The following is a 57,671-nucleotide window of genomic DNA, read 5'->3' on the forward strand; positions in this document are numbered from 1 at the left end:
AAAAACCGCCGATTGCCACGCCAAGCAGGACGCGCGCCAGCAAAATGACGGTCAGATTGGCGGCAAAGGCCACCATCAATGCCGAGACGATGAGGAGTAGTGAGAATGCCAGCATCATCACCCGGCGATCGATACGTCCTGCCACGCTGCCTACGGTCAGGCTGGTAAAGAGTGCAATCAGGGCCGTGACGGTAACGGTTTGCCCTGCCAGCCCTTCTGAGACATTAAGGCTGTGCGCTATCGGCGTCAGCAGGCTGATCGGTAAAAACTCTGCGGTGATCAGGCTAAACACGCCAAACGCCATCGCAAAGACTGCCCCCCACGCAGGACGCGTGGATAAGGAAACTTCATCAGCCACGTCGGTGTTCAGACTCATGTTGCTTCTCCGGATAAAAAAAGTAGTGCTGAGCATAGAGGGGAAGAGCAAGACGATCTATGATGGTTACACCGTTATTTTTGATAATTCGTCTGGATTCTGCCATGAGCCGTTACGATGAGTTAACCAGTGAGTTGCTGATGGGCATGCGCCTGTACGGCGTTAACTACCAACGTATTGCCGTCAGCGCCCCGTTTGGCTTGCGCTTTAACGCCTCGCCGGGACGTGCCCAGTTTCATTTCGTGGGCCGCGGTACGCTGTTGGTGCGAGGTGCATCCGGCGCACTCTTCACGCTCAACAGTGGCGATGCCCTGCTCATCCCACACGGTAAACCGCACAGCCTGCTTTCCAGTGAGGAGGCGGACTGTCAGTGTATTGACTCCCTGGCAAGCAAGCCGATCTGCGACAGCATCTGCGCCATTACCGCGCCCGCGGATGCCTGTGAAGATGACCACAGCGTCTTGTTATTCAGCGCCAGCATGGCGTTTGAACTGGGCGGTATGCAGCCTTTAATCAACACCATGCCGGACGTCATGCTGGTCAGTACGCTGCTGTCGCAATATCCGGAGATTCGCCCGATGCTGGAAGCGATGGAACGTGAGTCCCGCACCCGACATGCGGGCCATGCGGGCATCCTTTCGCGTCTGGCGGATGTGGTCGCTGCGCTGGTGGTGCGTGGCTGGGTGGAGAATGGCTGCGGGCAAAGTAGCGGGCTGGTGCAGGCGATGCGCGATCCGCGCCTGAGTCAGGCCATTGCGGCCATGCACCGTTCGCCAGGCGAGAACTGGACGGTAGAACGTCTGGCGCGCGAAGCCGGAAGTTCACGCTCGGTGTTTGCCGAACGCTTTCTTCATGCCACCGGTATGACGCCGCTGCGCTACCTGACCGAATTACGTATGCGACTGGCCGTCAAGCGCATCGTCAATCATGGCGAAGCGCTGGAAACAGTAGCCTTCGATTTGGGGTACGGTTCGCTGGCCGCTTTTAGCCGCGCGTTCAAACGGATTATCGGACGGTCGCCGGGTGCGCTGCGTGCCGAGTATGTGAGCACGCAGGCAGCCGTTTCTTAGCGAAACACGCTTATCGCTTCCACCAGCCGGTTAGCCTGGTGAGTCATGCGACCCGAGGCTTCCGCGCTTTCCTGTACACGGGCCGCATTTTGATGGGTGATATCATCCAGATCTTCCACCGCCGTGCTCACTTCACTCAGCGCGGTGGACTGTTCGGCGGTCGCGGCACTGATTTGCGCAATCAGGGAAGTGACATTCTGTACCTGCTGCACAATGTCCTGCATGGTATGGCCTGCTGCGCCCGCATGCTCATTGCCTGAACTGACCCGGCTGGCACTGGTTTCAACCAGCGCTTTGATCTCGCTGGCGGCTTTTGCACTGCGCTGCGCCAGGCTGCGCACCTCACCGGCGACGACGGCGAATCCTTTACCCTGCTCGCCCGCTCTGGCAGCTTCGACTGCGGCGTTCAGTGCCAGAATATTGGTCTGAAAGGCAATGCTGTCGATCACGCTGGTAATACTGGCAATGCGCTGTGAGCTGTCAGCAATTTCCGCCATCATCCCCATCATTTCTTTCATTACGTCGCCGCCTTTAATGGCAGCTTCGCTGGTGTTAACCGAGAGCGAATTCACTTCCTGGGCGGTCTGCGTATTGCTTTTCACCGTGGCGGTCATTTCGTTCATGGTCGCGGCCGTTTGCTGCACGTTGGCTGCCGCCTGTTCGGTACGCCGGCTCAGTTCGTTATTACTGCGGGCAATGGCATCACTGGCACTCAGCACATTAATGGCCTGGCCGCTGACATCATCCACTAACCAGCGAAACATCAAACCCAGCTGTCCAATGGCTCGGAGCGTCATGCCCACTTCATCGATGCGATCCATCTGCTCAACCTGGTGACTGGCACCGGTTGCCACCCGCAGCGCCTGCTTACACATGCGCTCAATGGGACGGGAAATCTGCTGTTCAAGCCACAGGCTGACCAGCAACAGCAGGCAGGCCATCCCACCAGTAAATCCGCTCAGCGCCAGCAGCGAGACGCCCATTGCCCACACACCGGCGACGGACAGCGTCAATACAGCCAGTAAAGCGGTACGGATGCGCCAGCGCAGCGGCAGCGTTTTCAATATCGACCCCAGACGACGCCAGCCGCTGCGGACAATCAGCCCTTTATGAAACTGGCGGCCTTTCGCGCGTCCTTCGCGGAAATCGCGATAAAGCGCTTCACACTGCTTCACTTCCTGCGCTGAAGGCTTGGTGCGCACCGACATATATCCCTGAACGTTGCCATCACGCACGACCGGAATGGCATTCGCCCGTACCCAGTAATGGTCACCGTTTTTACGTCTGTTTTTCACCAGCGCCGTCCAGGGCTCGCCCTGTTTTAAGGTTGCCCACATGTCTGCAAACGCCTCTGGCGGCATATCCGGGTGGCGCACCATATTGTGCGGCTGCCCTTTTACCTCATCAGATGAAAATCCACTGGCCTCAATAAAAGCGTCATTGGCATAGGTGATATAACTGTTGAGGTCGGTGGTAGACATCAGCGTTGCATGATCGTCATAGACATATTCACGCTGAGAAACAGGTTGGTTGTTACGCATAGGCGTCCTTGTTAGTACCAGTCAGACTTGCACCAGAAGCATTAATGAGTGAATGTTAAAAGGTAAAGATTACCTTTTTTTATGTTTTCGGCACTTGCGTAATGACTCTTTAGTGCTACACGTAAATTTGTTGCATTAAAAAAGCCGCTTTATCGCGGCTTTCTCTGTTTTTAGGGGATCGGATACATCACGTCGGCTGAGCTTACTTTGCCGCTACTGGTTAGCACACAGCAGGTTTACTGGGGTTTTGCGCTAAAAGGCACGCCGAATCCATTCACTTTCAGGCGTGCTAATGCGGTTTTCATCATTTACTGCTTATGAATTCAGCTCAGATCGATATTGCGCATACCGAACCACCACGTCAGTAAAAAGCCGCTTATCCAGGCGACGATCAATCCTCCCAGATAAACCGCCATGCCGGCAAAAATACCCTGATGGGAGGTCATCAACGGCAGCGTGACCAACCCAGAGGGGCCAAATACCGTATTCATGCCCACCGGTAATCCCAGCCACGCCACTGAGCCAATGAAAAATCCGCCGATGGCCCCACCGCCGCAGGCCGTGATAAAGGGTTTAAGGCGCGGCAGCGTCACACCATATATGAGCGGTTCACCAACGCCGAGTAAGCCCGGTACGATGGCACCTTTGATCTGGGCACGCAGCAGTGCACCTTTTTCTGCTTTGCACCAGAGCGCCAGCGAGGCCCCGACCTGACCTGCACCAGCCATGGCCAGAATCGGGAACAGTGAATTAAAGCCCTGGGTTTCCATCAGGGCAAAATAGACCGGAATAAAGCCCTGATGGATGCCAAACATTACGGCAATTAAAAACAGTCCGGCCAGCAGTGCGCAACCAAACGGATTGTTATTGAGATGGATAAACAGCCACGACATGCCCTTAAACAACTCGCCGCCTAACGGCATGATCAGCAAGTATGTCAGCGCGCCGGTGATCAATAAGGTCAACAGCGACGTAAGAATCATATCCAGATTGTCCGGGATGACCTTGCGCAGTTGTCTTTCCAGCCAGCCGCCAAACATGGCCGCCAGCAGGACGCCGATAATATTGCCGCGCGGATCGATCGCCACGCCAAAAAAGCTGTCCATGCCGCTGTAGTAGCCGACTTTTGCATCGGGCACGTAGCCCAGAATAAACAGTGACGCGATGATGGCCCCGTTTACGCCCGTGCCGCCAAAGGCTTTTTGCGCATTGTAGCCAATCAGAATGCTGAGAAAGGTGAACAGCCCTTTGCCAAACACTTTCATATAGGCCACGCCCTGAATTAACCAGGCAGGATGATCGCCAGGCGTGCTGAGGTGAAGACTTTGCTCAATCAGCGTGGCAAACCCCAGCAGCAAACCTGCGGCAATAAACCCTGGGATGAGCGGGGTAAAAATGGTGGCGAAGCGCGCCAGAAACTGCTGCAGCGCGCTGGTCTGTCTGGCTTTTATGTGCTGTTTTTGTTGCGCGGCGACCTGCTGCAAAACCGGTGACTCGCCCGGCGCCTGCGCCAGTATTGTCAGCATTCGTTCTGCCGCCGTCTGCGCTTTACCGGGACCGAGCACTATCTGTAACTGATTATCGCTGTCGATGACGCCCAGCACACCAGGCAGGCTTTTCAGCCGGGCAATATCGGCCTGGTTGTGTTTCAGCGTCAGTCGTAAACGGGTCATGCAGTTGCCGCATACGGCGATATTTTCCGCCCCGCCAACCGCCTGCACGATAGCGTGCAGAAGTGCATCGGTCATTTTTGCCATCAGCGTGCTCCCGCATCCTGTAAAGCCTGGCGGATAAAGCCTTTGTGCTGAGCAAGCAGCGCGATCGCCTCGTCGGCAGTTAATCCTGTCAGCACCATCAGAATGGCGGTTTTACAGTGCCCGCCACAGGCCGACAGCGCCGAGCGGGCGCTGGCTTCATCGCAGTCGGTGGCCTGCATAACAATATTCACCTGACGCTGTACCAGCTTCTGATTGGTGGCCTCAACATCGACCATCAAATTGCCGTAAACCTTGCCGCTGCGAATCATCGCCCCTGTGGTGAGCATATTCAGCACCAGCTTCTGTGCGGTCCCGGCCTTCATGCGTGATGAACCCGTGACCACTTCTGGCCCCACCACTGGCGTCAGCGCGATATCGGCGACCTGCGCCATTTTGCTGTGGGGGTTGCAGGTCAGCGCCACCGTGGGTGCAGCGCATTGCCGGGCATAGTCCAGCGCGCCCAACACATAGGGCGTGCGTCCGCTGGCGGCGATGCCAACCAGCACATCGTCGCGGCTGAACTGGATATCTTTCAGATCCTGAGCGCCTTGTTCCACATTGTCTTCCGCGTTTTCCACCGCCTGTAGAATGGCCTGATGTCCCCCGGCAATCAGACCAATAACCTGCTCGCGCGGGGTTCCGAATGTTGGTGGGCATTCACTTGCATCAAGAATTCCCAGCCGCCCGGAGGTCCCGGCACCACAGTAAATCAGACGGCCACCCGCGCGGAATGCGGCGCAGATAACATCCACCGCGCGCGCAATCGCCGGCACAATGGCCTCCACGGCCAGGGCGACTTTTTTATCTTCATCGTTGATCACCCGCAGCATCGCCTCGGTGCTCATTTCATCAATATGCTGGCTGGCTGGATTACGCCCTTCAGTGATCATCTGACTGAGATCGATTTTCACGATCGTCCTCCACAGGAATAATTTATTCTGAATATTTTTAACACAACGAATGAATAATTCATCCTTTGCAGACGTTTTTTTCTTTCATCGTTAGCGGGAATGAAAACAGGGGCAAAAAAAAGGCCCAACCACCGTTGAGCCTTTGTATGATAAACCGCGATTAACTGGCGGTTTGCGTCCGTAATTGTAATTCGTACGCCCTGGCCTGTTCTACATCGAACTGGTTTTCCCAACGGGCAATCACCAGCACGGCCAGCGCGTTCCCGACCACGTTCAGCGCGGTACGGGCCATATCCATAATGCGGTCCACGCCCGCAATAAACGCCAGCCCTTCCAGCGGGATACCGACGCTGCCCAGGGTGGCTAACAGCACCACAAAGGATACGCCGGGCACACCCGCGATGCCTTTAGAGGTCACCATCAGCGTCAGGACCAGAATAATTTCGTCCGTCAGCGACAGATCAATGCCGTACAGCTGGGCAATAAAAATAGCGGCGATACTCTGGTACAGCGTTGATCCATCGAGGTTAAATGAATAACCGGTCGGGACCACAAAGCTGGTTATCGCTTTGGGCGCGCCATAGGCTTCCATCTTCTCCATGATGCGCGGCAGCACGGTTTCTGAACTGGAGGTCGAGTAAGACAGGATGAGCTCATCTTTTAAAATGCGCATCAGCGTCGTAATGCGTAGCTTACAGAAACGCGCCACCGCCCCCAGCACCACAAAGGCGAAGAACAGGATCGCGACATACACCAGCAGCACCAGCTTAGCGAGCGGCCAGAGTGAGGCGAAACCAAAGTTAGCAATGGTGACGGCAATCAAGGCAAACACGCCCACTGGCGCGTAGCGCATGATCATATGCGTTACCTTGAACATGGTTTCTGACACGCCACGGAACAGGTTTACCAGCGGATCACGCTGTTCTGACGGCAGAGCGGAAAGGCCCAGGCCAAACAGTACCGAGAAAAAGATAATCGGCAGCATTTCACCTTTCGCCATCGAGGCAAAGATGTTCTGCGGGATCAGCGACAGGATGGTTGCCACCAGGCTGTGGGTGCCTTCCTGCACCTGGGCGGTCGTGGCTTCATATTTAGAGATGTCCACCGTTGCCAGCGTAGACATATCAATGCCGGTGCCGGGCTGAAACACGTTGGCCAGGGTAATACCGACAACAATGGCAACGGTGGTAATCACTTCAAAGTACAAAATCGTTTTGAAACCAATACGGCCCAGCTTTTTCGCATCCCCGACACCTGCAATGCCGACAATCAGGGATGAAATCACGATGGGCACGACAATCATCTTTATCAGATGAATAAAGATATCGCCCGCCGGGCTGAGAATATTATTGACTAACCATTCACGATCTTCTGGCTGATTATGCAACACGGCACCGACGATGATGCCAAGTACAAGTGCGATCAGAATCTGCCAGGCAAGGCTGATTTTAAAACCTTTCATAACGCGTAATTTCCTCAGTCAAAACCCGTTTCTCTCTACTGCGAAGGTGCAGAAGACAATACACACAGGGAAGTGAGCAAAAAGCCCGGTAAATTAGAGGGTGTTTTTAGACGGCGTCCCGCATTTAAATGCGATGATTTCCATACCCATTTTCAGACGCGGTCTGAGTTGATACCTGATTATCAGGGGCGGATAAGTACCATTTTCACTGCAGTAAATGCAACCCTTGGTGGCTTCGATTAAAACTTCACCATCTGGTCAGCATAAAATGCTGGCGCAGACGTTAATCCCTAACTTGCTGTTATGAAAAGTAATACTTCGATAAGTTTTCGCATAGCTATTCAGACTATGCTCAATGTGTGTGCGGTTCGTTTGCTGATTTTTTAAACAGCAACATACACAAAATGTTGCAACTTAAATCCCCATTCTCCGCAGGGAGTTAGCGTTTATTTCCTCTGTTTACGACGTTTTTATGTCAGCAAGGTTAACGCGTGATCTATGGCGCAAAAAAGAAACAAAACCGGCTGTCGGGCTTCACTTAACCATTGATTGACATATGATTAACATCTTCAAGGAGATTCGCCATGAGCCAAAATCATAACTATCCTGTTCCAGAAAATATTGCAGCAAACGCGCTGATTACTGCCGAACAGTATCAGGCGATGTACCAACAATCCGTTACCGACCCAGAAACGTTCTGGGGAGAGCAAGGTAAAATCCTTGACTGGATAAAGCCTTACAGCAAAGTTAAAAACACCTCTTTTGCGCCAGGCAATATTTCTATTCGTTGGTACGAGGACGGCACGCTCAATCTGGCAGCGAACTGTCTGGATCGTCATCTGGCCACCCGAGGCGATCATCCTGCCATCATCTGGGAAGGCGATGATGCCAACGAAAGCAAAACCCTTACCTTTCGTCAGCTTCATGCTGATGTCTGTCGCTTTGCCAACGTACTGGAACTGCTCGGCGTTAAAAAAGGCGACGTCGTTGCGATTTATATGCCCATGGTGCCGGAAGCGGCAGTCGCTATGCTGGCCTGCGCACGAATTGGGGCCGTACATTCGGTGATCTTTGGCGGCTTTTCACCCGAAGCCGTAGCCGGTCGTGTTATCGACTCCAGTGCCGCATTAATTGTGACGGCCGATGAAGGCGTGCGTGCTGGCCGTACCATCCCACTGAAGAAAAACGTGGATGATGCGTTAAAAAATCCCAATGTAAACAGCGTGAAAAACGTCGTGGTCTTTCAGCGTACCGGCAAAGATGTCGGTTGGGTGGAAGGGCGCGACCAGCACTGGCATGAGCTGATGCAGAACGCCAGCACTAACCATTCTGCAGCCGAGATGCAGGCAGAAGATCCGCTGTTTATCCTGTATACCTCAGGTTCAACCGGCAAGCCTAAAGGCGTGCTGCACACCACCGGCGGCTATCTGGTTTACGCCGCCACCACCTTTAAATTTGTTTTTGACTACCATCAGGACGACATTTACTGGTGTACGGCTGATGTGGGCTGGGTAACCGGCCACAGCTACCTGTTATATGGCCCACTGGCCTGCGGGGCCACGACGCTGATGTTTGAAGGCGTGCCTAACTGGCCAACCCCGGCCCGTATGGCGCAGGTGGTGGATAAGCATAAAGTCACCCTGCTCTATACTGCCCCCACGGCTATTCGTGCGCTGATGGCAGAAGGCGATAGAGCGATTGAAGGAACGGATCGTAGCAGCCTGCGTATTATGGGATCGGTGGGAGAGCCGATTAACCCGGAAGCCTGGGAGTGGTACCACAAGAAGATTGGCAACGGCAAATGTCCGATAGTCGATACCTGGTGGCAGACCGAAACCGGGGGCTTTATGATCGCCCCGCTGCCCGGCGCGACCCTGCTCAAAGCCGGTTCCGCGACCACGCCTTTCTTCGGCGTACAGCCCGCGCTGGTGGATAACGAAGGCCATCCTCAGGAAGGTGCCTGCGAAGGTAACCTGGTGATAACAGACTCCTGGCCTGGTCAGGCCCGCACGCTGTTCGGTGACCACGATCGTTTCGAACAAACTTACTTCTCTACCTTCAAAAATGCCTACTTCAGCGGCGACGGTGCGCGACGGGATGAGGACGGTTATTACTGGATTACCGGCCGCGTGGACGATGTGCTGAATGTGTCAGGCCACCGCCTGGGCACAGCCGAAATCGAGTCAGCGCTGGTTTCCCATCCTAAAATCGCCGAAGCGGCTGTCGTCGGGTTCCCGCACAGCATCAAGGGCCAGGCCATTTACGCCTATATCACCCTGAATCACGGCGAGGAGCCGTCACCTGAGCTTTATACCGAGGTACGTAACTGGGTACGCAAGGAAATTGGCCCGATTGCCACACCCGATGTGTTGCACTGGACCGACTCTCTGCCGAAAACCCGCTCCGGCAAAATTATGCGCCGTATCCTGCGCAAAATTGCCGCAGGCGATACCAGTAATTTAGGCGATACCTCGACGCTTGCCGATCCTGGCGTCGTCGAGAAATTGCTTGAAGAGAAACAGTCCATCACCATGCCGTAATCATCCGGCGGAAAGCATCAGGCTTTCCGCCACCACTTCCCTACGTAGTGTGTTTCTGTAGTCACAAAAATATAACTAATTCACGCGCTTGCGTGAGGTCCACGCCTGCATGCTTCTGGAGATAATGTGATGAATGATGCCCTGCCCGAACAGGAAAGGATCTACCAACAAATTGAAAGTAATCCTCGCTTTCAGGAATTGGTACACAAGCGCCAGTCCTTTGCCCTGCTGCTGTCGATAATCATGCTGGTGCTGTATATCGGCTTTATTCTGCTTATTGCTTTTGCCCCTGGCTGGCTGGGTACACCCCTGTATGCCGGTACCAATGTGACGCGCGGCATCCCGCTCGGGGTGGGGTTGATCGTCATCTCTTTTTTACTCACAGGCGTTTACGTCTGGCGCGCAAATGGCGAGTTTGATCGCCTGACTAAAGCCATCCTCAGCGAGGTGAAACTATGATTCGTCTTATGCTGTGGATGCTGGCAGCGCTGCTGCCCTTTTCTGCTCTGGCTGCCGATGCCATCACCGGTGCGGTGCAGAAACAGCCCGTCAATTATCAGGCGATCGTCATGTTTGTGATTTTCGTCGGTGCCACGTTAAGTATTACGTACTGGGCGTCGAAGCGAACCCGCTCACGTAGCGATTACTATACCGCTGGCGGCAACATCACCGGCTTTCAGAATGGCCTGGCCATGGCGGGTGACTTCATGTCCGCAGCCTCCTTTCTGGGTATTTCGGCCCTGGTGTATACCTCGGGTTATGACGGCTTAATCTATTCGCTGGGCTTCCTGGTAGGCTGGCCGATGATTCTGTTCCTGATTGCCGAGCGCTTGCGTAATCTGGGTCGCTATACTTTTGCCGATGTCGCCTCTTATCGCCTGAAGCAAAAACCGATTCGTACCTTGTCGGCTTGCGGCTCACTGGTCGTCGTCGCGCTGTACCTGATTGCGCAGATGGTCGGTGCAGGTAAGCTGATCCAGCTCCTGTTTGGCCTGAATTATCACGTTGCCGTTATCCTGGTGGGCATTCTGATGGTGATGTACGTGCTGTTTGGCGGCATGCTGGCGACCACCTGGGTACAGATCATCAAAGCCGTTCTGCTGCTGTTTGGTGCCACGTTTATGGCCATTATGGTCATGAAAAGCGCCGGGTTTAGCTTCAATACCTTGTTTACCGAGGCGATGGCGGTACATCCGAAAGGCGCAGCCATTATGCAGCCTGGCGGGTTGGTGAAAGATCCGATTTCCGCTCTGTCGCTGGGGCTGGGACTGATGTTCGGTACAGCGGGATTGCCGCATATCCTGATGCGCTTCTTTACCGTTGCCGACGCCAAAGAGGCGCGTAAAAGCGTGTTTTGGGCCACCGGTTTTATGGGTTACTTCTACTTCCTGACCTTTATTATCGGTTTCGGTGCCATTCTGCTGGTAGGGGCTAATCCGGCCTTCAAAGATGCCTCCGGCGCACTGATCGGCGGTACCAATATGGCGGCGGTGCACCTGGCGGATGCAGTCGGTGGCAGCACCTTCCTGGGCTTTATTTCAGCAGTGGCATTCGCCACCATTCTGGCGGTGGTTGCCGGTCTGACGCTGGCGGGTGCCTCGGCGGTCTCTCATGATTTGTACGCCAGCGTCTACCGTAAAGGGCAGGCCAGCGAGCGCGACGAGCTGCGGGTTTCAAAAATTACTGTGCTGGTGTTGGGGGTTGTGGCTATCGCCCTTGGCATTCTGTTCGAAAAGCAGAACATCGCCTTTATGGTCGGGCTGGCATTCTCGATTGCGGCCAGCTGTAACTTCCCGATCATCCTGCTGTCCATGTACTGGTCAAAACTGACCACGCGCGGCGCAATGGTCGGTGGCTGGTTAGGGCTGATCACCGCCGTGGTGCTGATGATTCTTGGCCCAACCGTCTGGGTGCAGGTGCTGGGACATGCGTCGCCCATTTATCCTTATGAGTATCCGGCCCTGTTCTCTATCACTATCGCCTTTGTGGGCACCTGGCTGTTTTCTGTTACTGACCATTCGCAACAGGGTGCAGAAGAGCGATCACGCTTCCGGGCGCAGTTTATTCGCTCCCAGACCGGTGCCGGTATTGAGAAAGGCAAAGCGCACTAACCGCGTTAACTGAGCATAAAAAAGGGCAGCGACCGTAAGGTCACTGCCCTTTTTCTCAAGCCGACATCAGAAGCGCAGTGACGCGCCTACGTACGGACCATCAACGAGTACGTTATCTTTACGACCGCCTTTGTTATTCAGCTCAATATACTGATAACCCACGCGCAGGTTCAGCAGAGAGATCGGCGTGAAGCTCACACCACCGCTCGCTTCCTGGTAGCTGTCGAGATGATCGGTAAGGCCTTCCGGCGCATAATAATACTGACCGTACAGACCCCACATGCTGTTGAAGCTGTACTGTGCGCTACCGCCCAGCGCCACCGCAAATCCGTCTTTCCCGTCTTCAGGATGGGTAAAAATCGCCTTTGCGGTTGGCGCCAGTCGCAGATCGCCGACATCAACGTTGTAACCCAGACCCGCACCATAGGTGCTGCCGTCATGATCGCTACGCAACCAGTTGCCGTTCAGGAACAGGCCCGGCGACGTCGTGCCCAAACCGAGATTAAGGTTGGTGCTGTGCTCGCCAACATCAACGCTGCCTTCGATGGCCTGCGCGGCGCCGCTCAGCATAATGAAGCTCAGAGCGCTTCCAGTGACAAGTTGCTTAAACATGATTCTACTCCATGAAGGGTCAAATAATTCCGCATCAAGGGTAGCAGTCTGAAATGAGGTGACAACTAAATTTGGAAAGCTTTACGTAAAAAGAGATGTCATTTTGTGCCAAAAAGGACAAGTCGCTGTGAATTACGCGGAGAACAGTCGTTATCCGGGTTAACCGTATCCGGCGCAGGCTTGCCTTAGTGCGCCCACATCAGGTGCCCGATAAACGGAGCCAGTATGACGGTGACGACGCCAGACAACATCATCACCAGGCTTGAAACCACGCCTTCCTGCGGCCCCAACTGGTAGGCGCGTGCCGTACCGGCACCGTGCGAGGCGGCACCCAGCCCAGCGCCTTTCGCCACGCCCTGTTTGATCGCGATGCGCAGAAACAGTACATCCCCTACCGCCATGCCAAATACGCCGGTCACAACCACAAACAGCGCCACCAGATCGGGCTGCGCGCCCATAGGCTTCGCCGCCGCCAGCGCAAAAGGCGTGGTAATGGATCGCACGGCGAGACTGCGCTGAATGGTTTCCGGTAAATTCAGTAAACGCGCCAGCCATACGGAACTGCATATCGACACCGTTGTGGCAGTTAACACGCCCGCACTCAGCGATAACCAGTGGCGTTTAATCACGTCCAGATTTTCGTAGACCGGCACCGCAAAGGCTAACGTCGCGGGGCCGAGTAACCACAGCAGCCAGTGGCTTTCCGCAATATAGTTTTGCCAGCTGATATGGGTCAGCAACAGCAGCGTCACCAGAATGAGCGGCGTCATGACCAGCGGCATCAGTAACAGCGTTGTCCAGCGACGATACAGCCGTTTATTCAGGTAATAAATCACCAGCGTGACGGCGGCACATAACAGACTGATGAGCAGATTATGCATTATTGCCCTGCTTACGCGCCGCGCGCGTGACTTCAAAACGGTACAGGCGATCGACCACCAGGGCTGTCGCCGCCAGCACCAGTAGCGTACTGACCGCAATCACCACCAAAATCCGCCAGCCTTCCATCTGCAGCAGGTCAGCGTAATTCACCACCGCCACCACCGCCGGGATAAAAAACAGCAGCATCTCTGCCAGCAACCAGCTTGCACCGGCTTTCACCCAGCGCAGCGGTAAAATGCGTAACGCAATCAGCATCAACATCAGCAGCATACCGACAATGTTGGCAGGCAGTGGCAGGTGCAGCCAGTTCACCAGTTGCTCGCTGGCGATAAAAACCGAAATAAACAGCACCAGCTGTAAAGGTAAGCTGAGCCGTTGCAGCCTGCCGACGTTCAGGCGGCGCAATGCCAGTGCCATCGTTTTTCTCCCATCAAGTTAATGCGCTCAGTATAGAATCACGAGGTACTGTGAAAAAAATGAATTAAAATTATTCAAATCATGCCAGAAAGGAATAGTTATGGACGTTCGCGCGTTGCGTTACTTTACCGAAGTGGTACGTCAGCAAAGTTTTACCCGTGCTGCACAGAAGCTGTTCGTGACACAGCCAACGATCAGCAAAATGGTGCGCCAGCTGGAAGAGGAGCTGGACTGCGCACTGCTCATTCGTGATGGGCGACGTCTGCACCTGACGGATAGCGGGCAAGCGGTCTATCAGCGCGGGCTGGCTATTCTGCAAGAGTTTCATCAGCTTGAGGCCGAGATAGGCGATATCAATCAGCTGAAAACCGGCAAGCTGCGGCTGGGCATTCCCCCGATGGTGGGCATGCAGATCGCCGGATCGGTTTCGGCGTTTCGCCGTCGCTATCCGGGTGTGGAACTCAGTATTGCTGAGTTTGGCGGCTTAACGGTTCAGGAAGCGGTGCTGGCGGGCACGCTGGACATTGCCCTGACGGCGCTCCCCGTTGATGCCGAGTTGCCCCTCGAAACCTTATCGCTTATGCAGCATCCGCTGTGTGTGCTACTGCCACGTCAGGCACCCTGGCTGCAGCGCACGCAGCTTGGCCTGAGCGATTTGGCCTCCCATCCTTTGCTGATCTTTAATGAAGAGTTTTCGCTGAACCGTCAGTTGATGAAAGCGTTTCAGCGTCAGGGGATCACGCCTGAGATTGCAGTACGCAGCGGGCAATGGGATTTTCTGGCGGCCATGGTGCAGGCGGAGATGGGCCTGGCGATACTGCCGGAGCCCATTTGCCAGCGGTTAGATAAGCAGTCGTTATTGTGGCTTCCGCTGGAGTCCGAGCTGCAGTGGCATCTGGGGCTGATCTGGCGTGAAGGCAGCTACCTGTCACGCAGCGCGCGGGCCTGGATAGCGTGTTGCCGGGAACACTGGCCTGATAATGCGCCGCGTCTTTCCGTCTAGCGCCCCAGACCGCCCGATAATCGCAGAGCGCAGGTTATCGGGCGAACGGGAGCGCATAACAAGAAGATTACTCTTCTTTCTCAATCAGCAGCGCTTCCAGCAGGTCCAGATCGTGCAACAGTTTTTGCATCGTCTCGTTTGATATCTGCTGAGTCGCACGCAGGTGATAGACCTCTGCACGTTCGGCACGTAACGCGTTCAGACGAAAACGACGTTCCAGATTTTCGGCAAACAGCGCGTGCTCAAGATCGTTTTTCCCTTCCGCGCGACGACGCAGATTACCGATCACCCGCAGGCTGACCTCTTTCAGTAACTCAGGGTCGATGTTTTCTTCGGTTTCCTTTTCGAGCCGCGCCTCCATCTTATGCAGACTCTCGATAGCGACGCCGGCCATCACCGCTCTTGCATGCTGCAGTTCGTGCCGATGGGCGCTTTTGTCGATCGTCTCTACACCGCGCAGCAGCATCGGCAGAACGATGACGCCAACCAGCAGCGAGAACAGAATCACGCCGGTTGCGATAAACACCAGCTCATAACGCGCCGGGAAAGGATGGCCGTTGGTCAGGAACAGGGGAATCGACAGCACACCCGCCAGGGTAATGGCACCGCGTACGCCCGCAAAAGAGGCAATCAGCAGTTCACGCAACGAGTAGCTGGAGAACACTAATGGTTTCTTTTTTAACCAGCGTTTGCTGAAACGCTGCATGATCCACAACCAGCCGAAACGCACCACCATTAACGCCGCATAGACAAGGACGATGTCCGCAAAAATCATCCAGATATCCACATTGGGATCGGCTGTTGCCTGGTCAATCGAGTTTTGCAGAATAGAGGGCAACTGCAGGCCCAGCATCAGGAACACCATGCCGTTAAACACAAACTCCAGCATGTGCCAGACGCTGTTGGCGCGCAGTCGCATGGTCAGCGGCGCCTGGCGGATAATACCGGAGCGCGTGATGGTCATCCCGGCCGCGACGGCGGCTAAAATCCCGGAAACGCCCAGGTGTTCTGCAATCAGATAAGAGGCAAAAGGCAGCAGCAGCAGCAGGACAATCTGAGTGGCAGCATCGTCCCCGCCGCTCCAGCGGTTCAGGACGCGCAGCGATTTACCGTAGAGCCAGCATACCGCGACACCGGCGATCAGGCCGCCCACGGCCACTTTCAGGAACTCGACGCTGGCTCCGCCCCAACTAAACACCATGGTGCCCATCGCCACTGCGACCGCAAATTTCAGTGAAACCAGGCCAGAAGCATCGTTCATCAAGGCTTCGCCTTGCAGTATTCCCATAATTTTCTTCGGAATACGGCCTTCGCCGACAATGCCTGACAGCGCCACGGCATCGGTAGGTGATAACACGGCCGCCAGGGCGAAAGCGGGGATCAGGGGAATCCCGGGCACCGTCCAGTAAATCAGATAGCCAATACCGACAACGGTAATCAGCACCAGCACCAGCGCCAGGCCAAGGATTTCCCGCCCGTAATGCAGGAACTCGCTGACCGGTGTTTTCCAGCCGTCAGCAAATAACAGTGGCGGAATGAATAAGACGAGGAAGAGTTCCGGGTCGAAATCCACGTGCAGCCCGAAGGTCGGCCAGGCCAGCAGCGCACCGACGGCGATCTGCACCAGAGGAAGGGGAATCTGAAAAGGCAGAATACGGGCAGCCACCCCGGAGAGCGAGACCACCAGCGTCATAATCAAAATAGTAAAAAAGATTTCCATGCTTTCCTTAGGCGGTAGTTATCTTCGAATCAACATTAGGTTAAAAGTGTAAAACAAACTGGCGAGGGCGGGAAAAGCTACGCGTGCTTCAACGAGCAAAAAGCGGATAATTCCGGACATGCCGCGGCACGTCCGGTTGAACAGTCAGATCGCCCAGCCTCCGGCATAAAAAGCGACTAACGCGACGGCGATCACGACTGTGCCCACGTTTAGCCTGCGCCACTCACCCGCAAACAGACGGCCCACCACCAGGGTCGCGAAACCGATCATGATGCCGGTAACGATGTTACAGGTCAGCACGATGATCACCGCCGTGAGCAGACCAGACATGGCATCAACGAAGTCACCGAAGTCGATCTTTGCCACGTTACTCAGCATCAGCAGGCCGACGTACATCAACGCAGGCGCGGTGGCGTACGCCGGCACCAGATAAGCCAGCGGAGACATAAACAGAATGAGCAAAAACAGGAGGCCAACAACAATGGCCGTCAGGCCGGTTTTGCCCCCTGCCGCCGTCCCGGCGGCAGACTCGATGTACACGGCCGCCGGTGAGGCACCCACAAGACCGGCAAACAGGCTACTGACGGAATCGGTGGTCAGCGCCCGGCCGCCGTTAATGATTTGCCCGTCTTTATCCAGCAGGTTAGCCTGACCCGCCACCGCGCGGATCGTACCGGTGGCATCAAAGACCGCCGTCATCACTAACGCCAGCACGCTGGGCAAGACCGCAGGCTGCAAAGCGCCCATGATGTCGAGGCTGAATAACAGTGACTCGCCCTGCGCATCACGCAGGCTGGGCAAGGCAAACAGTCCCTGCCAGCGCACGGACGGATCGAACGCCAGCCCCAGCGCAGAAATTGCAATAACGGTGAGTAAAATGCCGCCCGGGACACGGCGTTTTTCCAGGCCGAAAATCGCAGCCAGCCCCAGCAAAGACATCATGACGGGGAACGACGTAAAATGGCCCAGCGCAACGGGTAAACCTGAGGCCGGGTTTCTGACGACCAGCCCAACGTTGTCTGCCGCAATCAGCAGCAGAAACAGGCCAATCCCGATGCCGGTGCCGTGGGCGACGCCCATCGGCAGATTACGTAAGATCCAGGCGCGAATCCCGGTGGTGGAAATCAGGGTAAAAAGCAGGCCCATCAGGAACACGGCCCCCAGCGCGACCGGAACGCTAATGTGTTGACCCAGGACGAGGCTAAAGGCCGTAAAAGCCGTCAGTGAAATGGCACAGCCAATGGCCAGGGGTAAATTGGCCCACAGCCCCATGATGATCGATCCAACGCTCGCCACCAGGCAGGTAGCCACAAACACCGCCGAGGGTGAAAACCCCGCTTTACCGAGCATGCCAGGCACCACGATCACCGAATAAACCATGGCGAGAAAGGTGGTCAGCCCGGCGACAATTTCCTGCCGCACGCTACTGCCTCGGGCCGAAATGGCGAACCAGGCATCCAGTTTTCCACTGGCCGGGCGTGATTCAATTGACATAGTTGAGCCTCAAAAATTTTTGTTGTTGGATCGCGCGGTAACCGCCCTGACTTCCCTGAAAGCTGTCATCGCCAACAGGCTGCCGACAAAAAGGCAAACGTTTACTTAGCCGCACAGAACGGGGCGTCGTACGTCCCCGTTTAAAGGGGGCCGATTATCCGGCGTTTTCCCGCCGCTTTTCAACCGCTCTGTGAGGATTCCTGGCTATAAAGATCAGGTCGATAACATCGGGGATGCTCTTGATACTATCGTGTAACATTCTGTGCGTCAGGATGCGGTGATGATTACGCCGCATTATCGAGAAAGCAGACGAAGATGACGCCGGGCGGCGTCATCCGATAGGACAGGATAATGCGCGATCAGCCCGAAAGATGAATTTCACCGCCTTGCTGAATGGCCCGTTGCCAGGCCGCACGCTGTTGCACGGTCGTTAACCATTTTTGTGTGGCGGGGGCATCCTTCAGTCCGGCGCGCTGGCTCAGCGCCAGAATCGGAAAGCTCATCTGCACATCAGCAATGCTGAAACGCTGACCGGCAAACCACGGATGCACCGAGAGGTGATCTTCAATCACCTGCTTATGCAAGGTAAGTTGTTTATCCAGCCAGGCTTTCTGAACGCCTTTGCCGAGCGCCGCACCGATGGGACGCAGCAACCACGGCACAGGCGCGCTACCGAGGCGGCCAAAAACCAGTTTCATGACCAGCAGCGGCATCAGTGAACCTTCGGCGTAATGTAGCCAGTAACGTGCCTGCAGCCGTGCCTCTTCGTCGGTGATCTGCAGCCGCCTTTCGCTGTCGTACTTCTCTTCCAGATACTCAAGGATCGCCCCGGACTCGGCCACCACGCGATTGCCATCGGTGATAACCGGCGACTTTCCTAACGGATGCACTTTTTTTAACGCGTCCGGCGCCAGCATCGTGGGTTCACGCTGATAGCGTTTGACCTGGTAAGGCACTTCCAGCTCTTCCAGCATCCACAGCACCCGATGAGAGCGCGATTGTTCAAGATGGTGAACGGTGATCATCATGATTCCCTGTCAGTGAATATGCAGCAAGTATAGACGTCACCTTGTCTTATGCAGTGCACTATCCTGTTCAGGATCAAGCAGTACCGCGCCCGAACCCTGCTGCCCCAGCCGATCGCCGGGATTGCGCAGCGGACAGTCACGCATCGATAAACATCCACAGCCAATGCAACCATCCAAATCGTTACGCAGGCGCGTTAGCGTTTCGATGCGCTTATCCAGTTCGTCGCGCCAGTGCTGGGTCAGATTGCCCCAGTCCTGAGCCGACATACGTTTATCCGCCGGCATGTTTTCAAGGCTGTCGCTGACGCTGGCAAGCGGAATCCCAATGCGCTGTGCAATTTTAATAATGGCGACCCGTCGCAGAACATCACGGCTGTAGCGTCGCTGATTTCCGTTATTGCGGGTGCTAAAGATGAGCCCTTTGCTTTCATAAAAATGCAGCGCAGAGACGGCAACGCCGCTGCGGCGCGCCACTTCACCCGGCGTCAGCACCGGTTTTGGGTAATTGCGATCTTTTTTCATTTGGCACTTTACCTCAAGTTAACTTGAGGAATTATACTCTTTTCCCATCAGAACGACACGCTCCCTCACGACGTCATTCGCCAGCAAACGGGCGCGATTTTCATCGCGACTCGCGCGCAAAGGCAGCATGAACGCACGGGGAAATTCACCAGAAGGATGAGGCCATGATACAAGAAGAGATCATTCATTCACTGACACACTGGATTGACCAAAACCTGGATAAGAGCCTGTCAATTGATGAAGTGGCCGCGAAATCAGGCTATTCGAAATGGCATCTGCAACGTATGTTCCGTAGCGTGACGAAACAAACGTTGGGTGGTTATATTCGTGAACGCCGTCTGACTCTGGCCGCAGAAGCGCTGCGGCAAACTCAGCGCCCGGTATTCGATATTGCGATGCAATATGGTTATGACTCGCAGCAGACCTTCTCCAGGGTATTTCGCCGCCAGTTTTCCCAAACGCCCACGGCTTATCGCCATGCTATGCGCCGCCAGACGATTCAGCGTCCGCGCCTGATGAGTTTTGACTGCAGCGACAATATGACCAGCTTTACCCAGCGCACCATGGGCGAGTGCTGTCCGGTTAGCTGAATATCACCGTGCGCCTGCCCAGGCGCACACCGCTTTTCTCAGGTTTCCTTCCCCTGCACCCGCCACCCACTTCTGCTGAAAAACCAGACAAATTTTGTACAAAATTGGAAAATCGAATGCTATAGTGTGATCCACATCACATTATGACATTTGTTGCCGACGAAAGAGCCCGACCTGACAGACTTTTCCGCCGACGTGATGCTCGCAGACAGTCAGGCGTAATCTCCGATTTTGAGGTCAAAATTGATGGCTACCTTAACCACCAGTTTTCTTGTTATGCGCTGGGAATTGTTGAGCGCTGTAATGATGTTCTTTGCCAGCACGTTAAAAACCCGACTTCGCCAGGATAGCCATCACGTGATGGCATTTATCTGTGGCAGCGTTGGCGTGGGAATGTCGTGCTGGTTTGTGACGGGCTTGATGGGCATCACGCTGAGTATGGAAAACGTACACCATTTTTTCAGCGTCTCTAAAGACGTCTTTATTGACGTAATGAGTCATGCGCCAGCTAACTGGCAAATGCCCTGATTGACCAATAAAAAACCCCGCAACGCGGGGTTTTTTATATTGCTGTGTAACGTCAAATTTTCTTCAACATGACAGGAATCGCAATATCCTGCACTTCTACGTCCGGTCTCTGCGTTCCGCGACGATCCTGAATCCACATGTCACCCATCATCTGATCTAATCCGCTATCCAGTCCCGTCACCATGCCTGCGCCTGGCGTAAACGTAAGCTCGCCGAAGTAAATGTGTTGGTCATGGATATACCAGTCCACGCGCACATAGTCGAAGTCGCTGGCCAGCGTTTTGCTTAACGCCAGTGCCTGCTCTAACGAAGGCATAACCGTTGAGACGTCGAGCCCGGTATCACGAATCTTATGAAACACCTCGCTCAGGTTGTTCACATAAAAGTTCATCGAAAGCTGAGGCTGGCCGCGGTTGTAAATGACCTGAAGCACATATTCAAAGTTGCCATCACGCTTGTTGAACATGTGAAACTTGTAATCAACCGGTGCCTGTTTGCCATCACCAATGTACTGCTCCACCAAAATGCGTGGCTTGATGTAGCGATAGTGGATCTCGCGTGCTTCGCTGGCAAAATCCGTTTTTAACCACGTGTAGCAGTTATGAATGATTTGCTGCTTGCGAAGGGCACTCGGTTCCTCCAGCACGATCTCTACCATGTTTGAAGCATGGTTTGGTTTAATCACCGTTCCCTTCCAGCGCGTCAGGTTGTTGAGCGTGGTGGGATCGGTGGTGTCGTGCAGCAAGGGAATCAGGTACGCACTACCGATTTTCTCAGCAATAAATTCACGCACCGAAAACTTGTCGGACAGGCGTGCATACAGCTGATAATCGCCATGGATGAACTTGCGATACAGCACTTTTTCATTGAAGACCTTTGGCTCATGCAGGTTGGGAAGCCTTCTGAACTTGCGGAAGTAATAAATCCGATCCTGATAAGTCCAGGGCATCTTCTTGATAAAGTACTGCAAACTTCTTCTAAGCTCTTGTTTTAACTTGAGCATATTTGACCTCATTTGTAGGTTTTGTAGTTGAGTGAGGAAACCTGGATTTTTTGAATAACGCCGTGTTTAAAAAAATAATTCATGACGGTCAGGGACAGGAGCTCTGAAAGAAAAACGCTCCATGCGGCTCCCGTAATGCCGTAGTCCTGAATTAGCCACCAGGAAAGCGGCATGCTGATGATCACCAGACAAATGATTTTCTTCAGTAAATAATCAAAGCCCCCTTCTTTCACCATGTAGCGATACGCGACGGTTCCCAGTGCCGAAAAGCTGGTTGCTATCGACAGCAGGGTGATGAGCTGGCCCGACTGCCTGAACGCCGGGCCATACAACGCCGTGATGATCTGTTCGCCAAACAGCGCAACGATAAGCAGCATCAGCAGGGACACGGCCATCACGTAGCCATTGAGCCGCGCCGTCAGCCTGATCGCTTCATCACCGCGCGCCCGAAAAATTTCGCTGAAGCACGAGGTAATCAGCGCGACCGGGATAAAAATCCATGAAGCGGCGATGGTATTGGCTGCGGCAAACAAGCCCAGTTCTTGTGCAGACGCGATGCCTGCCAAAAACATCTGCGCGGCTTTTACCTGTATAGAAATAAAGATGCTGGAAATCGCCAGCGGCAATCCGGCATACATCAGGTAACGCAAATACAGCGTGCGCGTCGCCGGCGGCGGGAGCCGATCCTGATGCGCCTGGTAAAAGGCGTAGCGTTTGATGGCGTAGGGCACTAACGTCACCGTGACCACTGACAGCGTTAGCCACAGTGGGTTAAGGCGTAACCAGGCAATGATAAAGCTCAGGGCAAAGCTCATCAGCATGCCAGCCGCATTCGCAACGGCGTTGAGCTTTGAAGCTAAACGCGCGTTGTTGTAGACGCTAAAGGTGTCCTGCGTGACAAAAACAGACGCCACAAATGAGGCCAGCGCAAATGCCAGGAAATTTTCCTGCATGTTGTACCAAACCCAAATTAATACCGGCACCGAGGTAAGAAGTAATAAACCCATACGCAACGTGCGTGCAATGCGCATTAAACGTAAAGCTTTTGTCGCATTTTTACTGACACGTTTAAACAAAATAGTTTCAGTGCCAAATATGGCTATGGTTTGCACCATGGCAAATAATGACGTTGAAAACGCCATCTGACCAAATAGGGTCGGACCAAAGGATTTGGCCACATAAGACGTCACGAAAATGACGCCAAAAACGGAGATAATCTTTTCAGACATCATCCAGGCGGCATTAGCCATTACGCTCAATTTCATCAACTATTCCTTAGTATTACTCTACCTCTACCGCATCCCCATCCCTGGGGCGAAGTAATAAGCGCTTAAATTTCAAAGCGAAATTATAAACATCAAGCCAGTCCGGCTCGGAAATGAGAATCGGGTCTTATTTTATCGAGTGAATTCAGGAGAATTCTGATTATACCTGGCCCGAATACCGCCTGGTGGAAACGATTTCAAAGTGAAATCAATAATGTTTCCAAAAACCACCCTTCCATAATAAAACAGGTCAAGGAATGTTGAATATCAAATTTACAGTCGTTTTTTATCTTTGGGATGCGATGAATTTATATCAAAAACCGCATGCCAGGAAGGCGCGGCATCCCGATCAGAATAAAATAAGATTTATCCCATGATGATATTTATTCTAAATATCTTAATTTAACCCTCGCAATTTAACGTGCGTATTTAAATACGGCACTCAATGAAATCATACAGTACCAAAGGTTAATAAAGTAATTCTCATCCATTAATTGATAAGAAAGGTAAGAGCATTTATGAGAAAGTCACGATATAGCGAAGATCAAATCACAAATGCCATTAAAGCTTCTGAATCGGGCGTTAAAGTTAAAGAGATTTGTGAGGAGCTTGGCATCTCTGAGGCAACCTTCTACAGCTGGAAGAAGAAGTTCTCTGGGTTATCTTCAGAAGAAGGCAGAAAAATCAAAGAACTGGAAGAACAAGTTCAGTCTCTGACGCGTGAACTACATGCGCTCAACTCGGATAAGGAAATGCTACAAAGCGTCCTGAAGAACTTCTTCACCACGAATGACAAACGTCAGGCGGTCAACTTCTTACAGAGCACTTTTGATGTTGGAACCCGGCGCAGCTGCCGTTTACTGGATATAAGCCGTAGCGTTTATCATTACCCAGCCGGTTCTGATAACCGCTAATAGTGAGATTACGGCTTTTAATGGCCACATCGCTGCGATTTGTTCTTACCAGAAGAGATGAAGAGCATTTAACAGGACATTTATGGTGGTGCGCTTCGCCCGGTCCGTAATTAATGAATGGATTGGCGGTTACGCTTCTTTTTTTGCGGTAAAATTGATTCACAACAGCAAAAGTCTCGCTATCTACGCCACTTTTATCCGCCCAATCTCATTTCGGTGAGATTGGCGTCTCTCTTTTTTTTCATTAGCATCCCTAAAAGAACCTATATCCCCTGTGCTTTTATGTTCAGTGCTGGTAATGATATCCAGGCCAACATGCTGTTTTTTTCAGCCCAGGCTGGCCCTGAGAAATTTTTTGCCGATCGCGGAATGATTTCCAACAGCATAAAAAGGTAAAAAAAGCCCAGAATAATCCCAGAAAAATAGTTTATTGCTACTTATCACTTTCTTCAGCAAATACCGCTTGTGGGGTGCTATTGATGCCCATTGTTAAACATTAAATAAAAGCGAAGCGTGGTGAAATCCCGATTTAATTAGGGATAGCTGGAGTAAAAGGGGGTCTTTTATAAGGAATTATCTTAACCAAACGGCCTGGCAGCCCGGTTTTCGGGCGTTAAATTCGCCTCCAGGATACACATCGCCCCCCGATCAATGCCCTTTGAAGGTTAATCGTGGTCGCAACCTGGACAGAATTGCCTATTTTTTGCTCAAAATAAGGCTTTGCACGGCGGTAAATGACCGGGTGAGATCGTATTTTGCCGGGAACAGTACGTGGCATTTAACTGTTGAGAGCCGATTTCCGCCGTGCCAGTGGCCGATTTCGGCATTATTTCGCCAATCCTGAGTGAGGCATTATCTGAAAAAGCGTGAATATCACCCTTAGTAATAATCAATCACAAGCGGTAATTATTATCAGGGATCGATGGCGGTCACCCGGGGTTGAGGTTTAATCCGCATGGCTCCTACCACGCCCAGGATCAGACAAGTAATACCAGCGGAAGTTAAGGCCGGTGGCCAGCTTTGATACCAGACAAAAGTCCATAACAGCCCAAACAGAATTTCAAACACGATGAGCGGCCCCATTAAAACCGTGGGTAAGCGTTGGCTGGCCGCGTTCCAGCATAAGGTCCCGACCCATGAGCAGAGCAGCCCGATGATCAACATTAATGAGACGAACACCTGCGGTCGGGGACCAAATGGCAGGGCAAAGTCGGGCCGTTGCCACGCCAGTTGCGCACTCACCAACGCGTACATTACCAGGGCCAGCGGCAGAGTCACTAATCCCTGGGCTGTCGCCCATGTGGCCGGTTTAAGTTGAGGATGGGTTCGTAACCAGCGCGCATTACGCAGCGGATACCAGGTCTAGCAGATGACTGCCATCACCGCCAGGCCAATCCCCGTCAGATAACGGCGGCCATCAAGCGACGCGCCTTGCGACTGCAACTCTGCTGCATTGACACAGACGAGGCCGGCTCCTGTTACCATCAATGCCGGGATCAGCCGCCGCCAGGACAGCCGTCCTTCAAGATGGCCGTAACACAGGTTAGCGGTGACGGCGATAACGATGGGTAAGGTGCCAATAATCATGGTGGAAACCGGCGCGCCCGTTCGCTGGATAGCATTGGCGAGAAACGCGTAATAAAGCAGGTTGCCGATCAGCGACAGCTTCAAGGCTTCCCGCCAGTGAGCGGACGTAAGCTGACGCAGTCGATGACGATCGTGCCAGGCCAGCGGCAGGGCTATCAGCCCAAAGGCCACATAACGTCCCGCCGACTGTAAGGTGCCCGGGTAATCCGGGACCAGGATCGGTCCGACAAAAATCAGCCCCCACATCATGCCTGCGGCAAGGGCAAACAGTATCCCCATCAACATCGTTTTTTCCTGTCTGAGTTTTAACATCAGTGTGACCAAATCAGGCAAGAAAGGCTTGTAGCAAATTGCGCTCAGGCTATCGCGAGATTATCTGTTTCTGATAACGCCCTGGGGTAATGCCATAACGGTTAGCAAAGGCGCGCGTGAGATGCGCCTGGTCGGTCAAGCCCACCGCAGCGGCCACGCTGGCGATCGCCTCGCCCTGCGCCAGCCTCTCTTTGGCTTCATACAGTCGGTACGCCATTAACATTTGCTGAGGTGTCACGTGGAAACGATCGCGGAAAGCCCGTAAAAAATGCCAGGGCGATAATGAGACTAAGGCTGCCAGCGTCTCCAGCCTGACCGGTTCAGCCAGATTCGCACGCAGGTAGTCGCGCACCTTGTCGAAGCGATGCCTGGCTTCCGCTTTGCGGGGAGAGGACATGCGCGCCAGCGGGCGCAATTGAAGCAGCAGTTCTGATAACAAACTGTAACGTGCCAGCGCCGTTTCGGCGTGCCACAACGTCGAGAGAACCTGCGATAGCGGTTGTGCCAGACGGATATCCGTCCTGAGCGCGTCGTTAAACCACCAGCCGCGGTCACCGCTGAGTTCATCCATCAGCTGCGGCTGGATGTAAATCATTTGATAACGCCAGCCCTCTTCGCAGGCCGATTCGCCGGTGTGCAGCTCATCTGGATTCATCATCACCAGCGAATGCGCCGGTGCGGTGTACTGCGTACCACGATAGCGAAAACGTTGCGCGCCCGCCTCAATCGTCCCAATGCCAAACGCTTCATGCGTATGTGGTTCAAATGCGTAACGAGAGATATGTGCCTGATAAAGCTCCACGCCGGGCAGTTCAGGCGATTGCTTAAACTGCGCGCGATCTTTTTCACAGGGGAAAACCGCAGGAATGCCCTCCACGTCACCTCTCCTTTTATATGCGACACCGTCTTTTATATTGCCCGCAAAGCACGACGACAGGCAAAGATTGTCATCCCCGTTTGAATACGCAACACTGCTAACAGGCATCCTGACAAGGAACGATCATGCAGCGTGTAGTAATGGTAGTTGATATGCAAAATGGTGTGTTTGCATCGCCGCGTTTCGATCGCGCAGGGCGAGTCGCCCAGATCAACCGGCTGATCAGACAGGCTGACATTACCCTGTTTATTCAGCATCGCGAAGGAAACATGACGGAAGGCAGCCATGCGTTTGCCCTGTTACCTGATATTGAACAACCCCAGAATGCGCATTACATCACCAAAACCGCGTGCGACAGCTTCTGGCAAACGCCCCTGGCGTCGCTGCTGACCACTTTATCGGTTACCGACTTCGTGATTTGTGGCTGTGCCACCGACTACTGTGTTGATACCACTATTAAAGTGGGCGCGAGTTTAGGTTATCGCATCACCGTGGCAGCCGATGCGCACACCACCGCCGACCGCACTTACGTCAGCGCGGAGCAATTAATTGGTCAGCATAATGAAGTGTGGGCGGGTTTTGGTCTGCCGGGTAACGTGCCGCGCGTCGTCAATACCGAAACCCTGCTGGCTGAATGGCGGTAGCGGCGACCAACCAAAAGGCACCTGAGCCTATACTTTATGCTCTGACTACTCTTAACGGTAAGGCTATGACTTATGACGCATTTTGGAGGCGCCGTGTTCGAATCCTTTTCCTGGATCAATGAACCTGCACAGTGGCGGTATCATGACGGCACGTTGCAGGTCGTCACCGATGAAAAAACGGATTTCTGGCATAAGACCTGGTATGGGTTTGAACGTTTTTCCGGGCATATCTTTGCCACGGAAGTGCAGGAGGATTTTACTTTCCAGGTCAAAATTTGTGCGGATTTTACCACACTGTACGATCAGGCCGGACTGATGCTGATGCGCGATGCGCAGCACTGGTTGAAAGCGGGCATTGAATATAATGATGGCGCGCCCGCCATCGGCAGCGTATTGACGCTTGGCCAGTCTGACTGGGCCACGGGCATCTTTCCCGGCGATGCGCGGGCATTCTGGCTCAGGTTGACGCGCAAAGGGGACAGCCTGAGACTGCAGTATTCAACCGATGGTCAACGCTGGCCGTTGCTGCGTTTGTGCCCTTTCCCGGCAGGCAGCGTTAACGTCGGTGTCATGTGCTGCACACCAGAACGCGCTGGCCTGAGCGTGGCATTTCAGGACCTGTCTTTGACCCCGCCGCTGGATAAGGCCCTGCATGACCTGAGCTGAAGGGAATCGCGTCACGCCAGAACACATGCAGAAAAACAAAAAGCCCCTGTAGGGGCTTTTGCAATACGGAACAACGACGCAATGTCTTAATCAGAACGGAATGTCGTCGTCGAAATCCATTGGTGGTTCATTGTTGTTGCTGGCCGGTGCGCCTGGCTGCTGCTGAGGACGAGACTGCGCGCCGCCACTGAACTGGTTATTGTTCGCCTGCTGCGGCTGAGGCTGCTGAGGCTGGCCCCAACCGTTGTTGCTGCCCTGACCGCCGCCTGCTGCTGGCGCGTTACCGCCCTGCTGACGTCCACCCAACATTTGCATGGTGCCGCCAACGTTCACCACCACTTCCGTGGTGTAACGTTCCTGGCCACCCTGGTCCTGCCACTTACGGGTGCGCAACTGGCCTTCAATATAGACCTGAGAACCTTTACGCAGATATTCGCCGGCAACTTCAGCCAGCTTGCCAAACAGCACGACACGGTGCCATTCGGTGATTTCTTTGTTTTCACCGGTCTGTTTATCACGCCAGCTTTCCGAGGTAGCCAGCGTAATGTTGGCGACAGCGCCACCATTTGGCATGTAACGTACTTCCGGATCCTGACCCAGATTCCCGACAAGAATCACTTTGTTAACGCCACGACTGGCCATGTTGCTGTCTCCCGATGAATTTTTACGTAAACTCTAAACGATCAATTCTAACACGTCCCGCGCCTGGTTTCCCAGTTTAGAGAGGTGTTCCATTTTTAATCATCCGCCTTAAAAAAGCAAAAAACTACTGGATATTTGTTCAGTCTATTTTTTGTGCCATAATGATGCGTTTATTCTGGCCGTGTCGTATGGCGCGGTGAGTGCTGCTAATCCGGGAAAGGTGAATGGATAAGATCGAAGTTCGTGGTGCCCGCACCCATAATTTGAAAAACATCAACCTGACGATTCCTCGCGACAAACTCATTGTGGTTACTGGCCTGTCCGGGTCCGGTAAGTCATCTCTGGCGTTTGATACGCTGTATGCGGAAGGTCAGCGCCGCTATGTGGAGTCGCTCTCTGCTTATGCGCGCCAGTTTCTTTCATTGATGGAGAAACCGGACGTCGATCATATCGAGGGTTTGTCGCCGGCTATCTCCATTGAGCAAAAGTCCACCTCGCATAACCCGCGTTCTACGGTGGGGACGATCACCGAGATCCACGATTACCTGCGCCTGCTGTTTGCCCGCGTGGGTGAACCTCGCTGCCCGGATCACGACGTGCCGCTGGCGGCACAAACGGTCAGCCAGATGGTTGACCAGGTTCTTGAGCAGCCTGAAGGCCGTCGTCTGATGCTGCTGGCACCGGTGGTGAAAGATCGTAAAGGTGAACATACCAAAACGCTGGAGAACCTGGCTACGCAGGGCTATATCCGCGCCAGGATCGATGGCGAGGTGTGCGATCTTTCCGATCCACCTAAGCTGGAACTGCAGAAAAAACACACCATTGAAGTGGTTATCGATCGCTTCAAAGTGCGCGATGACTTAGCGACGCGCCTGGCCGAGTCGTTTGAAACCACGCTGGAACTGTCTGGTGGTACGGCGATTGTCGCCGATATGGACGATGATGCCGCCGAAGAACTGCTGTTCTCCGCTAACTTTGCCTGCCCGATCTGCGGATACAGCATGAGTGAGCTGGAGCCGCGCCTGTTTTCGTTCAACAACCCTGCCGGTGCCTGCCCAACCTGTGATGGTCTGGGCGTGCAGCAGTATTTTGATCCCGATCGCGTGGTGCAAAATGTGGAGCTGTCGCTGGCCGGCGGCGCAATCCGCGGCTGGGATCGCCGCAATTTTTATTACTTCCAGATGCTGCGCTCGCTGGCTGAGCACCTCAAGTTTGATATCGAAGCGCCCTTTAGCAGCCTGCCGGACAACGTGCGTAACGTCATCCTGTATGGTTCTGGTAAAGAGAGCATTGAGTTTAAATATATCAATGACCGTGGTGATACCTCGGTGCGCCGTCATCCGTTCGAGGGCGTGCTGAACAATATGGAACGCCGTTATAAAGAGACGGAGTCATCGGCGGTGCGTGAAGAGCTGGCGAAGTTCATCAGCAATCGTGCCTGCACCAGCTGTGAAGGAACGCGTCTGCGGCGTGAAGCACGCCACGTCTACGTGGAAAATACCACGCTGCCCACCATCTCAGAAATGAGTATTGGGCACGCCATGTCGTTTTTTGAAAACCTGAAGCTGAGTGGTCAGCGGGCTAAAATCGCCGAGAAAGTGCTGAAAGAGATTGGCGATCGCCTGAGCTTTCTGGTCAACGTTGGCCTGAATTACCTGTCGATGTCGCGCTCCGCTGAAACCCTCTCGGGCGGTGAAGCACAACGTATTCGCCTGGCCAGTCAGATCGGTGCTGGCCTGGTCGGTGTCATGTATGTGCTGGATGAGCCTTCCATCGGCCTGCATCAGCGTGATAACGAGCGCCTGCTTGGCACGCTGATTCACCTGCGCGATCTGGGCAACACGGTGATTGTGGTGGAGCATGATGAGGATGCGATTCGTGCCGCCGACCACGTGATTGATATCGGTCCCGGCGCAGGGGTACACGGTGGATCGATTGTCGCGGAAGGGACCGTCGACCAGATCATGGCCGAAGAAGCCTCCCTGACCGGTCAGTTCCTCAGTGGAAAACGCGAAATCGCCTTGCCAAAAGCGCGGGTGAAAGGCGATCCGTCTAAGGTACTAAAAATTACCGGCGCACGGGGCAACAACCTTAAGGATGTGACGTTAACGCTGCCTGTTGGCCTGTTTACCTGCATCACCGGTGTCTCCGGTTCAGGGAAGTCGACGCTCATCAACGATACGCTGTTCCCGATTGCACAGCGCGCCCTGAATGGCGCGACGATTGCCGAACCGGCCCCCTACCGTGAGGTAGTCGGACTGGAGCATTTCGATAAAGTTATCGATATCGATCAGAGCCCTATTGGCCGGACGCCGCGCTCAAACCCGGCAACCTATACCGGTATTTTTACGCCGGTACGTGAGCTGTTTGCCGGCGTCCCGGAGTCCCGTTCACGCGGTTACAATCCTGGCCGGTTCAGCTTTAACGTCCGTGGCGGACGCTGTGAAGCCTGTCAGGGTGATGGCGTACTGAAAGTTGAGATGCACTTTTTGCCGGACATCTATGTGCCGTGCGATCAGTGCAAAGGCAAACGCTATAACCGTGAAACGCTGGAGATTAAATACAAAGGCAAAAGCATTCACGAAGTGCTGGAAATGACCATCGAAGAGGCACGCGAGTTCTTTGATGCCGTACCGGCGCTGGCGCGTAAGCTGCAAACGCTGATGGACGTGGGTTTGTCCTATATCCGCCTGGGTCAGTCGGCAACGACACTCTCCGGCGGTGAAGCCCAGCGTGTGAAACTGGCGCGTGAGCTGTCAAAACGCGGTACCGGTCAAACCCTGTATATTCTGGATGAGCCGACCACCGGGTTACACTTTGCTGATATCCAGCAGTTGCTGGAAGTGCTGCATCAACTGCGCGATCAAGGCAACACCATTGTGGTGATTGAGCACAATCTGGACGTGATTAAAACGGCGGACTGGATTGTCGACCTGGGGCCAGAAGGCGGCAGCGGCGGCGGTGAAATCCTGGTGTCGGGTACGCCGGAAACGGTGGCGGAGTGCGAGAAATCCCATACCGCGCGTTTCCTCAAACCCTTGTTGAAAAAATAAATTGTCATGCCCGCCTCTGGCGGGCTTTTTTTTCAGAACTGCTCTGTTTAACCGGATAAATGCAGAATCAGGCAAGATTCAGACACGTATAGGCATATACGCTTTTCGATCCCCTGACTATCCTTAATCCGTTCCTCTTTGGTACGCCCCTGGCGTCACCTTCTTGCTGCGCGCTTTATGCTGCGGCGTTGATTCAAAAATCACGACACACCTTAACTGGAGACTCCATGAACATTACCCATGCGTATGCTGCTCAGGATGCAAAATCCAAACTGGCACCGTTTGATTTCAAACCGCGTGAGCTTCGTGCTCATGACGTACAGCTTGAAGTGCTGTTCTGTGGCGTTTGTCACTCTGACTTACATCAGGCGCGCAATGAGTGGAAAAACACGATTTTCCCTGTGGTACCTGGGCACGAAATTGTCGGTCGCGTTACCGCTGTTGGCCCGGATACGCAAAAATACAAAGTGGGCGATCTGGTCGGCGTTGGCTGTATGGTGGATTCCTGCCGTAGCTGTCCAAGCTGCCAGGAAGGGCTGGAGCAGTACTGTGAAAACGGTTTTGTCGGCACCTACAACGGTGAAGATCGCGTAACAGGTGCCATTACCTATGGCGGTTACTCGACCTCGATGGTAGTGGATGAAAGCTTTGTGCTGCGTATTCCCGAAAACCTTGAGCTGGCAGGCGTTGCACCGCTGCTGTGTGCCGGTATCACTACCTATTCACCGCTGCGTCACTGGAACGTCGGTCCGGGTAAAAAAGTCGGCATCGTTGGCCTGGGCGGTCTGGGTCACATGGGCGTGAAAATTGCACATGCGATGGGCGCGCATGTGGTGTTGTTTACCACCTCACCGTCAAAAATCGAAGATGGCAAACGCCTGGGTGCGGACGAAGTCGTAATCTCTAAAGATGCCGACCAGATGGCCCAGCATACCAACAGCTTTGACTTCATCCTGAACACCGTCGCAGCCCAGCACGATCTTAACCCCTTTATCACCCTGCTGAAGCGTGACGGCAATATGACCCTGGTAGGCGCGCCTGAGCATGATCACCCGGCACCGCAGGTGTTTAACCTGATCTTTAAACGTCGCAGTGTTGCCGGTTCGCTGATCGGCGGCATCGCTGAAACCCAGGAAATGCTGGATTTCTGTGGCGAGCATGGCATTACCTCAGATATCGAGCTGATTGCTATGGATCAGATTAACGACGCCTACGAACGTATGCTGAAAAGCGATGTAAAATACCGCTTTGTTATTGATATCAATACGCTGCGTAACGAATCTGCGGCATAACGCTGCCGTTCGCCCTCTCCCGCCTCGGGGGAGGGACCTTATCGTCCGGCGTCAGCCTGCTGAAAAGAGGCATCCACCAGATAGTAGATTTGCGAATCTTTTAGCGTGCCATCCAGAAACAGCGTGTTCCAGTGGGATTTATTCAGGTGTTCACTGGGGAACACATCGCTGTGCTCATCCCGCATCAGTTCAGCCAGCGCAGGCGTGGATTTTAACGACACCGCCGGTCGACCTTTCACTTCATGAACCATGGCAAACAGCACGCCGTTGCTCTTAATCTGTGTGGCCTTCCAGTCGCTGTGAACGCTTTGCTCAGCGCCAGGTTTGCTCATGCAATAGGTCAGTAACTCTGAGTTATTCATCATCATTCCCCTTGTAGGGTGGCAACGATACGTCGGGCACCACCGTGAATGCGATGCTCACCCAACCAAATACCCTGCCAGGTTCCCAATACCAGCTGGCCACGCTGCACAGGCAACGTCAACGATACGCCGAGACTGGACGACTTAATGTGCGCGGGCATATCGTCACGGCCTTCATAATCATGTTGATAAAGTGCGTCTTCCGGGACATGACGCATAAAGTGCTGCTCCATATCACGTCGTACCGTCGGATCGCAGTTTTCATTCAGCGTCAGTGAGGCTGAAGTGTGTTGCAACAGCAAATGCACCAGTCCGATCCTGATATCACGTAACCCTGTCAGCTGTTGCACGATTTCGTCAGTGACCAGATGAAAACCGCGTGATTTCGCGCTTAAGGTCAAGGTTTGTTGATGCCACATACATTTTTTTCCTGAATCTGTCAGACCATTTAAGTGTGCAGAATGTGGCGCAAAGGTAAACCCGAACCGTAAAAATAAAAAAGCCGCCAGACAATGCTGGCGGCCAGAACCTGCGACGGCTGAGAATTACATTACCGCAGCAAAGGCTTCTGCTACCTGATGGACATTTTTACTGTTGAGGCCCGCCACGCACATACGACCGCTGCCAACCAGATAAACGCCAAACTCTTCTCGCAGGCGATCCACCTGCTGCGCGCTCAGGCCGGTGTAGCTGAACATCCCGCGCTGCTTTAACAGGTAGTCAACGCTTTTACCCGGCAACGCCGTACTCATCACCTGCACCAGCGCCTGACGAATGTCGATAATACGCAGGCGCATCGCTTCCACTTCTGCCAGCCAGCTCGCCTTTAAGGCAGGATCGTTTAACACGCGTGCCACCACCTGCGCGCCGAAATTCGGCGGGCTGGAATAGTTACGACGCACGGTCGCTTTTAACTGGCCCAGAACACGGCTGGACTCTTCAGTGCTGTCGCACACGATGGAAAGTCCACCGACGCGCTCGCCATAGAGCGAGAAAATTTTTGAGAATGAATTGCTGACCAGTGCAGGCAAGCCCGCCGCGGCAACCGCACGCATCGCGTAAGCATCTTCTTCCATACCAGCACCAAAGCCCTGATAGGCGATGTCGAGAAACGGAATCAGTTCCTGTGCTTTCAGCACCGCGACGGTTTCGTCCCACTGCGCATTCGTCAGGTCAGCACCGGTCGGGTTATGACAGCACGGATGCAGCAGCACGATGCTCTGGCTGGGCAATGTTTTCAGCTTGCTAAGGAAAGCGTCAAACCGCACGCCGTTGCTTTCCGGGTCATACCAGGGATAGGTATTTACCTCGAAACCTGCCCCGCTAAAAATGGCGACATGGTTTTCCCAGGTCGGATCGCTGACCCATACGTTTGACTGTGGAAAATAGCGCTTGAGGAAATCCGCACCCACCTTGAGCGCACCCGAACCGCCTAATGTCTGGATGGATGCAACATGGCCCGCTTTCAGTACCGGATGCCCGGCCCCAAACAACAAGGGCGCAATCGCGTTGCGGTAGCTGCTTAACCCTTCCATCGGAAGATAGAGAGAAGCCTGCTGCGGCTCGGCACGCAACTGTTCTTCAGCATCGGCAACGGCCTGTAGCTGAGGAATGATGCCTTGCTCATTGTAATAAAGCCCAATACTCAGGTTCACTTTATGCTCGCGCGGGTCCTGTTTAAAGGCTTCCATCAGCGACAAAATAGGGTCGCCAGCATAGGCATCAACGTTTTGGAACACGGTGCAGATCTCCATGGTTGGTCTTGAAATAAAAAGGGCCACTAAACCCTGTAACGCCCGGGACGATGGTTCATTGCGATAATCAAATTAAGCACCACTGCGCCGGCGACAGACGCAAGCAACATCGGCAGGCTGACGACAAACAGCGACGCCAGCACCACACAGGTATCCACTGCCATTTGCAGTTTACCGGCGCGAATGCCGAAACGGTCCTGTAACCAGAGCGCCAGAATATTGATTCCACCCAGGCTGGCTTTGTGACGAAACAACACTATAAACCCAATGCCCATGATGACGTTACCGAACAATGCCGCATAAAAAGGATTCAGCGTGGAAAAATGCATAAATAACGGGTGCAGGTGGGTAAAAAGTGATACCAGGCCCACGGCACTGAAGGTTTTCAGGGTAAATTCCCAGCCCATGCGCTTTACGGCCAGCCAGTAAAACGGGATGTTAATCAGAAAGAAGGCACTGCCAAAAGAGACGGGCGACAGGTAGCTGATTAAAAATGCGATGCCTGCCGTACTGCCGGTCAGGGCACCCGCCTGCTTCAGCATGATCACGCCAAACGAGACCATTAAGGTGCCGAGCAGAATAGCCAGCGCGTCTTCAAGGCGAGAATGGGGAATATCAACGGGTTGTACAAGGTTATCCATAATACTGTCTCAGTGCGAAGGAATGACGCACTGATGCAATAACTACGCCAGCCTGCGTGTGCGGATAACGCGGTTGTCTTCGTCCGCCTGTGTCATCGGCTCTGACAGGGCGAATCGTGCATAGTCGATTTATGTGGCGCACAAAAAACGCATAAATTGACGATTCATCGCACCACATTTGCACATCATGCGCTTTTTTGGCGCACAGCGGGCTCAGCACTCATCATCAGACCATTCTCTTTAAGCCTGCCCAGCACAACCGACGTTTTGACATGGGAAACGCTTTGATGCCCGGCTAACAGCTGGCTGATTAACGCACTGAGTGAGGCTAAATCGGCCACCGCCACTTTTAGCAGGTAGTCGGCATCCCCGGTGGTTTTATAAGCATCAACAATGGCCTCTTCCTGCGCCACCATCTGATGAAAACTCTCGACATACTCAGCGGTGTGGTTGATAAGACGCACTTCGATCAACCCGACCATGCCAAGACCTACCGCATCCGGCGACAGGCGGGCGTGATAGCCAAGAATCAGGTTTGCCTGTTCAAGATTGATACGACGACGTGAGCATTGCGACGCAGAAAGACCCACTAAATCACTGAGTTCCTGATTGGTAAGGCGGCCATTGGATTGTAACAGAGTGAGGATTTTCAGATCGTAATCGTCTACATGAGTCATGCTGTTTCCATCGCGTAGGAGTGTCGCTTTGCTACAGATAACCCGATTATCTGCGGGATTGTCCAACACTATTTCGTACGGTGGTAAGCGACATGCACAGATCGTGCATGTCGGCGCATAACAGGATTACTCGTCGTCGTATTGCGGTCCGGCGTAGTTATCGAAACGTGACCACTGACCATTAAAGGTGAGGCGCACGGTTCCGATGGGGCCGTTACGCTGCTTGCCCAGAATGATCTCGGCAATCCCTTTAAGATCGCTGTTTTCGTGATAAACCTCATCGCGATAAATAAACATGATCAAGTCAGCATCCTGCTCGATCGACCCGGATTCACGCAGATCCGAGTTCACCGGGCGTTTATCGGCACGTTGTTCCAGAGAGCGGTTCAACTGGGAAAGGGCCACCACGGGCACATTCAGCTCTTTTGCCAGCGCTTTTAACGAACGGGAAATCTCCGCGATCTCCAGGGTACGGTTATCCGACAAGGCCGGTACGCGCATCAACTGCAGGTAGTCGATCATGATCATGCTCAGTCCACCGTTTTCACGGTAGATACGCCGCGCGCGAGAACGCACTTCGGTCGGCGTCAGGCCAGAAGAATCATCGATATACATATTCTTCTTTTCCAGCAAGATCCCCATTGTTCCCGAAATGCGCGCCCAGTCTTCATCGTCGAGCTGACCGGTACGAATGCGCGTCTGATCGACCCGCGACAACGAGGCCAGCATACGCATCATGATCTGTTCGCTGGGCATTTCCAGGCTGAAAATCAGCACCGGTTTGTCCTGTAGCATGGCGGCGTTTTCGCACAGGTTCATGGCAAAGGTGGTTTTACCCATCGACGGACGGGCGGCCACAATAATCAGGTCTGATCGCTGCAGACCCGCCGTTTTCTTATTCAGGTCCTGGTAACCGGTATCCACCCCGGTAACACCATCATGCGGCGTCTGATACAGCGATTCGATGCGTGAAACGGTGGCTTCAAGAATCTGCTCAATATTCTTTGGACCATCATCTTTATTCGCCCGCGCCTCAGCAATCTTGAATACGTTCGACTCGGCAAAATCCAGCAGATCTTCACTGCTGCGTCCCTGGGGATCGTAACCGGCATCGGCAATTTGATTCGCCACGGCGATCATTTCACGTACTACCGCGCGTTCGCGCACGATATCCGCATAGGCGCCGATGTTCGCAGCACTGGGCGTATTTTTTGCCAGCTCTGCCAGGTAAGCGAAGCCGCCTGCCATGTCCAGTTCGCCGCGCGTTTCGAGCGATTCAGACAGGGTGATCAGGTCTATCGGCTTGCTGTTTTCCAGCAGGCGCTGCATCTCGGAAAAGATCAGACGGTGCGAGCGATTGAAAAAATCATTAGCCACGACGCGTTCGGACACGTTGTCCCAGCGCTCGTTATCCAGCATTAACCCACCCAGCACCGACTGTTCCGCTTCCAGCGAATGCGGGGGCATTTTCACGCCTTCCAACTGGCGATCCTGCGTTTCGTTCGATTTGTTGGTGGGTTTATTTCCTGCCATAGTGAATGCATTACCGATCTTCTGTGGGGACGCGCAAGTATACCTCAGTTAAGGGGCGCGCCTCACCCTCATGATGAAACAATCACAGGAGTAAGAATGGCAAAGCGTATTCAGTTCAACGCACACGGCGGTCCCGAGGTTTTAAGCTGGGTCGATTTTGAGCTTGCCGATCCCACTGAGCATGAAATCCAGGTAGAAAATCGAGCGATTGGCATCAACTATATTGATACCTACATTCGCAGCGGGCTTTATCCAGCCAGTCATTTCCCGTCAGGCCTGGGCACCGAGGCGGCTGGCGTGGTGACGCGTGTCGGCTCGGCTGTGACACGGTTTAAGCCCGGCGATCGCGTTGTGTATTGCCAGGCGGCACTGGGTGCTTACAGTGAACAGCATAATGTGGCGGAAGAGCGCCTGATGCTGTTACCGGATGCCATTAGCTTTGAGCAGGCGGCCGCCAGTTTCCTGAAAGGGCTGACTACTCAGTATCTGCTACGTCAGACCTACAAGGTGAAACCAGATGAAATCTTCCTGTTTCATGCGGCTGCCGGTGGTGTCGGGCTAATTGCCTGTCAGTGGGCGAAAGCGCTGGGCGCGCACCTGATTGGCACCGTCGGCTCCCCCGAAAAAGCGACGCTGGCAAAAAATGCTGGCGCCTGGGCCACGATTAATTATCAGCAAGACGATATTGCTCAGCGCGTCATGGAACTGACCGGGGGCGAAAAGGTTGGCGTGGTCTATGACTCGGTAGGTAAAGCCACCTGGGAAGCCTCGCTGGACTGTCTGCGTCGTCAGGGGCTGATGGTGAGTTTTGGTAATGCTTCGGGGCCGGTGACCAATATCGATCTCAGTATTTTGAACAAGAAAGGATCGCTATTCGTTACCCGACCTTCCCTGTTCGGATACATCACCAATCGTCAGGAACTGGAAACGGCCAGTGCCGAGCTGTTTTCATTGCTGGCCAGTGGCGCGATTAAGGTCGATGTGCCTGAGCAGCAAAAATTTGCCCTTAAAGAGGCCAGTAAAGCGCATCAGGCTCTGGAGAGCCGGGCCACGCATGGCTCCAGCCTGTTAATTCCCTGAAATAAAAAGGGCTTCCCGCAGGAAGCCCTTTTTTTTATTTTTCATTCGCACTGATGTAGGGTCAGAAGCGATGAATATGTTATGAAATAACGCGACTTATCCTGACAGAAAACATAAGTAAAAAGTATGGCCACCGGCCATTATCTTACCGGCAATGTCACACCCTGTGATCCCGGACACATTTAGTACCAGCCGTCTTTTTCCAGCCGACTGAAGCGGCGTTTAAGCCTGTTGCGTCGGCGCGTCTCTTCGTCTGTAAAAAAGCGGCGATAAAGCCATACCGCTGCCACCGCCAGGATTAACCAGGGCAAAACCTTCACAATCAGTGCCAGCATGCCACCTACAAACATCACCACCGTGGCGACGATCAGGGCAGCAATCACGCCTAACAGGGACACGCCGGTCAGTAACAGCATCAGGAAAAAACCCAACACAAAAAGAATATCCATTTTGGAGCTCCTCGTTATCAATACACTGACTATTACAAGAAACGTGCCAAAGGTTAACTTTTTGATTTTCATAGAAATAGCAGAAAAAACGAAACCCACAATTGATGAAATTAACCAACTATTGGTGTTAAAAAAACCAGCCGGGTGGCTGGTTTTGCAGGATTATGCTTCCTGAGGAATTTTGTCGGCGACCAGGGCTAGCGCCGCCTCCAGTACATGGACATCGGCACCAGGCTTGTGGGCGTTTTCACTAAGGTGACGTCGCCACTGACGTGCGCCAGGAATCCCCTGGAACAGGCCCAACATATGGCGCGTAACATGGCCAAGGTAAGTCCCTTTGGTGAGTTCCGCTTCAATATAAGGATACATAGCCCGCACCACCGCGACCGGATCGACCGCAGGACGATCGCGGCCAAATAACTCACGATCCACCTGCGCCAGGATACCGGGGTTTTGATAGGCTTCACGGCCCATCATCACGCCGTCCAGATGCTGAAGGTGCGTTTTTGCCTCTTCCAGCGTTTTCACGCCACCGTTGATCGCAATCGTCAACTGCGGAAAATCGCGCTTTAACTGGTAAACCCGCGGATAATCCAGCGGCGGGATCTCACGGTTCTCTTTGGGGCTGAGGCCAGAAAGCCAGGCTTTACGGGCATGGATAATAAAGGTGTCACAGCCACCGCGCTCTGCCACGGTGCCGATAAAGTCGGTAAGGAAAGCATAGCTGTCCTGATCGTCAATGCCGATACGGGTTTTAACCGTTACCGGGATATCCACCACATCGCGCATCGCGTTGATACCGTCTGCCACCAGGCCTGCTTCCGCCATCAGGCAGGCACCAAAGCGACCATTCTGTACCCGATCTGATGGGCAACCCACATTGAGGTTCACTTCATCGTAGCCGCGCTGTTCCGCCAGCGCCGCACACTGTGCCAGGGCGGCGGGATCGCTTCCGCCCAGTTGCAACGCGACCGGATGCTCCTGTTCGCTGTATGCCAGATAATCGCCTTTGCCGTGAATGATTGCGCCCGTCGTTACCATTTCGGTATACAGCAGCGTGTCCGCAGTGAGCTGACGATGAAAGTAGCGACAGTGACGATCGGTCCAGTCGAGCATGGGGGCAACAGAAAAGCGTTGGGATGAAAAAGTATCGGTCATGAAGCGCAGTCGATCCGGTAGTTAACAGTGATGATATTCTGCGCAAGGATAGCATAAGGGCGGACGACAAGGTATCGCCCGCCCGTTAATGGCAAGGGATCAGAAATTAAATCCAAGCTGTGCCATTGCACCCCAGGTATTGTTTTGGCCAACTGAGCCGGCCAGATCCAGATGCACAGAGTTGTTGAACGGTGACACACCGAAACCGGCTGTGGCCACGTTTTCATCAGTAGAACGCATGTCCGCGCGGTAACCGGCACGTAACTGCAACCACTCCAGCACGCGGTATTCCGCACCTACGCCAGCGTACTGGCTGTTTTCCTGCGATTTAAAGCGGTGGGTTTCGGTCAGATCAACATCACCGGTCAGGGTAACGGGGCCTTTATCCCATGCTAAGCCCGCCGTCACTAATGGACGGATTTCGTAAGTATCGCGATAGCCGTTCACTTCTTTCGTTTGCAGATCGCGGGAAACCAGGTTTTGTCCGGTCACGCCCAGCGTCCAGTTTTCGGCGAAGACCGTCGCCACACCGGCATCGATGTTAAAACCGCTTTCGGTGCTGCGGTAACGACCGTCGCGCAAATCGTTTTTGTCGTAGTTATAGACGCTGGCGGAGTAATTATACAGCCAGGTTTTTTGCAGTTTTGGCGTAATACCGATTGAGACAGGTTGTCCGGCAATCGTGAACTCATGGGCAACGGAAATACCGTAATCCGTATTCAACGCCGCCAGGCCATTCGCGCTGGAGCCCAGCAGGTTTTGAACGTTCGCCAGGCCAAAGGCACCGCCAGGAATACCTGCAAAGGTGCCATCAGCAACGCCCTGCAGAATAACGATGTCACCTTCTTTCACATTCGCGCGAACGTGCGCCGTACCGTAAGCCTTGGTGATAAAGGCAAAAGGCAGTGTTTCATTGGGAATGGTTACGGCGATTGCCGCACCCGCTGTGGCATTGGCTTTATTACCGCGTAAATCCCTGAGCGTATTCGCTAAGTCGCCGGAGGCAGCCTGGATTTGCGGGATACGGCGTAACAGCTCAAATCCTGTGGCGTTGCCGAACAGATCCTGATAGCGATTTACCGTATCCGTGATGGTATCGATCTTATCGACCATCTTGTCTTTGTCCGTGATTTGCACACCGGCACTGGGAATAATAATGCTGACGTTATCGTCGGGCCTGGCTTTGGTCATTAACGCCGGGTTAGCCAACACAGCCGAACCGTAGTTTGAGGACGCCACGCCCGTTCCGCCCATGGCGTCGTTGCGGGCATCATACCAGGTTCCGGCGGCCAGCGCGGAAGATGAAAAAACCAGGGCATTGAATACTGCAGGAAAAACCAGAACGGAACGTGGAACGGTTAATTTTGCCATTTGCTTATCATCACCTGAAATATTGCCGTTAATACATTAACGACTGAATAGTTTGTTAGCTCCATTGTGGAGGATTGCTAACGCTTTATTGCTGTGAATTCAGAGTAAATAGTGGCGCAATTCCGTGGATTGATTGTTTTTCGATCCGATATGTGAGGTTCCCGCCGAAAATGCTTCAGGCAAATCCAGTCTGGGCCAGCACTTTATTAAGAACATTTAAACATTAGTTCTTAACTCAGTGAGATGTAAAGTAAAAGTAAAAAATATCTATAAACATTCTGAAACAGGCTGGTACGAAGCCAGCTGTCAGCAAAGGATAAGCGAACGGAAGGGAAGAAACAGAAGCGTGTAAGCGGGCGCTGTCTGGCTGGCGGCAAGGTTCAACGTCATAACAATTATTGTGATAAGATAACATCACCTGTCTAGCGGAGAAACGCCATGTCAACCATGACGCCAGAGCAAATTATGACCCAGGCTGAGAAGCTGTGTTTACAGCGCGGTGTACGCCTGACGACCCAGCGAGCAGAAGTGCTACGGTTGATGGCCGGACAGCCAGGCTCTATCAGTGCTTATGACCTGCTTGATCAGTTGCGGGTTAGCGAGCCGCAGGCTAAGCCGCCTACCGTTTATCGTGCGCTGGATTTCTTGCTCGAACAGGGTTTTATTCATCGGGTTGAATCGAATAACAGCTATGTCATGTGTCATCACTTCGAAGCGCCTGCGCATACGTCGGTTATGCTGGTTTGCGATCGCTGTGCTGGGGTGACAGAGAAGCAGGCTCAAGGCGCAGAGCAGATCATCGCGTCTTTGGCTCAGGAGGCACACTTTGTGCTACGCCATAGCGTGATTGAAGCTCATGGTTTATGTGAGAACTGTGCTGAAGTTGAGGCTTGTGAACATCATGAACATTGTGATCACGACCATCAGACTGAAGGGAAAAAGCGCGGTAAACGGGGTTAACAGGGTTGGGGTTACAAGGCTACAGGGTTACAAGGCTACAGGGCTACAGGGTTAATGTGCACATCCTTGTGCGGTGGCCGGCATGAGCGTACCGACCCGGGTAGGAGCGTCCCTGAAAGCGTGATTACCAGCGGTAATCTTTGTTGGAACCTTCCCAGGCCGTTACTTCTTTCTCCGCTTCTTCTTTCGCGTAGCCGTAACGTTCCTGAATTTTCCCGACCAGCTGATCGCGTTTACCTTCAATGACTTGCATATCATCGTCGGTCAGCTTGCCCCATTTCTCTTTCATCTTTCCTTTGAACTGTTTCCAGTTACCACTCGCTTCGTCTTTATTCATTGCAGACCTCCACGTCATCCTTCGGTTTCGTTTTATTTTGCAGTTAAACAAAATCACGATATAAAGCGCTACTTAACAGCGCCATTCAAAGTTAATTGTAGTAGGTGATTTCAGGTTTGCCGGAAAAAATGAAAATAATATGTATCCTGCGTCATAATTCCGGTTCAGCGATCAGGCAGTGAACCAGGTGCCATTGCGCCAGTGTTTACGCCAGACCAGCCACAAGGATAAGCCACGCAGGGCAAGGAAGACCGCTATCGCCAGCCACAAACCATGGTTGCCGAGCAGGGGCACCGTAGCGAGCGTCAGGAAATAGCCCAAGGCAGCCACCGCCATGCTGTTACGCATTTCTCTTCCCTTTGTCGCACCAATAAACATGCCATCCAACAGATAGCACCAGACGCCGATTAGCGGCATGACAATCTGCCAGATCAAAAAGCGGTCAGCGGCCTGTTGCAGCGCATGGATAGAGGTGAGGAATGCCACTATCTGATAGCCAAACAGGGCATAGACGAGTGAGAAAAACAGCGCCACCACCAGCGCCTGACGACAGGCAGATAGCCATACCTGCTGCAGCCGGGTGCCGTTTTTTGCCCCGTGCGCTTCACCGGCAAAGGCTTCTACGGCGTAGGCAAACCCATCCAGCGCGTAGGCGGTGAACGTAATGAACATTAACAGGATGGCATTGACCGCGACGACGTCAGGGCCAATGCGGGCGCCGAGCACGGTAAGAGAGGCAAAGCAGAGCTGCAACAGCAAGGTGCGCAGTAAAATATCGCGATTAAGGCGAAGAAGGCGGTGGATGTCGCCGCGCCAGCTGTGAGTGAGCATCGCCAAGGTGATACCCCGCAGCGTTAGTACGCGCCACACCATCACCGCACCGACCAGTAACGTTGCGTATTCTGCCAGCGCGGTGGCGCTAGCGGCACCCGCCACGCCCCAGTGCAAACCCAGCACGAGCCAGAGATCCAACAGGATATTAATGACGTTACCTACCACCAGCAAGATGACCGGTGCCCTGGCATACTGAACGCCCAGCAGCCAGCCCAGGATGACTAAATTAGCCAGCGTTGCGGGCGCACTGAGCCAGCGAATATGGATAAACAGGGCTGCTTGCTCCAATACCGCGGGGTCCCCACCAATAAAGCGGGTGGCTAAGGTCGTAACGGGATAGCGAAGGAAGATAAATAAGAGGCCCGCGACCAGCGCGATGAGGAGTGGCTGAGTCAGCGCTCGCGCCAGAGCGGTCTTATCACCCGCACCCAATGCCTGAGCCGTTAAGCCCGTGGTACTCATACGCAGAAAGAGCAGCAACATGAAGATGAAGCTGGTGATTGTCGTACCGACAGCCACACCACCCAGATAAACCGGGCTGTCAAGATGGCCGATCACGGCCGTGTCGACCAGACCGAGCAGAGGAACCGTGATATTTGACAGGATCATGGGCAGCGCTAACCGCCACAGGTTTTTATCGGTAGCTGTCAGAAAGCGCATTCTTGAATCCGTGCGATAAACCGCCGGGGCCAGAGATAAACCCACAGCGGCAAAGTAAGGGCAGACTGGAAAACGTTAAGATTGACGCGTGCCAATAACCTTAACGGGTTTTACAACCACTCACCATTACGGACAATGCCGACAGCCAGACCTTCAACGGTGAGAGACTGGGCACGTGTGTCAACAATGATAGGCTCGAAATCGTTGTTTTCAGGTAAGAGATGCACCACAGAACCCTGTTTCTTCCAGCGTTTTACCGTGACTTCATCATCAATACGCGCAACCACAACCTGACCATTACGCACTTCCTGCGTTTTGTGAACCGCCAGCAAATCACCATCCATAATGCCGATATCTTTCATCGACATTCCGCTCACGCGCAACAGGAAATCCGCTGCAGGCTTGAACATGTCAGGATCTACTTTGTAATGCGTTTCAATGTGTTCCTGGGCCAGTAATGGCTCACCGGCGGCGACGCGACCAATCAACGGCAGGCCGTCTGATGGCTCTTCTTCCATTAACAAACGGATACCGCGGGACGCACCAGAGACGATTTCAATCACGCCTTTACGCGCCAGTGCTTTCAGGTGTTCTTCGGCTGCATTTGGCGAACGAAAACCAAGCTGCGCGGCGATTTCTGCACGCGTTGGCGGCATGCCTGTTTGATTAATGTGGTCGCGAATCAAGTCGTAGACCTGTTGCTGCCTGCTGGTTAATGCTTTCATCCCGCCCCCTGGTTGTTTATACAGTCGCTGTGAGTATATACAGGTATTGGTGAAATGGAAACCAAAACTCAGGCCAAAATCAGTTATTTGACGCGAGATGGAACGCTTATCGCAAATGCGACCAAAGCAGCGTTCCCCAGACAAAAAGGGCCAGTAATATTGCGATGAAAACGGCGGCGGAGCCCATGTCTTTTGCACGCCCAGCAAGAGGATGCCGCTCCTGACCGGTGCGGTCTACCACCGCTTCTATGGCACTGTTCAGGACTTCAACAATAATCACCAGTACGACAGAGCCAATCATCAGGATGCGCGAAACGCTATCGACATCCAGCCAGCAGGCCAGGATAATCGCTACCAGTGCGGTAACCGCTTCCTGACGGAAAGCAGCTTCATGCTGCCAGGCAGCACGAAGACCTTGCCATGAATAGCCCGCAGCTTTCACAATTCGGTTAAGGCCGGTGACATTATTTGTCATAATAAAGGAACTCTTTTCAAAGGATTGACGTCAATATTGGGCAGCGCACAATTGTCGCTGTCACAGATTTTTGCTGCGCTTTCTGATAAGCTTGCGCCGCTTTGCTAACAAGAGGCTTCATGTTGTCTATGTCAGGTTGGCGTATACTTTTTTATAAATTACTGAATTTACCCCTGTCGTTTCTGGTAAAGAGTAAGGCCATTCCGGCCGATCCCGTATCCGAACATGGGCTGGACCCAACCCGGCCTATTATGTATGTCCTGCCTTATGATTCAAAGGCCGATCTCCTGACTTTGCGCGCGCAGTGCATCAGGCACGAGCTGCCCGATCCGCTTTCGCCGCTGGAGATTGACGGGGCCTTGCTGCCGCGTCATGTTTTTATCCACGATGGCCCACGCGTGTTTCCCTATTTCGTGCCCAGCGTCGAGTCGGTAAAAATCTTCCACGAGTATCTCGATCTGCACCGCAGTAACCCTGAGCTTGATATCCAGATGTTACCGGTTTCCGTCATGTTCGGCCGCGCACCCGGCCGGGAAGTGCAGGGAGAAGATAATCCGCCTCATTTACGTTTGTTAAATGGGGTACAAAAATTCTTTGCTGTGCTCTGGCATGGTCGCGACAGTTTTGTGCGCTTCTCGCCAACCGTTTCCCTGCGTCGGATGGCGACTGAACACGGTACGGATAAATCAATTGCGCAAAAGCTGGCCCGGGTCGCTCGTATCCACTTTGCCCGTCAGCGTCTGGCGGCGGTCGGTCCGCGCCTGCCTGCGCGTCAGGATTTGTTCAATCGCCTGCTGCAATCGAAAGCGATAGAAAAAGCGGTAGAAGACGAAGCCCGCAGCAAGAAGGTTTCGCATGAAAAGGCCCAGCAAAACGCCGTTGAAATGATGGAGGAGATTGCCGCCAACTTCTCCTACGAAGCGATTCGCGTCACGGATCGCGTGATGGGTTGGCTCTGGAGTCGACTTTATCAGGGCATCAACGTCAACGGCGGTGAGCGCGTTCGTCAGCTGGCTCAGGACGGTCATGAAATTGTTTATGTGCCCTGCCACCGCAGCCATATGGATTACCTGTTGCTGTCTTACGTGCTGTATCACCAGGGGCTGGTCCCGCCGCACATCGCCGCCGGTATTAACCTGAACTTCTGGCCTGCCGGGCCGATTTTCCGCCGTCTGGGTGCCTTCTTTATTCGCCGGACCTTTAAAGGCAACAAGCTCTATGCCACCGTCTTCCGTGAATACCTGGGTGAACTCTTTACCCGTGGCTATTCCGTGGAGTACTTCGTGGAAGGGGGCCGTTCACGTACCGGCCGGCTGTTAGATCCGAAAACCGGCACGCTGTCCATGACGCTGCAGGCCATGCTACGCGGCGGCACGCGCCCTATCACGTTAGTGCCTATATACATCGGTTACGAACATGTCATGGAAGTGGGCACCTATGCGAAAGAGCTTCGCGGTGCCACGAAAGAGAAAGAAGGCTTCATGCAGATGGTGCGCGGCTTACGTAAGCTGCGCAATCTCGGTCAGGGTTACGTGAACTTTGGCGAGCCGCTACCGCTGATAAATTATTTGAATAAGCACGTTCCTGAATGGCGCGATGCTATCGATCCTATTGAAGCACAGCGTCCCGGCTGGTTGACCCCGGCGGCGAACGATATCGCGGCCACCATCATGGTGCGTATTAACGAAGCTGGCGCGGCGAATGCCATGAACCTGTGCGTTACCGCTCTGCTTGCTTCGCGTCAGCGCTCTTTGACCCGCGAGCAGTTGATTGAGCAACTGGAGTGCTATACCCAGTTGCTGCGCAACGTGCCCTACTCGCCGGATGCCACCTTGCCCGACATGTCTGCCGAAGCCCTGCTGGATCATGCGCTCAGCATGAACAAATTCGAGAGTGAAAAAGACAGTATTGGTGACATTATTATTCTGCCGCGCGAGCAGGCGGTACTGATGACCTACTACCGTAATAACATTCATCATATGCTGGTCATGCCGTCGCTGATTGCGGCGATTGTGCAGCAGCATCGCAACCTGAGCGAAGCCGAACTGCTGCGTCAGGTCAGCCTGATCTATCCCATGCTGAAGAGCGAGCTGTTCCTGCGCTGGAGCCATGATCAGCTGCCGCAGCTACTGACTAACTTATGTCAGGAACTGACGCGTCAGGGGCTGATTACCGTTGAGGCAGGTCTGTTGTCGTTTAACACCGCGCGTTACCGTACGCTTCAACTGCTGGCCGCCGGTGTGCGTGAGACGCTGCAGCGTTACGCCATCACCTTCTCGATTCTTAGCGCCAAGCCCACCATTAACCGGGGCACGCTGGAAAAAGAGAGCCGTACCCTGGCGCAGCGCCTGAGCGTGTTGCACGGGATCAATGCGCCGGAGTTCTTTGATAAAGCGGTGTTCTCCTCACTCGTGCTCACGCTGCGTGATGAAGGTTATATCAGCGACAGCGGTGATGCCGACGTGGCGCAGACGCTGGCGACCTGGCACATCCTGGCTGACCTGGTCACCAGCGATGTACGCATGACCATCGAAAGCGCCGTGGCGCACGATTAGCGGATCAGTGAAGACGAAAAAGGCGACCTTGCAGGTCGCCTTTTTTATTCGCGTTTAAACACCACCCTCAAACCTGCATTAACGCATCCTTCCGTCTGCAGGCTGGCAGGCGTGGCTCGCCGCGCCTGTTACAGCAGTTGTAAGAACGGCGGCGTATTCATCAGCACGCCCAGAAACAGAACCAGTCCCACATAGTTGTTATTCAGGAAGGCGCGGAAACAGGCCTGACGATCGCGCTGCGCAATCAGCTTTTGCTGATAAACAAATAACCCACCAGCCAGTAATAGCGTCCAGTAAAACGCGCCGTTCAGATCCAGCATCGTCCCCACCAGCGCCATCAACACCAACGTAGACAACTGCAGCAGACCAATAATCAATTTGTCGTAGCGACCAAACAGTATCGCCGTGGACTTAACGCCTATCTTCAGGTCATCCTCGCGATCAACCATGGCATATTGCGTATCGTAGGCCACCGTCCAGCAAATGTTTGCCAGGAATACCAGCCAACAGACCAGAGGTAAGGACTCACTAACTGCTGCCCATGCCATGGGGATCGCCCAGCCAAAGGCCGCGCCTAACACCACCTGGGGCAGATGCGTATATCGCTTCATAAACGGATAGACCCAGGCCAGCGCCAGGCCCACGACCGAGAGCATAATGGTCATCAGGTTCATGCTCAGTACCAGGGCAAACGCAATCAGCCCCAACACCACAAACAGCATTTTGGCTTCTTTCGCCGTCACGGCACCGCTTGCCAGCGGCCGGTTCCTGGTGCGCTCAACGTGCCCGTCTACCTTACGGTCGGCATAATCATTGATCACACAGCCCGCAGCGCGCATCACAAAGACACCCGCGACAAACACCGCCAGTGTCGGCAGCGGTGGGATGGTCATCTTTGCCAGCCAGAGTGCCCACAGCGTTGGCCATAACAGCAGTAAAGCACCGATCGGTTTATCGATTCGCATCAGGCGGCTGTAAGCCTGCCATTTCGTCATTTTTTGTGTGTTTTGCACAGGTCAAACCCTTAACCTTGATCACGATAGACCGGCGATGCCGGTAAAAACAGTTCCGTTAACAGTAGCGGCTTACCCGACAGCCGCAGCCGGGACCGGCGTCCCCAGAGCGTTTCAACGCTGCCAGGCTCAATAAAATCGCGGGTAAGCGTTGAAGAGGAGAACAGGTAACGTCCCAGAGGTCGCGTACCGAGTTGCTGTAACATGGTTTCCGGGCCGTTGAGGGTACTTTCAGGCACCAGCGTGCGTCCCGCCAGCCACGGCTGCTCATCTCCGTAGAGAATCACTTCACGCAGCCAGAAACGCTGGTCTGCAGGTAATAACGCGCCTTCGTCGCCTAATTCGTCAGCATCGATAAAGCCTTCGCGTACAGGTTCCACCCTGACCTTCTGGCAATGCTGTTCGAAACGTCGCGTCATGGAGTCCTCCTCCATCAGCCAGTCACGAAGCGGTTGCGTAAATGCGGCATCGTCCAGCGCCAGCCAGGTGAGTGAACGTAATAAACGGAGCGGGTCTTGCGTCATGGCACTTTCCCCCAAAAATTTTCAGAGAGGTAGTTTAGCGCAGAGCGATACGAGGAACACCGTCCTGAATGCTGACGGCTTCGTTACTCGCGTTTAAGCCGGTTACTGTTTGCCAGCCACAGGGTGATAACCAGCACCAGGATGGCCGCGGAATAACATAACGTATCAATGGGATTTTTATGGTCGACGATAATCAGCCTGATGATGGCGGTAATCCCGATGTACACAAAGTAGCGTAAAGGGAAATGGTAGCCCGACTGGAAGTACTTCACGATGAGTGCAATAAATTCGAAGTAGAGAAAATAAATCACAATGCCGTCAATCAGCAGGTAGGACGACGCCTGCTCACCGGTGCTAAACAGGACATTGGCTAAGTGGACTGTCTCTTTGCCCAAAAACACCATCAAAATCACCGCCAGGATCAGCAGTCCCGCGTTCAGTACCCACTGCATCAGGCGCGCAATCTTCTGTGCTACCGGGTTTTTGTCACTCATCTCACGCCTCAAAAATTAAATGGGGTTTTATTGGCGCTATCATGCGTGAGTGTGACCTAAATCACAATATAGCCGTCAGGCTTACCGCACCCGCAGCCTTTCCGCCTCCCAATGTGACATGAGCAAGGCTTATCAATGAACGCCATAACCCCAGAAAGATCAAGATCATAAAGCAAGAACAGCGCGGGTGAGGATGGATGTTTTCACGCACATCGCGTGCCAACTGCGGCCGTTGCTACGCCTGACGCCGGTTATCCCCTTATGACTGCCTGGTTGATTCCACCTGTTGGTAAAGCCTGTCATCCCTTTTTCACATGTGAGGGCTACATTGACTCGGTTTTGGCGACCGAATGATCCAGACCAGGTTTTAGCCCGACACCGTTCAGCTCTACGCATTCACTGCCTTATGTAGCGGTATTGCCTGTATCGACTGGCGGCTAATCAGGCGAAGCGCCAGCGCATAAGACGCGATGCGGCCGGGAAAAGGCATTTAACCCACTCCGTTTTCGCAGAAAAGTTTGTGTGTACTTACAATCAAAAAAGCTATTGATAAACCTTGATATTTCACGATGAGCGAAACAATAACGCTGCATCAGACAACCCAATAGTGCCCTGTTAAGAGTACCGACGCGCACAACCTAAGCCACAGTAAGGAGAACAGCATGAAAACGATTCTGGTGATTCTGGACGGCCTGAGTCATCACGTGGCACAACACGCTATGGGCTACCTGCATGCAGAATGTGCCCATGGCAAAGGCCATTACTACAGCCTGAATTGTGCGCTGCCTTCGTTGTCACGTCCGCTGTATGAGTGCATTCTGACCGGCGTCGCACCGGTGGAAAGCGGGGTTATTCATAACGATGTCAACCGCATGAGCCACGAACGCAGTGTGTTTCACTATGCGCGTGACGCCGGGCTGACCACCGCCGCCGCCGCTTACCACTGGATAAGCGAACTGTATAACCGCACGCCCTTCGAACCGGCCCGCGATCGTCACACGGACGCCCCGACGCTGCCTGTTCAGTTTGGGCACTTTTACTCCGACGACGGCTATCCCGATTCCCACCTGTTTGAAGATGCCGAAAGCCTGCGGTTACGTTACAACCCGGACTTCCTGCTGATTCATCCGATGAATATCGATCATGCCGGTCATCAGCATGGCCTGTCTTCTGCCGCGTACCGCAACAGGGCGCGCATGGCAGATGGTTATCTGTCACAGTGGATGCCAGGCTGGCTGGCAGAAGGCTATCAGGTCATGGTTACCGCCGACCACGGCATGAACGATGACCGTTCGCATGGTGGCATGTTGCCAGAAGAAACGACCGTTCCCCTGTTTGTATTTGGTGAAGGCTTCTCGCGAAAGGCCGGGCTGGCCCCGCAACAAACCGAACTCTGCGGCATCCTGTGTTCGCTGCTCGGCGTCACACATGATAAGTCGGTCCATCGCGCCTTGCTGGCGGGTTCAGCGTCCTGACGTTAACGCGCTGAAGACCGGGCAGAGAACGTACAGGTTTCCACATTCCCGCCGCGCGGGGTCATCATGAACCGCAGCGGCACCTCACCCTGGACAGACGGCGGCCGTCTTCCGCTTCAGTGCTGTTAAAACGGGCGGCCTCGTCTTGTCTGTAGCCAGTCTTTCCACCGTGGATATTCGTTCAGTCCTGTCTCAGGCGTGCGCAATCAGGAAGGTGAGCGACGTGCGCCGGGTTGGATTTATCCATGCAGATCAGTAGAGTAGTCTACATTTAAAGATGTCGACATTGCGCAGGTTGCTTAAAACACTGAAAAAAATTGCGCAGCGTCCGGTAGCCACGTTCTCAGATTGCGCTTTCCATCAGGCTGGCAATCTGCACCGCCTGAAGCCTGATGGTTGAGGAGCGACTATACGTGTTAACCCTGCTTAACTTACTCTCTGCCGTTGCGCTTCTGGTATGGGGCACACATATTACCCGCTCCGGGATTATGCGCGTGTATGGTGCCGATTTGCGCCGGGTACTCAGCCGCAGCGTGGAAAAGAAACCCATGGCGTTTCTTGCCGGCGTTGGCGTCACCATGCTGGTGCAAAGCAGCAATGCCACCACGCTACTGGTGACGTCATTCGTTGCTCAAAACCTGGTGAGCCTGACGCCTGCGCTGGTGGTGATATTGGGGGCGGATGTCGGCACGGCCATTATGGCGCGCATCCTGACGTTTGATCTCTCCTGGCTTTCACCGCTATTTATCTTTTTCGGCGTGGTCTTTTTCATCAGCCGCAAGCAAACCCGGGCCGGACAGCTCGGCCGCACCAGCATTGGTCTGGGACTCATCCTGCTGGCACTGCAACTGATTGTCGAAGCCGCCAAACCCATTACTCAGGCATCCGGCGTACAGGTACTGTTCTCCAGCTTAACCGGTGACGTGATGCTGGACGCCCTGCTCGGGGCCGTCTTTGCCATTATCAGCTACTCAAGCCTGGCGGCGGTGCTGATTACGGCCACGCTCACCGCAACCGGCGTAATCGCCTTTAAAGTAGCGCTGTGTCTGGTGATTGGCGCTAACCTTGGCAGCGGTCTACTGGCCGTCATCAATGGCAGTGGTTCCAACGCAGCCGGTAAACGCGTGGCGATGGGCAGCCTGCTGTTCAAGTTGATTGGCTGCGTGATTATTCTGCCCTTTGTCGATCCGCTGGCAGTGTGGCTGGATAAGCTGCCGGTAAATGACGAAGAGCTGGTGATCTTCTTTCATGTCTTCTACAACCTGATTCGCTGTGTGGTGATGGTGCCGTTTGCCGACGCCATGGCGCGCCTGTGTTGCCGACTGATCGCTGACGATGCCGAAAGCGAGACGACGCTGAAGCCCAGGCATCTCGACAGCAGCGCGCTGGATACGCCAGCACTGGCGCTGGTCAATGCTGCACGTGAGGTGTTGCGCATGGGGGATGTGCTGGAGCAGATGCTGGATACGTTTCTGCAAGTGGTGCGTGGAGAAGCCCGGGCGGAACGCAGGGTACGGCGGCTGGATGATGACGTGGATGTGCTGTATACCGCCATCAAGCTTTATCTGGCGCGCATGCCCAAAGAGGACTTATCCGAGCAGGATTCCCGCCGCTGGGGGGAAATCATTGAAATGTCGCTGAACCTGGAACAGGCAGGCGATATCATCGAGCGCATGAGCGGCGATGTGGCCGACAAATCCCTTGCCGCGCGACGCACCTTTTCGCCAGAGGGGCTGAAAGAGCTGGAAGCATTACATGAACAGCTGATTGATAGCCTGCGGCTGAGCCTGTCGGTTTTTCTCTCCCACGACGTCACCAGCGCGAAGCGGCTGCGCCGCGCCAAGCACCGTTTCCGCCTGAAAATACGCCGCAATTCCCACTCCCATGTTAACCGCCTGCATCAGCAGAACGTGCAGAGCATTGAAACCAGTTCGCTGCATCTGGGGTTGCTGGGTGATATGAAGCGGCTGAACTCGCTGTTTAGCGCGGTAGCCTACACGGTGCTGGAGCAGCCTGATGATGAGCGGGACGACGATTAACATGCGGGGGCCGTTTGGCCCCCGCGAGGTCAGTTTCGCCCGCACAGCGTTACTTTTTTTTCTCGACCGGTTTGCCCGACCAGTAACCCGCAAGCAGCGAACCGGACAGGTTATGCCAGACGGAGAACAAGGCACCCGGCAGCGCAGCCAGTGGGGAAAAGTAGAGTTTGCCCAGCGTTGCAGCCAGTCCGGAGTTTTGCATGCCGACTTCCAGCGCCAGCGTGCGGCAGGTGGACTCATCGAAGCCAAACAGTTTCCCGCCCCAGTAACCTCCCAGCAGGCCAATGGCATTGTGCAAGATGACCGCAGCAATCACCATCGCCCCCACTGATCCAATAAAGCTCTGGCTGCCCGCCACCACGGCACTGATGATCAACAGAATACAGATCATGGAAAAGGCCGGAAGATAAGGCTCGATCCGGCGTACCACGCTGTTCATGGTGTGATGGATGATCAAGCCTAACCCGATAGGGATCACGACGATCTTCACGATGCTCATTAACATCCCCGCGACATCAACCTGAATGTGCGTATCCACATAAAGGCGCGTCAGTAACGGCGTGGCAAACACGCCTACCAGCGCCGACACGGAAGAGATCGTGACGGAAAGCGCCACATCGCCCTTAGCCAGATAAATCATCACGTTAGAGGCGGTGCCGCTGGCAACGCTGCCAACCAGAATCATGCCTGCAGAGAGATCGGGCGGCATATGAAACAGCTTAGCCAGTGCCCAGGCCGCCAGTGGCATCACCAGATAGTGTAAAAAGGTCCCGGCGATTACCGGCGCCGGGCGCGTCAGTACGCGTTTAAAATCGTCAATATTCAGCGTCACGCCCATGCCAAACATAATCAGCATCAGCAGATACACCACCCACGGACCGATGCCAAGAAAGGTCGTGGGTGAGTAGTAGGCAGCCGCAGATAACAGGACGGCCCACAGAGGAAACAAGCGAGTTAAGGTGGCGAGCATGAACAGACATCCTTATAAGCAAGTGAGGGATTACTGTGAAAGAACGCGTTGCCGTTCAGCAGCTGGTCATTAAAAAGCCGGACAATGTCCGGCTTCAAACTTATCCTGGCGATGCGCTTATTCAAACAGATTGTGATGCAACGTGCGCACCACGCTTTCAGCATCATTGCCCGGCACCAGGAAGCAGAGGTTATAGCTGCTGGCACCGTAACAGATCATCCGCAGGTTGAAAGGTTCGAGCACGCCGAAGACCTCTTTCCCAACCCCGCAGGCTTTTGACAGCTCGTTGCCGATAATCGCCACCAGCGCCAGGTTTTCTTCCACCTCGACGCGACACAGTGACGACAGTTCCGTCAGCAGCGCCTGGCTCAGCAGATTGTCGCCCGTTGAGGTTGAACCGGTGGTATCCAGCGTTAACGCAACGCTGACTTCAGACGTGGTGATGAGATCCACTGACACGTTGTGACGCACCAGAATATTGAACACTTCAGACAGGAAGCCTGGCGTGTGTAACATATTCAGGCTGTGCAGCGTCACCAGGGTTTGCTTGCGACGCAGGGCCAATGCACGGAACAGCGGGGGATTGGCTGTCTCATTGCAGACGCGCGTGCCGCCCGCTGCCGGATCTTTGCTGGAGCCGACAAACACCGGGATGTCGCTACGAACGGCAGGCAGCAGGGTTGCAGGATGCAGCACTTTGGCCCCAAAGGTGGCCATTTCTGCCGCTTCCTCAAAGGTAATTTCATCAATACGTTTAGCCGCAGGCACCACGCGCGGGTCAGTGGTATAGATGCCCGGTACGTCAGTCCAGATATCCACGCGCGACGCTTTTAACGCTTCACCCAGCAGGGCCGCCGTGTAATCACTGCCGCCGCGACCGAGCGTAGTGGTGCGCCCTTTTTCTTCGCTGCCGATAAAGCCCTGGGTCACCACCAATGACGCCGCAATACGCGGCTGCAACTGCGCGCTGACCTGTTCCGCCAGAACGGCCACATCCGGCTCAGCACGGCCAAAACGGTCATTCGTGCGCATCACTTTGCGAACATCGAACCATTCAGCATTCACCTGGCGTTCACGCAGGATCTCGACGAACAGTAAGGTCGACATCAGTTCGCCATGGCTGACCAGCTCGTCGGTTAAGGCGTTAGAGGTGGCCAGCGCGGCCGCGTCTGACAGCATGCCGATGTTGTCGATCATTCGGTCGATTTCGTCGCGAATAACGTCAGGATGTTGCAGGCGATCGATGATGGCATATTGAATGCGGCGGATGTCATCAAGTTGAGCCGCACGCTGCGATGTCTCCTGACCTTCTGCAAGGGAGACCAGCAGATTCGTGATGCCGGCAGAGGCAGAGAGCACCACCAGCCGGGTATTGCTGTCCTGCAATACCACATCGGCGCTACGGTTCATGGCATCGAAATCGGCAACGCTGGTACCGCCAAATTTCGCTACATTCAGATTCAGAGACATTGTATGACCTCGTGTCAGGGTACGTTGCCCTCACCCGTTGACGGATGAGAAACAGTAATTCAGCCTAAGCACAAGGAAAGAGCAGAAACGGGCAGACAAGATCGAATAGACGAGTCACCCAGAAGCGCTCCACCTTGCAAAACGTCCGACTGTGGACGTTTCTGGTGACAACCCAGAGGATTCAGCCCCTGTAGCCGACAGGCAACACACCGTGTGTTGACCACCTCGGCGTCGCTCCCCCTGATGTGTTATCTCCGGATACGGTTCCTCCAACACACTGCCTGGGCGACGCGCCTCTTCTGGCTTGCGCACAGGTGCGCAAGTAGCGCGCATAGATTTATCGATTTCTGCCCCTGCTGTCAATCACCGTCGTGGGACAATTTTTCATGCAGAGCGCACCGGATAACAAATTTCGCCTTATCGCAGCGACTACAGTGCTTAATGGCTTCAGCAAGGCCACCACTTTCTGATGCGGCACAAAGTATGCGGGCCGCCAATGCGCCATACTTTTCAGCCTTTCTCCCATGGGATCAGACTGAAATTTAGCGGCATTATCCACCGTGAAACAGACGGTTTTCATTACCGTGCCATTATGGCGCAGACAAAATTTTCCTTTCAGTTGCAACTGTGGTCATACTGAAATGCTAACCGGGTACGATGCGACCCCGATGGAATGACGGTTCTTAATATCAACAAGAGTGTTGCCATGAAAAATATCAATCCGACCCAAACCGCAGCCTGGAAAGCGCTGCAAGAGCACTATGAACAGATGAAAACGGCAAAAATTGCCGACCTGTTTGCCCAGGATGCCGATCGTTTTGCTAAATTCTCAGCCACCTTTGACGACCAGATGCTGGTGGATTTTTCCAAAAACCGCATTACCCAGGAAACTCTCGATAAGCTTCAGGCACTGGCAAAAGAAACCGATTTAAGTGGTGCGATTAAATCCATGTTCTCCGGTGAGAAGATTAACCGCACTGAGGATCGCGCCGTGTTGCACGTCGCGCTGCGCAACCGCAGTAATACGCCGATTATTGTTGATGGCAAAGATGTGATGCCTGAAGTCAACGCCGTGCTGGAAAAAATGAAAGGCTTTTCAGAACGCATTATCGGCGGTGACTGGAAAGGTTATACCGGAAAGCCCATCACGGATGTCGTTAACATCGGTATCGGTGGCTCCGACCTCGGCCCGTTTATGGTCACTGAAGCGCTGCGTCCGTATAAAAACCACCTGAACATGCATTTTGTGTCCAACGTTGACGGCACGCACATCGCGGAAACGCTGAAAGATCTCAG

The 57,671-nt window shown here is 53.9% G+C and carries 52 protein-coding genes, 1 pseudogene and 1 riboswitch (1 of these 54 running past the window's edge); of the genes and pseudogenes, 18 read left to right on the plus strand and 35 right to left on the minus strand.

The window, feature by feature from the left end; translation table 11 throughout:
- Positions 1-376, minus strand: a 376-nt coding sequence (locus CMR03_RS00415; RefSeq protein ID WP_141248544.1) for an MFS transporter, incomplete at its 3' end; no start/stop codon positions are given.
- A gap of 104 nt (positions 377-480) precedes the next feature.
- Here CMR03_RS00415 and CMR03_RS00420 point away from each other — a divergent pair.
- Positions 481-1,446, plus strand: coding sequence for an AraC family transcriptional regulator (locus CMR03_RS00420; protein WP_063878021.1), 966 nt, complete (start codon positions 481-483; stop codon positions 1,444-1,446).
- Here the strand turns inward: CMR03_RS00420 and CMR03_RS00425 are convergent.
- From CMR03_RS00425 to gltP, 4 genes are all read right to left on the minus strand, one after another.
- On the minus strand, positions 1,443-2,987 hold the full coding sequence (locus tag CMR03_RS00425) for a methyl-accepting chemotaxis protein (RefSeq protein WP_096010457.1): 1,545 nt from the start codon (positions 2,985-2,987) through the stop codon (positions 1,443-1,445). The two genes, CMR03_RS00420 and CMR03_RS00425, sit on opposite strands and share 4 nt — an antisense overlap.
- Before the next feature lie 323 nt (positions 2,988-3,310).
- Positions 3,311-4,744, minus strand: coding sequence for a PTS N-acetylmuramic acid transporter subunit IIBC (gene murP, locus CMR03_RS00430; RefSeq protein ID WP_063878019.1), 1,434 nt, complete (start codon positions 4,742-4,744; stop codon positions 3,311-3,313).
- Entirely contained in the window at positions 4,744-5,655 is a 912-nt protein-coding gene (gene murQ, locus CMR03_RS00435; RefSeq protein ID WP_096010458.1) for an N-acetylmuramic acid 6-phosphate etherase, read from the minus strand. The genes murP and murQ overlap by 1 nt, the downstream gene beginning before the upstream one ends.
- Positions 5,656-5,815: 160 nt before the next feature.
- Positions 5,816-7,117: a glutamate/aspartate:proton symporter GltP gene (gltP, locus tag CMR03_RS00440; RefSeq protein ID WP_063878018.1), complete on the minus strand. Its 1,302-nt coding sequence runs from the start codon at positions 7,115-7,117 to the stop codon at positions 5,816-5,818.
- A gap of 584 nt (positions 7,118-7,701) precedes the next feature.
- Here gltP and acs point away from each other — a divergent pair.
- The 3 genes from acs (at position 7,702) to actP (ending at position 11,768) form a co-directional block, all read left to right on the plus strand.
- Complete coding sequence (gene acs, locus CMR03_RS00445) at positions 7,702-9,657, plus strand: acetate--CoA ligase (protein WP_096010459.1); 1,956 nt, start codon at positions 7,702-7,704, stop codon at positions 9,655-9,657.
- A gap of 129 nt (positions 9,658-9,786) precedes the next feature.
- Positions 9,787-10,116: a DUF485 domain-containing protein gene (locus CMR03_RS00450; protein WP_063878016.1), complete on the plus strand. Its 330-nt coding sequence runs from the start codon at positions 9,787-9,789 to the stop codon at positions 10,114-10,116.
- The gene (gene actP, locus CMR03_RS00455; RefSeq protein ID WP_096010460.1) at positions 10,113-11,768 is read left to right on the plus strand and encodes a cation/acetate symporter ActP; all 1,656 of its coding nucleotides are present in this window, start codon (positions 10,113-10,115) and stop codon (positions 11,766-11,768) included. The genes CMR03_RS00450 and actP overlap by 4 nt, the downstream gene beginning before the upstream one ends.
- Positions 11,769-11,834: 66 nt before the next feature.
- Here actP and CMR03_RS00460 read toward each other — a convergent pair whose 3' ends face one another.
- The 3 genes from CMR03_RS00460 to CMR03_RS00470 form a co-directional block, all read right to left on the minus strand.
- The gene (locus tag CMR03_RS00460) at positions 11,835-12,380 is read right to left on the minus strand and encodes a YfaZ family outer membrane protein (RefSeq protein ID WP_063878015.1); all 546 of its coding nucleotides are present in this window, start codon (positions 12,378-12,380) and stop codon (positions 11,835-11,837) included.
- Positions 12,381-12,565: 185 nt separating this feature from the next.
- Positions 12,566-13,261, minus strand: a complete 696-nt coding sequence (locus CMR03_RS00465; protein WP_063878014.1) for an LrgB family protein — start codon at positions 13,259-13,261, stop codon at positions 12,566-12,568.
- A complete protein-coding gene (locus CMR03_RS00470; RefSeq protein WP_063878013.1) occupies positions 13,254-13,679 on the minus strand; it encodes a CidA/LrgA family protein in 426 nt (141 codons plus the stop codon). Before CMR03_RS00470 ends, CMR03_RS00465 begins: the two co-directional genes overlap by 8 nt.
- A gap of 100 nt (positions 13,680-13,779) precedes the next feature.
- Between CMR03_RS00470 and CMR03_RS00475 the strand changes: the two genes are divergently transcribed.
- On the plus strand, positions 13,780-14,682 hold the full coding sequence (locus CMR03_RS00475; protein WP_096010461.1) for a LysR family transcriptional regulator: 903 nt from the start codon (positions 13,780-13,782) through the stop codon (positions 14,680-14,682).
- Between the two features lie 67 nt (positions 14,683-14,749).
- Here the strand turns inward: CMR03_RS00475 and CMR03_RS00480 are convergent, their stop codons facing one another.
- From CMR03_RS00480 to soxR, 4 genes are all read right to left on the minus strand, one after another.
- On the minus strand, positions 14,750-16,402 hold the full coding sequence (locus CMR03_RS00480; RefSeq protein WP_063878011.1) for a Na+/H+ antiporter: 1,653 nt from the start codon (positions 16,400-16,402) through the stop codon (positions 14,750-14,752).
- Positions 16,403-16,546: 144 nt separating this feature from the next.
- The gene (locus CMR03_RS00485; protein ID WP_063878010.1) at positions 16,547-17,896 is read right to left on the minus strand and encodes an NCS2 family permease; all 1,350 of its coding nucleotides are present in this window, start codon (positions 17,894-17,896) and stop codon (positions 16,547-16,549) included.
- A gap of 359 nt (positions 17,897-18,255) precedes the next feature.
- Positions 18,256-18,921, minus strand: a complete 666-nt coding sequence (locus CMR03_RS00490) for a glutathione S-transferase family protein (protein WP_063878009.1) — start codon at positions 18,919-18,921, stop codon at positions 18,256-18,258.
- A gap of 39 nt (positions 18,922-18,960) precedes the next feature.
- Complete coding sequence (soxR, locus tag CMR03_RS00495) at positions 18,961-19,446, minus strand: redox-sensitive transcriptional activator SoxR (RefSeq protein ID WP_096010462.1); 486 nt, start codon at positions 19,444-19,446, stop codon at positions 18,961-18,963.
- A 164-nt stretch (positions 19,447-19,610) separates the two neighbouring features.
- Here soxR and soxS point away from each other — a divergent pair, with 164 nt between their 5' ends.
- Both soxS and CMR03_RS00505 read left to right on the plus strand, forming a co-directional pair.
- Positions 19,611-20,036, plus strand: a complete 426-nt coding sequence (soxS, locus tag CMR03_RS00500) for a superoxide response transcriptional regulator SoxS (RefSeq protein WP_063878007.1) — start codon at positions 19,611-19,613, stop codon at positions 20,034-20,036.
- 246 nt (positions 20,037-20,282) lie between these two features.
- Complete coding sequence (locus CMR03_RS00505; RefSeq protein WP_063878006.1) at positions 20,283-20,564, plus strand: YjcB family protein; 282 nt, start codon at positions 20,283-20,285, stop codon at positions 20,562-20,564.
- A 52-nt stretch (positions 20,565-20,616) separates the two neighbouring features.
- Here the strand turns inward: CMR03_RS00505 and CMR03_RS00510 are convergent, their stop codons facing one another.
- Both CMR03_RS00510 and CMR03_RS00515 read right to left on the minus strand, forming a co-directional pair.
- Positions 20,617-21,567 (minus strand): ATP-grasp fold amidoligase family protein, encoded by a 951-nt coding sequence (locus CMR03_RS00510; RefSeq protein ID WP_096010463.1) that lies wholly within the window; start codon positions 21,565-21,567, stop codon positions 20,617-20,619.
- Between the two features lie 8 nt (positions 21,568-21,575).
- Positions 21,576-22,832 (minus strand): oligosaccharide flippase family protein, encoded by a 1,257-nt coding sequence (locus tag CMR03_RS00515; RefSeq protein WP_096010464.1) that lies wholly within the window; start codon positions 22,830-22,832, stop codon positions 21,576-21,578.
- Positions 22,833-23,350: 518 nt separating this feature from the next.
- Between CMR03_RS00515 and CMR03_RS00520 the strand changes: the two genes are divergently transcribed.
- Positions 23,351-23,746, plus strand: coding sequence for a transposase (locus tag CMR03_RS00520; RefSeq protein WP_063878003.1), 396 nt, complete (start codon positions 23,351-23,353; stop codon positions 23,744-23,746).
- Between the two features lie 912 nt (positions 23,747-24,658).
- On the opposite strand, the pseudogene CMR03_RS00530 reads toward CMR03_RS00520, so the two are convergent.
- Both CMR03_RS00530 and CMR03_RS00535 read right to left on the minus strand, forming a co-directional pair.
- Positions 24,659-25,618: pseudogene (locus CMR03_RS00530) on the minus strand (DMT family transporter).
- Positions 25,619-25,694: 76 nt separating this feature from the next.
- The gene (locus CMR03_RS00535) at positions 25,695-26,522 is read right to left on the minus strand and encodes an AraC family transcriptional regulator (RefSeq protein WP_096010466.1); all 828 of its coding nucleotides are present in this window, start codon (positions 26,520-26,522) and stop codon (positions 25,695-25,697) included.
- A 125-nt stretch (positions 26,523-26,647) separates the two neighbouring features.
- On the opposite strand from CMR03_RS00535, the gene CMR03_RS00540 reads away from it, so the two are divergent.
- Both CMR03_RS00540 and CMR03_RS00545 read left to right on the plus strand, forming a co-directional pair.
- On the plus strand, positions 26,648-27,166 hold the full coding sequence (locus CMR03_RS00540; RefSeq protein WP_063878000.1) for an isochorismatase family protein: 519 nt from the start codon (positions 26,648-26,650) through the stop codon (positions 27,164-27,166).
- A 72-nt stretch (positions 27,167-27,238) separates the two neighbouring features.
- Positions 27,239-27,832: a DUF1349 domain-containing protein gene (locus CMR03_RS00545; RefSeq protein ID WP_096010467.1), complete on the plus strand. Its 594-nt coding sequence runs from the start codon at positions 27,239-27,241 to the stop codon at positions 27,830-27,832.
- 90 nt (positions 27,833-27,922) lie between these two features.
- On the opposite strand, the gene ssb1 is transcribed toward CMR03_RS00545, so the two are convergent.
- Positions 27,923-28,474, minus strand: coding sequence for a single-stranded DNA-binding protein SSB1 (ssb1, locus tag CMR03_RS00550; protein ID WP_063877998.1), 552 nt, complete (start codon positions 28,472-28,474; stop codon positions 27,923-27,925).
- Between the two features lie 224 nt (positions 28,475-28,698).
- On the opposite strand from ssb1, the gene uvrA reads away from it, so the two are divergent.
- Positions 28,699-31,527 carry an excinuclease ABC subunit UvrA gene (gene uvrA / locus CMR03_RS00555; RefSeq protein ID WP_063877997.1) on the plus strand — a complete coding sequence of 943 codons (2,829 nt, stop codon included), beginning with the start codon at positions 28,699-28,701 and terminating at the stop codon, positions 31,525-31,527.
- Between the two features lie 227 nt (positions 31,528-31,754).
- Entirely contained in the window at positions 31,755-32,819 is a 1,065-nt protein-coding gene (locus CMR03_RS00560; protein WP_063877996.1) for an NAD(P)-dependent alcohol dehydrogenase, read from the plus strand.
- A 38-nt stretch (positions 32,820-32,857) separates the two neighbouring features.
- Here the strand turns inward: CMR03_RS00560 and CMR03_RS00565 are convergent, their stop codons facing one another.
- The 6 genes from CMR03_RS00565 to dnaB all read right to left on the minus strand — a co-directional run bounded on the left by CMR03_RS00565 (position 32,858) and on the right by dnaB (position 37,786).
- Complete coding sequence (locus CMR03_RS00565) at positions 32,858-33,181, minus strand: MmcQ/YjbR family DNA-binding protein (RefSeq protein ID WP_063877995.1); 324 nt, start codon at positions 33,179-33,181, stop codon at positions 32,858-32,860.
- A gap of 2 nt (positions 33,182-33,183) precedes the next feature.
- Positions 33,184-33,600 (minus strand): secondary thiamine-phosphate synthase enzyme YjbQ, encoded by a 417-nt coding sequence (locus CMR03_RS00570; RefSeq protein WP_096010468.1) that lies wholly within the window; start codon positions 33,598-33,600, stop codon positions 33,184-33,186.
- A 126-nt stretch (positions 33,601-33,726) separates the two neighbouring features.
- On the minus strand, positions 33,727-34,920 hold the full coding sequence (locus CMR03_RS00575; RefSeq protein ID WP_096010485.1) for an amino acid aminotransferase: 1,194 nt from the start codon (positions 34,918-34,920) through the stop codon (positions 33,727-33,729).
- A 41-nt stretch (positions 34,921-34,961) separates the two neighbouring features.
- Positions 34,962-35,576 (minus strand): YitT family protein, encoded by a 615-nt coding sequence (locus CMR03_RS00580; protein ID WP_063877992.1) that lies wholly within the window; start codon positions 35,574-35,576, stop codon positions 34,962-34,964.
- A gap of 185 nt (positions 35,577-35,761) precedes the next feature.
- Positions 35,762-36,253 (minus strand): Lrp/AsnC family transcriptional regulator, encoded by a 492-nt coding sequence (locus CMR03_RS00585; RefSeq protein WP_063877991.1) that lies wholly within the window; start codon positions 36,251-36,253, stop codon positions 35,762-35,764.
- 126 nt (positions 36,254-36,379) lie between these two features.
- Positions 36,380-37,786: a replicative DNA helicase gene (gene dnaB / locus CMR03_RS00590; RefSeq protein ID WP_063877990.1), complete on the minus strand. Its 1,407-nt coding sequence runs from the start codon at positions 37,784-37,786 to the stop codon at positions 36,380-36,382.
- 96 nt (positions 37,787-37,882) lie between these two features.
- Between dnaB and CMR03_RS00595 the strand changes: the two genes are divergently transcribed.
- On the plus strand, positions 37,883-38,866 hold the full coding sequence (locus CMR03_RS00595) for a quinone oxidoreductase (protein ID WP_063877989.1): 984 nt from the start codon (positions 37,883-37,885) through the stop codon (positions 38,864-38,866).
- 182 nt (positions 38,867-39,048) lie between these two features.
- On the opposite strand, the gene pspG is transcribed toward CMR03_RS00595, so the two are convergent.
- The 3 genes from pspG to CMR03_RS00610 all read right to left on the minus strand — a co-directional run bounded on the left by pspG (position 39,049) and on the right by CMR03_RS00610 (position 41,844).
- Positions 39,049-39,315 carry an envelope stress response protein PspG gene (pspG, locus tag CMR03_RS00600; RefSeq protein WP_063877988.1) on the minus strand — a complete coding sequence of 89 codons (267 nt, stop codon included), beginning with the start codon at positions 39,313-39,315 and terminating at the stop codon, positions 39,049-39,051.
- A 162-nt stretch (positions 39,316-39,477) separates the two neighbouring features.
- Positions 39,478-40,473 (minus strand): tRNA dihydrouridine(20/20a) synthase DusA, encoded by a 996-nt coding sequence (dusA, locus tag CMR03_RS00605; RefSeq protein ID WP_096010469.1) that lies wholly within the window; start codon positions 40,471-40,473, stop codon positions 39,478-39,480.
- 99 nt (positions 40,474-40,572) lie between these two features.
- On the minus strand, positions 40,573-41,844 hold the full coding sequence (locus CMR03_RS00610; RefSeq protein WP_063877986.1) for a conjugal transfer protein TraF: 1,272 nt from the start codon (positions 41,842-41,844) through the stop codon (positions 40,573-40,575).
- Between the two features lie 438 nt (positions 41,845-42,282).
- On the opposite strand from CMR03_RS00610, the gene zur reads away from it, so the two are divergent.
- A complete protein-coding gene (zur, locus tag CMR03_RS00615) occupies positions 42,283-42,804 on the plus strand; it encodes a zinc uptake transcriptional repressor Zur (RefSeq protein ID WP_063877985.1) in 522 nt (173 codons plus the stop codon).
- A 124-nt stretch (positions 42,805-42,928) separates the two neighbouring features.
- Here the strand turns inward: zur and CMR03_RS00620 are convergent, their stop codons facing one another.
- From CMR03_RS00620 to CMR03_RS00635, 4 genes are all read right to left on the minus strand, one after another.
- Positions 42,929-43,141 carry a CsbD family protein gene (locus CMR03_RS00620; RefSeq protein WP_014606944.1) on the minus strand — a complete coding sequence of 71 codons (213 nt, stop codon included), beginning with the start codon at positions 43,139-43,141 and terminating at the stop codon, positions 42,929-42,931.
- 171 nt (positions 43,142-43,312) lie between these two features.
- A complete protein-coding gene (gene dinF / locus CMR03_RS00625) occupies positions 43,313-44,635 on the minus strand; it encodes an MATE family efflux transporter DinF (protein WP_096010470.1) in 1,323 nt (440 codons plus the stop codon).
- A gap of 110 nt (positions 44,636-44,745) precedes the next feature.
- Positions 44,746-45,360, minus strand: a complete 615-nt coding sequence (gene lexA / locus CMR03_RS00630) for a transcriptional repressor LexA (RefSeq protein WP_063877983.1) — start codon at positions 45,358-45,360, stop codon at positions 44,746-44,748.
- Between the two features lie 106 nt (positions 45,361-45,466).
- Complete coding sequence (locus CMR03_RS00635; RefSeq protein ID WP_063877982.1) at positions 45,467-45,835, minus strand: diacylglycerol kinase; 369 nt, start codon at positions 45,833-45,835, stop codon at positions 45,467-45,469.
- Between the two features lie 128 nt (positions 45,836-45,963).
- Here CMR03_RS00635 and plsB point away from each other — a divergent pair, with 128 nt between their 5' ends.
- A complete protein-coding gene (gene plsB, locus CMR03_RS00640; protein ID WP_096010471.1) occupies positions 45,964-48,390 on the plus strand; it encodes a glycerol-3-phosphate 1-O-acyltransferase PlsB in 2,427 nt (808 codons plus the stop codon).
- 128 nt (positions 48,391-48,518) lie between these two features.
- On the opposite strand, the gene ubiA is transcribed toward plsB, so the two are convergent.
- From ubiA to psiE, 3 genes are all read right to left on the minus strand, one after another.
- Entirely contained in the window at positions 48,519-49,403 is an 885-nt protein-coding gene (gene ubiA, locus CMR03_RS00645) for a 4-hydroxybenzoate octaprenyltransferase (RefSeq protein WP_096010472.1), read from the minus strand.
- Positions 49,404-49,414: 11 nt separating this feature from the next.
- Positions 49,415-49,927 (minus strand): chorismate lyase, encoded by a 513-nt coding sequence (ubiC, locus tag CMR03_RS00650; protein ID WP_063877979.1) that lies wholly within the window; start codon positions 49,925-49,927, stop codon positions 49,415-49,417.
- An 83-nt stretch (positions 49,928-50,010) separates the two neighbouring features.
- The gene (gene psiE / locus CMR03_RS00655; RefSeq protein WP_063877978.1) at positions 50,011-50,421 is read right to left on the minus strand and encodes a phosphate-starvation-inducible protein PsiE; all 411 of its coding nucleotides are present in this window, start codon (positions 50,419-50,421) and stop codon (positions 50,011-50,013) included.
- Positions 50,422-51,083: 662 nt separating this feature from the next.
- On the opposite strand from psiE, the gene CMR03_RS00660 reads away from it, so the two are divergent.
- Together CMR03_RS00660 and CMR03_RS00665 are read left to right on the plus strand one after the other, a co-directional pair.
- Positions 51,084-51,896, plus strand: a complete 813-nt coding sequence (locus CMR03_RS00660) for an alkaline phosphatase family protein (protein ID WP_096010473.1) — start codon at positions 51,084-51,086, stop codon at positions 51,894-51,896.
- A 413-nt stretch (positions 51,897-52,309) separates the two neighbouring features.
- Positions 52,310-53,935, plus strand: coding sequence for a Na/Pi cotransporter family protein (locus tag CMR03_RS00665; RefSeq protein ID WP_063877976.1), 1,626 nt, complete (start codon positions 52,310-52,312; stop codon positions 53,933-53,935).
- A gap of 49 nt (positions 53,936-53,984) precedes the next feature.
- Here the strand turns inward: CMR03_RS00665 and panS are convergent, their stop codons facing one another.
- Both panS and lysC read right to left on the minus strand, forming a co-directional pair.
- On the minus strand, positions 53,985-54,905 hold the full coding sequence (gene panS / locus CMR03_RS00670; RefSeq protein ID WP_096010474.1) for a ketopantoate/pantoate/pantothenate transporter PanS: 921 nt from the start codon (positions 54,903-54,905) through the stop codon (positions 53,985-53,987).
- 117 nt (positions 54,906-55,022) lie between these two features.
- Entirely contained in the window at positions 55,023-56,375 is a 1,353-nt protein-coding gene (lysC, locus tag CMR03_RS00675) for a lysine-sensitive aspartokinase 3 (RefSeq protein WP_063877974.1), read from the minus strand.
- 114 nt (positions 56,376-56,489) lie between these two features.
- Positions 56,490-56,682, minus strand: a riboswitch (Lysine riboswitch).
- Positions 56,683-57,081: 399 nt separating this feature from the next.
- On the opposite strand from lysC, the gene pgi reads away from it, so the two are divergent.
- A protein-coding gene (gene pgi, locus CMR03_RS00685; protein WP_096010475.1) for a glucose-6-phosphate isomerase crosses the window boundary here: on the plus strand, positions 57,082-57,671 show its start. It continues 1,057 nt past the right edge of the window; 590 of the gene's 1,647 nt are visible here — the first part of the coding sequence; its start codon is at positions 57,082-57,084; its stop codon lies off the right edge, out of view.

It is taken from the genome of Pantoea allii (genome assembly GCF_002307475.1).
GTDB classification, from domain to species: Bacteria; Pseudomonadota; Gammaproteobacteria; order Enterobacterales; family Enterobacteriaceae; genus Pantoea; species Pantoea allii.

What these genes read in the sequence shown, in the direction of transcription:
- CMR03_RS00420 (WP_063878021.1), top strand. Translation starts at nt 481, where the DNA reads ATGAGCCGTTACGATGAGTTAACCAGTGAGTTGCTGATGGGCATGCGC.
- CMR03_RS00425 (WP_096010457.1), bottom strand. Translation starts at nt 2,987, where the DNA reads ATGCGTAACAACCAACCTGTTTCTCAGCGTGAATATGTCTATGACGAT.
- murP (WP_063878019.1), bottom strand. Translation starts at nt 4,744, where the DNA reads ATGGCAAAAATGACCGATGCACTTCTGCACGCTATCGTGCAGGCGGTT.
- gltP (WP_063878018.1), bottom strand. Translation starts at nt 7,117, where the DNA reads ATGAAAGGTTTTAAAATCAGCCTTGCCTGGCAGATTCTGATCGCACTT.
- acs (WP_096010459.1), top strand. Translation starts at nt 7,702, where the DNA reads ATGAGCCAAAATCATAACTATCCTGTTCCAGAAAATATTGCAGCAAAC.
- CMR03_RS00450 (WP_063878016.1), top strand. Translation starts at nt 9,787, where the DNA reads ATGAATGATGCCCTGCCCGAACAGGAAAGGATCTACCAACAAATTGAA.
- actP (WP_096010460.1), top strand. Translation starts at nt 10,113, where the DNA reads ATGATTCGTCTTATGCTGTGGATGCTGGCAGCGCTGCTGCCCTTTTCT.
- CMR03_RS00460 (WP_063878015.1), bottom strand. Translation starts at nt 12,380, where the DNA reads ATGTTTAAGCAACTTGTCACTGGAAGCGCTCTGAGCTTCATTATGCTG.
- CMR03_RS00465 (WP_063878014.1), bottom strand. Translation starts at nt 13,261, where the DNA reads ATGCATAATCTGCTCATCAGTCTGTTATGTGCCGCCGTCACGCTGGTG.
- CMR03_RS00470 (WP_063878013.1), bottom strand. Translation starts at nt 13,679, where the DNA reads ATGGCACTGGCATTGCGCCGCCTGAACGTCGGCAGGCTGCAACGGCTC.
- CMR03_RS00475 (WP_096010461.1), top strand. Translation starts at nt 13,780, where the DNA reads ATGGACGTTCGCGCGTTGCGTTACTTTACCGAAGTGGTACGTCAGCAA.
- CMR03_RS00480 (WP_063878011.1), bottom strand. Translation starts at nt 16,402, where the DNA reads ATGGAAATCTTTTTTACTATTTTGATTATGACGCTGGTGGTCTCGCTC.
- CMR03_RS00485 (WP_063878010.1), bottom strand. Translation starts at nt 17,896, where the DNA reads ATGTCAATTGAATCACGCCCGGCCAGTGGAAAACTGGATGCCTGGTTC.
- CMR03_RS00490 (WP_063878009.1), bottom strand. Translation starts at nt 18,921, where the DNA reads ATGATCACCGTTCACCATCTTGAACAATCGCGCTCTCATCGGGTGCTG.
- soxR (WP_096010462.1), bottom strand. Translation starts at nt 19,446, where the DNA reads ATGAAAAAAGATCGCAATTACCCAAAACCGGTGCTGACGCCGGGTGAA.
- soxS (WP_063878007.1), top strand. Translation starts at nt 19,611, where the DNA reads ATGATACAAGAAGAGATCATTCATTCACTGACACACTGGATTGACCAA.
- CMR03_RS00505 (WP_063878006.1), top strand. Translation starts at nt 20,283, where the DNA reads ATGGCTACCTTAACCACCAGTTTTCTTGTTATGCGCTGGGAATTGTTG.
- CMR03_RS00510 (WP_096010463.1), bottom strand. Translation starts at nt 21,567, where the DNA reads ATGCTCAAGTTAAAACAAGAGCTTAGAAGAAGTTTGCAGTACTTTATC.
- CMR03_RS00515 (WP_096010464.1), bottom strand. Translation starts at nt 22,832, where the DNA reads ATGAAATTGAGCGTAATGGCTAATGCCGCCTGGATGATGTCTGAAAAG.
- CMR03_RS00520 (WP_063878003.1), top strand. Translation starts at nt 23,351, where the DNA reads ATGAGAAAGTCACGATATAGCGAAGATCAAATCACAAATGCCATTAAA.
- CMR03_RS00540 (WP_063878000.1), top strand. Translation starts at nt 26,648, where the DNA reads ATGCAGCGTGTAGTAATGGTAGTTGATATGCAAAATGGTGTGTTTGCA.
- CMR03_RS00545 (WP_096010467.1), top strand. Translation starts at nt 27,239, where the DNA reads ATGACGCATTTTGGAGGCGCCGTGTTCGAATCCTTTTCCTGGATCAAT.
- ssb1 (WP_063877998.1), bottom strand. Translation starts at nt 28,474, where the DNA reads ATGGCCAGTCGTGGCGTTAACAAAGTGATTCTTGTCGGGAATCTGGGT.
- uvrA (WP_063877997.1), top strand. Translation starts at nt 28,699, where the DNA reads ATGGATAAGATCGAAGTTCGTGGTGCCCGCACCCATAATTTGAAAAAC.
- CMR03_RS00560 (WP_063877996.1), top strand. Translation starts at nt 31,755, where the DNA reads ATGAACATTACCCATGCGTATGCTGCTCAGGATGCAAAATCCAAACTG.
- CMR03_RS00565 (WP_063877995.1), bottom strand. Translation starts at nt 33,181, where the DNA reads ATGAATAACTCAGAGTTACTGACCTATTGCATGAGCAAACCTGGCGCT.
- CMR03_RS00570 (WP_096010468.1), bottom strand. Translation starts at nt 33,600, where the DNA reads ATGTGGCATCAACAAACCTTGACCTTAAGCGCGAAATCACGCGGTTTT.
- CMR03_RS00580 (WP_063877992.1), bottom strand. Translation starts at nt 35,576, where the DNA reads ATGGATAACCTTGTACAACCCGTTGATATTCCCCATTCTCGCCTTGAA.
- CMR03_RS00585 (WP_063877991.1), bottom strand. Translation starts at nt 36,253, where the DNA reads ATGACTCATGTAGACGATTACGATCTGAAAATCCTCACTCTGTTACAA.
- dnaB (WP_063877990.1), bottom strand. Translation starts at nt 37,786, where the DNA reads ATGGCAGGAAATAAACCCACCAACAAATCGAACGAAACGCAGGATCGC.
- CMR03_RS00595 (WP_063877989.1), top strand. Translation starts at nt 37,883, where the DNA reads ATGGCAAAGCGTATTCAGTTCAACGCACACGGCGGTCCCGAGGTTTTA.
- pspG (WP_063877988.1), bottom strand. Translation starts at nt 39,315, where the DNA reads ATGGATATTCTTTTTGTGTTGGGTTTTTTCCTGATGCTGTTACTGACC.
- dusA (WP_096010469.1), bottom strand. Translation starts at nt 40,473, where the DNA reads ATGACCGATACTTTTTCATCCCAACGCTTTTCTGTTGCCCCCATGCTC.
- CMR03_RS00610 (WP_063877986.1), bottom strand. Translation starts at nt 41,844, where the DNA reads ATGGCAAAATTAACCGTTCCACGTTCCGTTCTGGTTTTTCCTGCAGTA.
- zur (WP_063877985.1), top strand. Translation starts at nt 42,283, where the DNA reads ATGTCAACCATGACGCCAGAGCAAATTATGACCCAGGCTGAGAAGCTG.
- CMR03_RS00620 (WP_014606944.1), bottom strand. Translation starts at nt 43,141, where the DNA reads ATGAATAAAGACGAAGCGAGTGGTAACTGGAAACAGTTCAAAGGAAAG.
- dinF (WP_096010470.1), bottom strand. Translation starts at nt 44,635, where the DNA reads ATGCGCTTTCTGACAGCTACCGATAAAAACCTGTGGCGGTTAGCGCTG.
- lexA (WP_063877983.1), bottom strand. Translation starts at nt 45,360, where the DNA reads ATGAAAGCATTAACCAGCAGGCAGCAACAGGTCTACGACTTGATTCGC.
- CMR03_RS00635 (WP_063877982.1), bottom strand. Translation starts at nt 45,835, where the DNA reads ATGACAAATAATGTCACCGGCCTTAACCGAATTGTGAAAGCTGCGGGC.
- plsB (WP_096010471.1), top strand. Translation starts at nt 45,964, where the DNA reads ATGTCAGGTTGGCGTATACTTTTTTATAAATTACTGAATTTACCCCTG.
- ubiC (WP_063877979.1), bottom strand. Translation starts at nt 49,927, where the DNA reads ATGACGCAAGACCCGCTCCGTTTATTACGTTCACTCACCTGGCTGGCG.
- psiE (WP_063877978.1), bottom strand. Translation starts at nt 50,421, where the DNA reads ATGAGTGACAAAAACCCGGTAGCACAGAAGATTGCGCGCCTGATGCAG.
- CMR03_RS00660 (WP_096010473.1), top strand. Translation starts at nt 51,084, where the DNA reads ATGAAAACGATTCTGGTGATTCTGGACGGCCTGAGTCATCACGTGGCA.
- panS (WP_096010474.1), bottom strand. Translation starts at nt 54,905, where the DNA reads ATGCTCGCCACCTTAACTCGCTTGTTTCCTCTGTGGGCCGTCCTGTTA.
- lysC (WP_063877974.1), bottom strand. Translation starts at nt 56,375, where the DNA reads ATGTCTCTGAATCTGAATGTAGCGAAATTTGGCGGTACCAGCGTTGCC.